Here is a 57,671-nt window from a genome sequence, read left to right on the forward strand (position 1 = left end):
GCTAATAATCATGAAAAACCTTGTATATCCAGCTTTTTTGCAAGGCGTCATAGTGGGTTTGACAAATCATGTATTCGATAAAATATGACAAGCAAAAGACTTCTTTCTCTTGATATCTTGCGTGGCATAACGGTGGCATGCATGATATTTGTGAACAATGGAGCGGGTGGCGACCTCTTTGCTCCGTTGCGACATAGCGTTGTATGGCATGCGAAGGACAGTTTTTCGATTTTGCCCACCTGCGTATCTTTGCCGTGATGCAACGCATTGCGCTCAGTTATGCTGCCGTTAGTTCGTTTGGTCTCACCTCTTTTATATATGGAGGTATTCATTCCGTGGTGTCTAGCGGGTATTGGTCGTCGTTCATTTATTCATCGTTGTTCGTCGCGATGCATGTTGGTTTCGGTTATCCTTTGTATCGTAAGCACATCTTTATCAAGTTGTAGACAGTGCAATATAGAAGTAGTGCCCTGCGATAGCACATCATTTAGAAACTTCAAATAACTTTACTCGTTTTACTGAACAGGCTCGGCAGCATTACTGTCGAGCCTGTTCAGTATCCCTGTTCGGCCGTTGCAGCATTGTTGCCTAGGCTATGCAGGAAAGAGAGAGTGATGAGTTAGGAGTGAGAAGTGATGAGTTTGTGAATGTAAAGAGTGATGAGTTAAGAGCGAGTAGTGAGGAGTTTATGAATATAAGGTTAGAAATTAGGAGTGAGAACTGAGGGTATTATATACTAGAGAGTTTATACATTGAGTCGAAAAAGGAAAAAGAGTTCATTTATTTGTGAATGTATTCGGAAATAATTATCTTTGTACCAAGATGCTGATAAGCAGAAAAAGTGGAAGTTTATTTTGAAAAAGACTATCTAAAAGAGTTGTACCAGCAGGGAAAAGCTACGGATAAAAAGCATTGTTTTCAGCCAGACATTATCCGTAGATATATTCGTGTGGTAGATACACTGATAGCGCAACCTAACACGATTGCCCTTATGCAATATCGTTCCTTACATTATGAGAAATTGAAAGGAGATAAGGTTGGATTGTCATCTGTAAGAGTAAACGACCAATATCGAATAGAGTTTGAGGAACATATAGTGGATGGGCAGACACTAGCCACGATATGTAATATTGTAGAATTGTCAAATCACTATAAATAGGAAGCCTATGACAGCGAAGAACGAACAGGCGATTCAGAATGTAGCTAACCGTATGGAGCCTTTCGCACCAACTCATCCCGGAGTCGTTTTGAAAGAAGAAATAGAATATCGAGGTATTTCTCAACGCAGAATTGCGAAAGAAATGGGAGTGCTCCCTACACAATTGAATGAGGTGTTGAATGGTAAACGACAACTCACAACAGAGTATGCATTGCTTTTTGAGGCTGTACTCAATATCGCAGCAGAGCCCTTGTTGGAGATGCAAGTGCGCTATAATATGATAATGGCAAAGCGTAATAAGACTTTGACAGATCGCCTTGCCAATATCAGAAAAATTGCAGCTGTGTTATAAATTTAGTATTTTATCCTCTTTATCCCTCTCTTAGGAAGTCGAGACATTCCTTGATTTCCTCGTCGGTAGCAGTTTGATTGATTTTGATATTGCCGATGTCGGAGAGGAGAGTGAAGTTGATGATGCCTGCAGAATTTTTCTTATCGTGGTGCATCAACTCTATTAATTCTGCGTAATCATCGCACGTGATGGGAAGTATGCCGTAGTTTTCGCGAACGAAAGCTACTGTTTGGCGCATCTTATCTGTAGGGAATGATGCCTTTAGGCAGCTAAGGTAAAGTTCGCAGATGAGTCCGAAAGCTACGGCATAGCCATGTAGTATAGCCGTATGGTCGCCTTGTGTAGAACGGCGTAGCGACCAACTTTCAAAGGCATGTCCGAACGTATGTCCAAGATTGAGGGCTTTACGAATGCCATGTTCGTGCGGGTCTTGTTCGACCACACACTGTTTTACCTTTACCGAGTCGCCCACCATCTGTTTCAATTCCTGCCAATCGGGCTGATCTAAGTTGAAATGGAGCAGTTGTGCCCACATCTTATCGTTGCTGATAAGACCATGTTTAAGCATCTCGGCATAGCCCGAACGGATGTTCATGTCGTCGAGGCTCTTCAGAAAGACGGTATCTAAAATGACGAATCTACTATCGCTGAATACGCCAATCTCGTTTTTCAGTCCATTGAAATTGATACCCGTCTTGCCCCCGACCGACGCGTCGACCATGGCAAGCAGGGTAGTGGGGATGTTGATAAAGTTGATACCGCGCTTAAAGGTAGACGCGGCAAATCCGCCTAAATCGGTCACCATGCCTCCACCCATATTGATGAGGCATGAGTGGCGAGTCGCTCCGTTGCGGCCGAGTTGCTCCCATACATACGCCAACGAGTCGATGTTTTTGTGTGTATCGGTAGCCGAGATGACGATGGGACATGCATCTTTTAGACCCACGAAGTGTTGCAGTATGGGCCAGCAGGTGCGATGGGTAGTCTCATCGAATAAGATAAAGAGCTTGTCGTGCTCGCACTCAGAGATGGCAACAGCCAACTCTTGCTTCAAATGTTGCGAAATGATGATTCTCTGTTCCATAATTGTACTTACGTAGGTGATGTTTATATTCACAAATATAAATCATTCTGCGAATACAAACAAAAAAATATAGCACTTTTTATCGTTTGGGTATTAAACTTATGACAATGTTGCGCGTCTAAGAAATCAGAGACTAAATAGAAGAATAAAGAACGAACAAGTATGAAAAGAACGCTTTGGACCATGTTGTTGTTGCTGGCAACGACTGCATTGTTTGCCCAAAATAGAAATATAACGGGTACACTTACTGATAAAGATACGAAAGAACCACTCGTACAAACCACCATCCAACTGTTGCGACAGAAAGATAGTACGTTTGTGACAGGAGCTATATCCGACGATAATGGTCGGTTTTCGGTGGTAGCACCTGAGGATGGTAACTATCTCGTCAAGATTTCGAGTGTGGGCTATGTATCGGTGTTGAAACCTATCAAGATTGTTAATGGTGCCGACGTAGCATTGGGGTCGATCATCATGAAGGCCGATGCCATTATGTTAAAAGGAGCAACTGTCATGGGGCATGCCACCAAAGTGGTGTTTCACGAAGACACCTTTATGTATAATGCCGCGGCCTATCGCACACCCGAAGGGTCGACAATAGAAGAACTTGTGAAGCGTTTGCCGGGTGCAGAGGTAAAGAGCGACGGTACAATAACGGTCAATGGCAAGGAAGTAAAGAAGATATTGATAGACGGAAAGGAGTTTATGACGGGCGATACGAAAACGGCCTTGAAGAATTTGCCTACCTCGATTGTAGATCGAATCAAGGCATACGATCAGAAGAGCGACCTTTCACGCGTTACAGGTATCGACGATGGCGAGGAACAGACGGTACTCGACTTTGGTCTCAAACCGGGTATGCATAAAGGCATGTTTAGTAATATTGACCTCAGTGTAGGTACGAATAGTCGTTATTCTGACAGATTGATGGGTGCCTATTTCAACGATAAATACCGCTTTATGCTCTTTGCCAATGCCAACAATACCAATGATATGGGCTTTCCCGGTGGCGGTGGAAGAGGAAACTTTGGTATGAATAGACAGGGACTGATGGCTACCAAGATGATTGGAGCCAACTTTAATTATGAGAATAAGGGTAAGTTGAAGCTCGATGCCAGCCTGCGTTGGAATCATTCGGATGGCGATGCCAATACACAAACATCCGTCCAAAACTTCATGGCAAAGTCGGGTGCTTATTCAAATACCAACAGTCAAAACTATACGCGCAGCAATAGTTGGGACGGAAGAATGCGGCTGGAATGGACGCCCGACAGCATGACCAATATCATGTTCCGTCCGTCTTTCACCTATTCTACAAACGATGGACGGTCGGTTCAAGCCTCGGCATCATACAATGTCGATCCCTATACGCTCGTTACCAATCCTCTGTCGGCCGAGTCGATAGCTCTGTTGGCTGTTGATAGCCTGATGGTTAACACGCGCAACACAAGTAGTCTGAGTTATGGTAATAATAAAAATATAAATGGGGTGTTGCAATACAATCGACGCTTGGGACATAACGGGCGTAACTTTACACTGCATGTAGCAGGTAATTACGGTTCGAGCGACTCCAAGAATCTGTCGCTTAGCGATGTCCGTCTCTATCAAGTGATGAATGCATTGGGCAATGACTCGACCTATCAAACGTATCGTTGGAATCTCGTACCGACTCGCAATTGGGGGTATAGCGCTGAATTTACCTATAGCGAACCTCTTTGGCGTGCGGTGTTCTTGCAATTCTCTTATCAATTCCAATACAAATATACGAAGAGCGATCGCTCTACTTACGACTTTAGTAGTCTTGGTGGCGGCTTCTTCGGTAATACTCCGCTGTTGTTCAGGGGATGGGATAACTACTTGAGTTTGTTGCCAAACCAGCTCGATAGTTACGAGAATAAGGATTTGAGTCGCTTCTCTGCCTATAAAAACTACATCCATGAGTTCAACTTGATGCTTCGTGTGATTCGTGCAAAGTATAAGTTGAATGTGGGTGTCATGGTACAACCGCAGAATACCAGTTACCAACAAGACTATTTAGGCATACATGTTGACACCACACGCTCAGTGGTTAACGTGACGCCAACATTTGATTTCCGCTATAAATTCAGTAATGTCAGCAATCTTAGAATCAATTATCGAGGTACTACATCGCAGCCATCTATGAGCCAGTTGTTGGATGTTACGGACGACAGCGACCCCTTGAATATCTCGAAAGGTAATCCGGGATTGAAGCCTGCATTTACCAATAACTTCCACTTCTTTTACAATAATTTCAACGAGAAGAGCCAGCGTGCATTCATGACATTCCTGAATTACAGCAACACACGCAACAGTATTAGTAATATGGTAACGTATGATGAGAAGACCGGTGGGCGTATCGTGCAACCCCAAAATATCAATGGTAACTGGAATATGATGGGTGCTGTGATGTATAATACCCCGATAGATTCGGCCGGATTCTTCAATATGAATACGTTTACCAATGTTGGTTATAATAATTATGTGGGCTATTTGGCTGTGGACAGAACGTCGAACTCGGTCAAGAATACGACACGCTCGCTCTCTTTGGGCGAACGCTTGGAGACCACATATCGCAACGGTTGGTTGGAATTGGGGCTTGATGGTTCGCTCAATTTTACACGCAGTAAGAATCAATTGCAAAGTCTCAACAATCTCAATACGTGGCAATTTGCCTATGGAGGTTCGGTGAATGTGACGCTACCGTGGGGCATGAGTGTGTCTACAGGATTGCACGAGAACAGTCGTCGTGGTTTTAGCGATGCGTCGATGAATACCAATGAACTGGTTTGGAATGCGCAAATATCTCAAGGATTCCTCAAAGGAAAGCCGTTATCTGTTTCATTGCAGTTCTATGATATACTCAATAACCAGAGCAATCTGAGCCGTGCCATCAATGCAACGCAGCGTACCGATACATGGTATAACAGTGTGAACAGCTATGCTATGCTCCATGTAATCTATCGTTTGAATCTCTTTGGTGGTAAGGATGCACGTGTCCGTGGTCGTCGTGGAGGCCCCGATGGTCCGCGCGATGGTGGTCCCAGCCGTCGTCCCGGAGGATTTGGAGGCTTCGGGCACGATAGATTTGGTGGTGGTCCCGGCCGCTTCTAATGTCTATCAATAAGAAAAGCGATACAGCTAAGTGTCTGTATCGCTTTTCTTATATCATTCTTCCGTATGTTCGATAATAATCTTTTCGATAGCTTGTGGGAAGTGTTTTTGCTCTAATAATTGCTCTTTGGCGGCAATATCTTCGGGGGTATCGGTGGGAAGAAGAGGAATCTTGTATTGTGCCAAAATCTCTCCGCCGTCGCAGACATTGCTTACCCAGTGTATCGTCATACCTGTCTCTGTATCTCCGGCAGCCTTCACAGCCTCGTGGACGTGGTGTCCGTACATGCCTTTTCCACCGTATTTAGGCAGTAGGGCAGGGTGGAGATTGACCATTCGATGGTCGTAGGCAGAGATTAAAAACGATGGAATCATGACGAGGAATCCGGCTAATACGATGAAATCTATATGATACTTGCTTAGTAACGGCATCATGATGGCTTCATCATTGAACTTCTCTTTTGGCACTATCTCGGTGGGAATATGATACTTATGGGCACGAATAAGCGCGTAGGCATCGGCCTTGTTGCTGAGTACAAGTGCTACTCGGATGGAGGAATGTCCGCTGAAATAGCGAATGATATTCTCACAGTTGGAACCGTTTCCCGAAGCAAATATTGCTATTTGAACCATCGTCGATATATTTAATTCAATGTGTGTGGAAGCCGATTATTCTTCATCATCCCAGCCTTCATCATCATCGAAGCCGAAGATAGAGGGCTCGACGAATGAGTCGAGAGCCCGACGTTCTTTCTTAGTTGGGCGTCCTGTACCGCGTGCTCTGTCAACAAAGCCACTGATACGACTCATTTCGAGTAGCTCGTATTGCTTGGCTTCGGTTACATTCTCATATACTTGAGGTACGAGTTTGGCACCCACACGATTTTCAATGCATTGGAGTATCTTGAAGGAATAGACGATGGGAGCTTTCTTTACATTAATCGTTTCGCCTACTTTCACCATCCTGCTGGGCTTAACCGTTGTTCCGTTGACTGAAACTCGGCCGTTTTTGCAGGCATCGGCAGCGATGGAGCGTGTCTTAAAGATACGTGCTGCCCATAGCCATTTGTCTATTCTTGCAGTCTCTGCCATGATTATTTCTTTCCTAATTTATTGAATTGGTTCATTGTAATGTCTATGCCGGCGAGTGCAAAGCTTTTGATAATCTCGCAAGCTGTATCAATAGCTGGTTGTAAAGCCTTCATATCTTCATCATCATAATGTCCCAATACCCAGTCTACCTGACCGCCACGAGGGTATTCGTTGCCTATCCCCATACGTAGACGAGCATAGTTTTGTCCTATCAGTTGTTGTATATGGCCCAGTCCGTTGTGGCCTCCATTGCTTCCATTTCCTTTTAGTCGGAAAGCTCCAAGAGGCAGTGCCACGTCGTCACTGATGACAAGTAAGCGGCTTTGGTCGATATTCTCTTTGGTAAGCCAATATCTAACGGCGTTGCCACTAAGATTCATAAACGTAGTAGGCTTGAGCAGAATAATCTTTCGTCCTTTGATAGAAGTCTCGGCTACAAAGCCATATCGCTTATCTTCAAAAACAATATTGGACGCTTTAGCGAAAGCGTCCAATACCATAAATCCTGTGTTGTGTCGGGTATTCTGGTATTCGTCACCGGGATTACCCAACCCACATATCAAATATTTGTCCATTGATTATGCATCAGCATCACTAGCTGCGTTATCAGCAGAAGCTGCAGCCATGCTTGCCTGACGTGTCATCTTGATTGAACAAACGATCACTTCCTTGCTTGTAGCAATGTCGATACCCTCGAAAGAAAGATCACCTACCTTGATGCTCTTACCGATTTTCAAAGCTGTAACATCTACGTCGAGATGCTCAGGAATCTGCATATAAGGAGCTGTTACATTGATCTTACGGATAGAAAGGTTCATACGTCCACCGTCGCGAACACCTTGTGCCAAACCAACCAACTTAACAGGAATACCGATAGTGATGGGTTTCTGCTCATTAATCTCGTAGAAGTCTACGTGTAGAGGAGCATCTGTTACGGGGTGGAATTGAATCTCTTTCAATACAGCGGTGTGAATATCGCCCTCAATGTCCAATTTGATTACATAGATGTGAGGTGTGTAGATAATCTTACGGAGTTCGCTGAAAGATACTTGGAAAGCAAATGCCTCGGGAGCACCGTTGCCATCTTTCTTCTCACCATACAAGTTACAAGGAATGAATCCTTCCTTACGGAGTTGCTTAGAAGCTTTCTTTCCAAGGTCTGTACGCTTCTTACCTGATACGTTAATCTCTTTCATAATTGTGTTACTCTAAATTAAGTTTGAATTAAATAAGATTGCCTTAATTCGCCATTACACGAGATGCGCTTTGCGAAAAAGCTTGGCAAAGTTAATACATTTCTTTCGATTGGACAAAAAAACAATTAAAAAACTCAGTTTTACAAGCCCATGTTTGCGTGTTCAAAGGATTTTAATTACATTTGCATCAATAATAACTTGAACATAAGACAACCAAAATTATTAGAGAATGATTAATCGGGAACTTATAAGAATTAAGATAGTTCAGTTAACCTACGCATACTATCAAAACGGGAACAAGAATATTGATACTGCTGAAAAAGAACTTTTTTTCAGTTTGTCCAAAGCTTATGACTTGTATAACTTCCTGCTCGAGCTCATTGTGGCTATTACGCGTGAGGAGCGACATCGTGTAGATATTGCCACACAAAGGGCTCAACGAGAGGGTACGGAAGCTCCTTCTGCTAAGTTCGCTTATAATCAATTCGCCGTGCAACTGGAAGAAAACAAGATGTTGGAAGAGTTCGTTGAAACTCAAAAGCAGACTTGGGAGGAGGATATAGAGTTTGTTCGTAAGTTCTGTAACCTCATCGAGCAGAGCGCTATCTATCAAGAATACATGGAGAGTGGGGATGATTCGTATGAGAACGACCGCGAAGTTTGGCGCAAACTATACAAAACTCTCTTTCTTGACAATGCCGAGTTGGATGCTCTCTTAGAAGAAAAGAGTTTGTATTGGAATGATGATAAAGAGGTAGTAGATACCTTCGTGTTGAAGACTATCAAGCGTTTTGACCCCAAAAACAAGAGCAAACAAGAACTCTTACCGGAATATAAAGATGAGGAAGATAAGGACTTTGCTCGCAAATTGTTCCGTGCCACAATTCTCAATGCAGCCCAATATCAGCGTTACATGAGCGATGCCAGTCGCAATTGGGACTTCTCTCGTTTGGCGTATATGGACGTTGTGATTATGCAGATAGCCATTGCCGAGATGCTCACATTCCCCAATATACCAGTGAGTGTGACCATTAACGAGTATGTAGACCTTGCAAAACTCTACAGCACTTATCGTAGCGGCGGTTATATCAATGGTATGTTGGATACCATAGCCCGCTATCTCATCAATTCAGGTCACATGTTGAAAACCATTGAAGAGCCTCGCGACAAGCGTCAGGCAGAGCATATCTCTCGCATGGAGCGTCAAAGTGAGCAGCAAGAAGAGATAGAGGAAGAAACAAAGGAGTAGAATAACAATAACTAAAAATACTAACGAAAATGAATTCAATCGTTCTAGCTGCACAAGCAGCTCAAGGAGGTGGCGGCATGGGTATGCTCGTCATGATGGTAGCAATCTTTGCTATTATGTGGTTTTTCATGATTCGTCCACAGCAGAAGAAGCAGAAGGAGACTCGCAATTTTCAAAATTCTCTGCAAGAAGGGACAGCCGTTGTCATCGGTGGTGGCATCTATGGAACCGTTAAGCGTGTAGATATTGAGAAGCATACTGTTGACGTTGAGGTTGCTCGTGGAGTGGTTCTCACTGTCGATAAGACCGGTGTTTTCGCCGATGTAACAGCTGTTACTCCCAACGCATAAACCAATTTATGTTAAAAGCCATAGGGCATATATACAAAAAGATCAGAAACTTCCTGTTCAGTTTGGTGAATAGGGAGTTTCTGGTTTTTTTGTTTTTCTTCGCATTAAGCGGTAGCTTTTGGCTTTTAACATCGTTGAACGAAACTTACGAGGCTGAGATAGCAGTGCCGGTGAGGCTTGTTGGTGTACCGCGTAATGTGATTATCACCAGCGAAATGACCGATACTATCCGTCTGACGGTTCGTGATAAAGGCTTTACCATAGCCACTTATCAACATTCAGACCGTATTCGTCCGCTTGTATTCAACTTCTCTACCTATGCCAATACAGCTACTGGTAAAGGGACGATTACTTCGACTGATTTGCAAAAGCAGCTGTATCCAATGTTGTATGGTTCCACACGAATGACCTCATTGAAGCCCGATAGGCTCTCTTACTTCTTCAATTATGGAGAGTCAAAGAAGGTTCCTGTGAGGCTGTACGGCAATGTTAAGGCCGGAAAGAGTTATTATTTGGCTCAGACACGTTTCTGGCCTGAATACGTAACAGTCTATGCCGGTCGCCATATATTGGATAGTATCCAATCGGTTTACACCGTACCTATTACGCATACCAATCTTCAAGACACCCTGATAGAGCGTGTAGCTTTGCGCCATATACAAGGGGCTAAGTGCATTCCGGCGGTTGTGAAGGTAGGCTTCTATCCCGATATTCTGACCGAAGAGACGGTATCTGTGCCGATAGAAGCAATCAATATGCCGGCCGGAAAGATATTGCGTATGTTCCCATCTCGTGTGAATGTCGTCTTTACTGTGGGGGCAAGCATGTTCCGTAGAATTGAACCGGAACAGTTCAGGGTTGTTGCCGACTACAATGATATAGCCGGTCAGCATACCGACAGATGCCCGCTTCAACTACGCGTCTATCCACATGATGTGCGTGGAGCGAAGTTGGAGATTTCCCAGATTGATTATCTCATCGAACAGCAGTAATTCTTTCATCATGAAACAGCGTCTCAAAGTTGCCATTACGGGCGGCATGGGTAGCGGTAAAAGCTATGTGTGCAAGTTGCTGGGTGAGCTGGGTATCCGGGTCTACGATTGCGATGAAGCGGCTAAACGACTCATGCGCACATCGCCGGAATTACAATATGAGTTGCAAAAACTGGTGGGAGAGGATGTCTATAAAAACGGAGTTTTGCAGAAGTCGGTATTGACTGCATACCTCATGCAGACCGATACCAACCGCGAAGCCATCAACAATGTGGTGCATCCTGCTGTGGCTCGCGACTTTGAAGCGTCGGATTTTGATTGGTTGGAGAGTGCTATTCTCTTTGATAGTGGTTTCTATCGTCGTGTACATTTCGACCGTGTGGTCTGTGTCTCGGCACCGCTCGAAGTGCGTATAAGTCGCATCATGCAACGCGATAGACTTACTAGGGAGCAGGCTCTCGACTGGATTCACCGACAACTGCCGCAAGAAGAGGTGGTCGAACGCTCCGATTTCGAGATTATCAACGATGGTGTGGCAGATTTAAAACAACAAATTAATCGAATTATCAAACAATTATAATACATTATTCAAATGGAAACAATTCTTTCTATAGCAGGTAAACCGGGACTTTATCGTCTGGTATCACGTGGTAATATGAATCTTATCGTAGAGGCGCTTGATGCCACTCGCAAGCGTATGCCGGCTTTTGCCACCGACCGTGTGACAAGTCTTGGCGATATAGCCATGTACACCGATGCCGACGACGTGCCATTGTGGCAAGTACTTGAGAACTTAGGTAAGAAGGAAAACGGCAAACCTGCTTCTCTTAACTACAAGAAAGCGAAGAGCGAAGAACTGCGTAGTTTCTTCGCAGAGGTGTTGCCTAACTTCGACCAAGACCGCGTACACGACAGCGATATTAAAAAGTTGATTCAGTGGTACGATATTCTTGTGAACAATGGTATCACCAATTTTAAAGAAACTCTTGCTCCAACTGAGGGCGACAATGTAGATGAACGCAAAGACCAACAGCCTGCCGAATAAGTCGGTTGATAGCTAAACAGCATATAGAAGAGACGTCTTTGAAAGATGTCTCTTCTATTTCAATCTATATACAACAATCAATGGACAAGCGATATGTCCATTGATTCTTTGTTTTCTCCTTATGTTTAAAAATCAATTCTGGTTTCATCTTCTCGGTATCCTTATTGTTCTTATCTGGGGAACCACGTTTGTTAATTCCAAAGTATTGTTGCTTTATGGGCTTCAGGCACACGAAATATTTGTCATTCGCTTTGTGCTGGCCTATATCTGTATATGGTTTATCTCGCCTAGAAAGTTGTTGGCCGATTCTTGGCGCGACGAACTTTACTTCTTGGTGTTGGGTATGACGGGTGGTTCGTTGTATTTTATTACCGAGAATACAGCCGTCAGAATTGATTATGTCAACAATGTTTCGTTCATTGTTTGTACTGCACCGCTGCTTACTACCATCCTTGCTATTCTCTTTATCAAGGATGTGAAAGCCACGCGCCCGCTCATTACAGGCTCTATCTTGGCACTTGTAGGAGTGGCATTGGTGGTCTTCAACGGACAGTTTGTGCTGAAACTCAATCCGCTAGGCGACTTTTTAGCGTCGAGTGCTGCTCTCTGTTGGGCAATATATAGTATTCAAATGCGTAGCATCACACGTCGTTACGGTTCGGTATTCATCACTCGTAAGGTGTTTTTCTATGGTGTTCTGACGTCCATACCTATCTTTATAGTCAAGCCGTGGCATTTTCCTATGAGCGGATTTTGGGCTTATCCAGTGTGGACAAACCTTGTTTTTCTCGGTATCATAGCTTCCTTTGCCTGCTTCGCTTTGTGGACAGTGGTGAATAAGCGTATTGGAGCATTGTCGGCATCCAACTATATTTATTTGAATCCTATATCTACTGTGGTGGCCAGTGCGTTGTTTCTTGACGAACCCATGACATTGATTGCCTATGCTGGGTCGGCTCTTATATTATTAGGTGTATACGTTTCTAATAAATAAACTCTTCACTTCTCACTCCTAACTCCTCACTTCTCTATGCACTGCAGTGCCTTTACAGTATTGCTGTTCGGGCTTTTCAGCATTGCTGCAAGGCCGAGACAGTCTTATTGCCGGGCTGTTGCAGCAAAGTGAGTATGTAAGTTGATGAGGCTAAAAGTTTGTGAGTTTGAAATGAAGATTGGACGCTTTATGGTCTCATACTGTTAGATATGCCTATTCACCGATACTTCGTCCCACGGTATAACCGGTGGTCCAAGCTGCTTGAAGATTGAATCCGCCCGTCACGGCATCAATATCCAGCACCTCGCCAGCAAAGAAAAGGTGGGGACAAATCTTACTTTCTAGTGTGTTCAAGTTGACGTTGCTCAGCGCGATACCGCCACATGTGACGAACTCTTCTTTGAAAGCACCCTTGCCATTGATGTCGTAATGATCGTTGACAAGCGTCTCTACGAGTTTGTTTAATCCCTTTTTACCCATCTCGCCCCATTTCTTTTCTACGCTCAGTCCGGCTCTCTCAATGATGAATTGCCACAACCTTGAAGGCAATTGGAAGGGTGTAATGGTACTCAATTGCTTCTGTGCATGCTGGCAAGCAAGCTCGGTAAGCAGTGTTTGCACGTCGCTGTTGTTGGTGCATCCGGTCCAGTTCACTGCGATAGGTACTTGGTATTGATGTTCGGCCAAGTGTCGAGCGGCATGCGATGAGAGCTTAAGAATGGCCGGACCGCTCATTCCCCAGTGTGTAATCAGTAGTGAACCGCTCGACCGGAACTTTGTTCCCGGCATTTGGACGATGGTGTTGGTCACCACCGTTCCCATGAGTTGGCGGAGCGATTTGTCGTTTATGTTAAAGGTGAAGAGCGATGGTACGGGAGATTCTATTTGATGTCCCAAGGCCGATAGATATTCTAATCCTTTGCCACGGGGTGCTCCGCCGGTGGTAATGGCTATCCGGTCGAATGCCATTTGCTTGTCGGTAAGTGTCAAAAGCCATTGGTCATGGGGCTGTTGTATGATGCCTTTTACCTCATGACGGGGCAAAATGCGGACGCCCAGTCTATGTGCTTCGTTCACTAGACAATCAATGATGCTTTGCGAATCTTGTGATTGTGGGAACACGCAGTGGTCGTCCTGTATTACCAGTCGCACTCCATGGGCTTCGAACCATTCGTAGCTGTTGCGCTCATTAAAGCTCTTGAACAAGCGTTTCATGAGTTTGTGACCGCGCGGATAGACCTGTTTCAAGTCGGTAACACCTTCGAAAGAGTTGGTGAGATTGCAGCGTCCACCGCCCGATACGCCCACTTTGGCCAGCACTTTGTTGGCTTTCTCTAAGATGTATACATCGGTTTCGGGATGTAGACTCTTTACAGTGATGGCGGCAAAGAAGCCGGCTGCCCCTCCACCTATGATGGCTATCTTCATTGTCATTGTTCGTTTAATATAGGTTACAAATATACTATATTTTTTCAATACATCTTGTCCATTTGTTTGGCACTTCCCTTAAAAAGGGCTAACTTCGCGTTGTAATCAACCAACATACACGTATGTCTAAGGCTAATAAGCAAGAACAAATACTCGTGAGCATCACCGGACAAGACCGTCCCGGTCTCACGGCTTCAATCATGGAGATACTTTCCCGTCATGATGCCGACATCCTTGATATCGGACAAGCAGATATTCATAGCACTCTCTCGCTAGGTATTCTCATCCGATTGGGCGAGATGCAGTCGGGACAGGTGATGAAAGAACTTCTCTTTAAGGCCACTGAGCTGGGTGTGAACATAGGTTTCTCGCCCATATCCGATGATAAATATGAGGATTGGGTGGGTCGCCAAGGCAAGAATCGCTATATTCTTACTCTCATCGGGCGTAGTCTGTCGGCTACACAGATAGCCGCTTATGCCAAGATAATCGCCTCCCAAGGCCTCAATATTGATTCTATTCTGCGTCTGACAGGGCGTCCGAGCATCAAGCATACGGAGCGAAATGTGCGTGCATGTATTGAGTTCTCGTTACGTGGAACACCCGATGACCGTGCTGTTATGCAAGCCGAATTCATGAAGCTGTCGGCAGATATGGGTATCGATTTTTCTTTCCAAGAAGATACAATGTACCGTCGTATGCGTCGACTCATCTGCTTTGATATGGACTCTACGCTCATCCAAACCGAGTGTATAGATGAGTTGGCTGCCAGAGCAGGTGTGGGTGAGCAGGTACGCAAGATTACCGAGCGTGCCATGCGAGGTGAGATTGATTTCAAGGAGAGTTTTACCGAGCGTGTAGCTCTGTTGAAAGGACTTGATGCGAGTGTGATGCAGGACATTGCAGAACATCTTCCTATCACCGAAGGTACCGACCGTTTGATGTCGGTATTGAAACGTTGCGGCTATAAGATAGCCATCCTTAGCGGTGGATTTACATTCTTCGGCGAGTATCTGCAGCGTCGTTATGGTATCGACTATGTCTATGCCAACGAGTTGGAGATAGGTGATGATGGTAAGTTGACAGGCCGTTATTTGGGAGAGATTGTCGATGGACATCGCAAAGCTGAACTCTTGAAACTCATCGCACAGGTGGAAAAGGTGAATTTGGCGCAAACGATTGCGGTTGGAGATGGTGCTAACGACCTGCCTATGATTTCGGAAGCAGGACTGGGTATCGCCTTCCATGCCAAGCCACGTGTGAAAGCTAATGCCGAACAATCTATTAGTACGATTGGTCTAGATGGTATTCTCTATTTCTTAGGATTTAAGGATAGCTATCTGGGAGAGGATGGGCAGTGATTGTTTTAAGGGAGTTAAGAGGAGTTTTCGCCTTGAGCTTTGGAGCTAATGGGAATTAGAAGAACCATGAAACTGCTTTCCAATATTGTTGTAAAGTTTGCACAAATGAGAACAAAATTTCGCATGTTGACGAAATTTTAGTTCCTTTGTAATCAATAAAGCAACGCGGAATGAACAGCCATATCCAAACGATATTGACCATATCCGGTTCCGATGGTACAGGCGAATCGGGTGTACAAGCCGATATCAAGACCGTTTCGGCCTTGGGAGGGTATGCTGTTTCGGTCATCACCTCGGTCACTGTGCAGAATACGGTGGGCATTCAGAGGTTCTTTGATATACCGGTCGATGTTGTCAGTGGACAGATAGAGGCCATCATCAACGACGTGCAACCTACGGTATTTAAAATAGGTATGGTGCGCAGTGTGGAGATATTGAGGGTGTTGATAGATGCTATTGTGCGCTATCAACCGCGTCATGTCATCTACGACCCGATTGTTTTTTCATCGCGTGGTGAACGTTTGATGGGCGATGATGTGCTTGCTCAGGTGCGACAAATGCTGTTACCGCTCTGTTCACTCGTCATTGTAAAACCGCACGATGCCGCTAGTTTGGTTGGCATTCGGGGGAAACAATCGGTCGAAGAGCAAGAGATGTTGCAACGTTTAAGAGCCTTTGGCTGTCGCGAAGTACTGTTGATGAACGATCGTTCACCCATTCTGCATGGCCAGAGTAACACCCTCTCTTCTGCCATAGCTACTTTCTTGGCACAAGGAAAGACAGTGGAGCAGGCCATATCTCAAGCTCGTTCGTATATCTCGCAGCAGATTATGCGAGCTGATAATCTACAAGGTAGGAGCCCGGAGTTGTACAATGATTTCATCGATGCCGTACATTTGCATTGTCATACCAACAGCGATGTGGCTTTCTATGCTGATTGTCTGAATGTGAGTAGCCGATATTTGGCGCAAGTGACGCGTAGAATAGCCGGTAAGTCGCCCAAAGAAATCATCGATGAATGTGTGGTAGAAGTGCTTGTCAGGCAACTTTTGACAACCAATAAGACCGTTCAAGAGATTGCATACGAGTATGGTTTCTCTTCGCAAGCGCATTTCTCACGCTATTTCAAGAAGCAAAAGGGGATGACACCCAGTGCTTTTCGACAGAATAAAGAGTAAGATTAAAACTAAAATAACCACTAAAAAAGCAACAAAATGGAAACTAGACAGATGCTCAATCGCAACTTAGCCCAGATGTTAAAGGGCGGTGTTATCATGGATGTAACTACCCCCGAACAGGCTCGTGTAGCCGAACAAGCTGGTGCTTGTGCCGTTATGGCACTAGAACGTATCCCAGCTGATATTCGTGCAGCGGGTGGTGTGTCTCGCATGAGCGACCCTAAGATGATACGAGGTATCCAAGAAGCCGTATCAATTCCTGTTATGGCAAAGTGCCGTATCGGTCATTTCGCCGAGGCACAGATACTCCAAGCTATTGAAATAGACTACATCGACGAGAGTGAGGTACTCTCTCCGGCCGATGATGTTTACCATATCGACAAGACCAAATTTGATGTTCCATTCGTTTGTGGAGCCAAGAATCTGAACGAAGCATTGCGTCGTATTGCTGAAGGAGCAACCATGATACGTACTAAAGGAGAACCCGGAACGGGCGATGTTGTACAGGCTGTGCGCCATATGAGGATGATGCAGAGCGAGATGCGTCGCTTGGTTTCGATGCAAGAGGATGAGTTGTTCGAGGCTGCTAAGCAGATGCAGGCACCGCTAGAACTCGTTCGTTACGTGCATGAAAATGGTAAATTGCCCGTTGTAAACTTCGCTGCTGGTGGCGTAGCTACACCTGCCGACGCTGCTCTTATGATGCAGTTGGGTGCTGAGGGAGTGTTCGTGGGTAGCGGAATCTTCAAGAGTGGCAATCCAGAAAAGCGTGCCAAGGCTATTGTTCAAGCTGTTACCAACTTCCAAGATGCTAAAATGCTGGCAGCCCTTTCGGAAGATTTGGGCGAAGCAATGGTTGGTATCAACGAGCAAGAAATTAGCCTGTTGATGGCTGAAAGAGGCAAATAATGAAGATTGGAGTATTGGCGTTGCAAGGCGCTTTTCTTGAACATGAACAGATATTGGAACGTCTTGGAGTTGAAACTGTGGAGATACGGCAACTCAAAGACTTCCAACAACCGTTGAATGGGCTTGTGATTCCCGGTGGAGAAAGTACGGTTCAACTGAAGCTTTTGCATGATTTGGGCTTGTTCCAACCTATTCAAGAGGCGATTAATGGTGGTCTTCCGGTGTTCGGAACATGTGCCGGCTTGATTCTGTTAGCCCAACATGTGGTGGGCGAAGAGGCCGATCGACTGGCTACGATGAATATGACTGTGTGCAGGAATGCCTATGGTCGGCAGCTTGGCAGTTTCCATACGGAGCATCAGATGGAAGGTATTGAGGGCGAAGTACCCATGACTTTCATCCGCGCACCATATATAAAAGAGGTGGGAGAGGGCGTAGAAGCGTTGGCAGAAGTTGATGGTCACATCGTAGCAGCGCGTCAAGGACGACAGCTCGTCACCGCTTTTCATCCAGAATTGACTGATGATTTGCGTGTTCACCGGTATTTCTTAGACCTTATTGAGCAACGTTAGAGCGTCTTTTATAGTCATTGATGAGTGCTATTATCTGCTTCAGCTTGGGCGATTTATCACCTCGCTGTAGTCGTTCTATGGCTAGTTCTTCGATGGTTTTGGCTTCTTCGTAGACGCGAACAGTTGGGTTAGCACCATGTTTTAAGAGGATAATACCTAGCTCATCGTATTCGTTGACTACCGCACATGATAAGGCTGTGGCTGCCAATTGATGATGTTCATAATTCACATCGGCCCCCTTGGACAATAGCAATTGTGCAAGGGGGATGTTGCCACTCTCCGTTGCTGCTATCAATGGAGTGTAATAGTCGCAGTCACCATACCTCTCTATGATGTCCTTATCAACCTTTGTAGTGTCTCCTCCATGCTGCCATGCATTGATATGAGCTCCATATTCCAACAATTTTTTCGCACAATCCACTTGCTCTTTCTTATTGTCATAGTAGCAAGAACAGACGATTGTCAGGGGAGTATCTCCGAATAAGTAGTCGTAGACATTCGGATTTGCGCCTGCATTGAGTAGTACTTTAATACCCTTCGGGTCGAAGTTGAGGGCTGCCAAGTGCAGCAATGTTTGCCCATACTGCTTTTCTCGCACGTTCACATTTTTGGAATTTGCCAGTTGTTTCAGCTTATCCCAATTCTTTTCTTCCAAAGCTTGCGCTAACGGTTCGGCCGTTGTGCCCTCAAATAAGGTGTAGTCACTATATTCGGGATAGCTGGGTGGGGCATCTTTTTGAGCTATATAATCGGAAACAACGAAAATTGTCGATAGTAGTAATACCACACCTATCTGTGGTAAGAAGTCTAATAGGGCGTTGTGATAGCGTTCATGAAGTAGCAGACTCAGTTTAGCAGCACCTAATAAAAGGAAACTGTACGAGTTGACTGCGATGAAAAGCAACCATCCCAAAAGCTCATTGGGTGGGTTATCAAAGATAAATATGGAGCCAAAGTAGACGACTGGAGCAGCTATAATAGGCAATAACGTGAGCGAGAGATACGCTTTCAGCCATCCCGGTGCGGCATCAAACCGTTTGCTAATCTTTATTTTCATCGTCTCAAACTCTTAATCTATTATGATAATCTCTGCGTTTTTACCTTCCTCGTATACTCATAGATATACTCTCTTTGGCAAAGATACAAAATCGTACAGCCGTTTACAAGAGGTTTTCCCAATTTTCTTTCAGCTGTGGCATGTTGTCGAATACGATGTTGGCACCCTCTTTAGCCAATGTATCATTGGGCAGTGGACCACTGTTTACAGCCACGGTAAAGATGCCGGCAGCTACTCCTGCCCTGACGCCCATGGGCGCATTCTCTACCACGATACCCTCGTTGGGGCGCAGATTACCTGCCTTTTGTAATCCCATCAGATAAGGGTCGGGAGCCGGTTTACCGTGTTCCACATCGTAAGCTGTCACGATATGCTGCTCGTCTACAAACTCATGGAAGTCATTGAGTACGCGAGCAATAAGCGGACGTTGCCCACTTCCGGTGACGATGCCAATCTGCAATCCGTCTCGTTTCATCTTTCTCATCAGGTCGATGACTCCTTCCATGATGGGGGCGATGGGCAACAGACCAAATTGGCGAGTCTTCTCGTCGTACATCATTTGTGCCTCTGCTTCGTCAATATCCTTGCCTTGCTGCTGTTTCACGAGCATGCGGATGGTATCAATGCCGCGCATTCCCTCGGTGGCATAGGCATCCTCGGCCGTCATGTGGATACCGAATGAAGCCATAGAACGTTGCCATGCTATCGAATGGTTGGGCATAGAATCGTATAATACGCCATCCATATCGAATAGAGCCACGCGTGGTGAGAACCCTTTAGGAGCCGGTCGTAGAAGTTGAAGTTTTGTTTTTGTCATGAATATAACTTAAAAAGGGATTAGTAGCCTGTCTTGGCACTAATCCCTAATCTTTAATCTATAATTTCTTTACTCAGCTGCCAAGCGTTCTTTGATAGCTTTGCTGTCAGCTTCGTAGCCCGGTTTGTCAAGCAGTGCGAACATGTTTTTCTTGTAAGCTTCTACTCCCGGTTGGTTGAATGGGTTCACGCCTAGTACATTACCACTGATACCGCAAGCGATTTCAAAGAAGTAAATGAGCTGTCCGATGTAGTATTCGTTGAGTTCGGGAACGCTGATGCGGATGTTTGGAACGCCACCGTCGACGTGTGCCAGACGTGTTCCAAGTTCGGCCATCTTGTTTACTTCGTCCACACGCTTGCCTGCGAGGAAGTTCAAACCGTCCAAGTTTTCCTCGTCGTTGGGGAACAACAACTTCTTATTAGGTTGCTCTACGCTGATGACAGTCTCGAAGATAGAACGCTCACCTTCCTGAATCCACTGACCCATAGAGTGTAAATCGGTGGTGAAGTCGCACGATGCCGGGAAGATACCCTTGCCCTCTTTGCCTTCGCTCTCGCCGAACAACTGCTTCCACCATTCGCTGATGAAGTGGAGTTTTGGTTGGAAGTTGACCATAATCTCAATCTTCTTGCCTGCCTGACTATATAGACCGTTGCGTACGGCAGCATACTGTGCAGCCAAATTCTCGGCAAAAGGAACATCCTTACCGGTTGCTTTCTCCATGTCGGTAGCACCCTGTACCAGTGTCTTGATGTCGAAACCGGCACATGCAATAGGCAACAAACCTACCGGAGTGAGCACAGAGAAACGACCACCCACGTTATCGGGGATGATGAAACTCTTGTATCCTTCCTTGTCGGCACATGTACGTGCGGCACCACGTTTGGCATCGGTAACAGCTACAATGACATCTTTAGCCTCTTCCTTACCGCGCTGTGCCTCGCATTGTTTCTTGAGTAAGCGGAACGTAAGAGCCGTTTCGGTGGTTGTACCCGATTTAGAGATATTGATGACACCGAACTTCTTGTCGGCCAAGTATTCTGTCAGCTCGGTGAGATAGTCTTCACCTATGTTGTTTCCTGCATAGAGGATAACGGGATTTTTCTTGTCGTTGATAAGCCAAGAGAATGCATTACCCAGTGCTTCTATCACGGCGCGAGCCCCCAAATAGCTACCACCGATACCTGCAACTACCACTACGTCGCACTTAGCACGCAATGTGTCGGCCACAGCCTGTACTTCGTCGAGGAATGCAGGAGTGATGGAAGAGGGGAGATGCAGCCAACCCAAGAAATCATTTCCGGGGCATGTGCCGTTCTCAAGAGCCTCTTGAGCAGCCTTTATCTTTGGTTCAAAAGCCTCTACTGCACCTTTATCAAGGAATTGTGCAGCCTTTGTAATGTCTAAGCTGATACTTTTCATTATCGTATATGTTTTAAACTTGTTGTTACTATCTGAAGCTGTCGGTCAACAGCTTGATTTCTATTTGCGGGTTGATGCGCTCGTAGAGGATGTTGTACACAGCATCGAGGATGGGCATGTTGACGTGCATGTGACGGTTGATTTCCTTCATACACTTCGTGCCATAGTATCCTTCGGCTATCATTTCCATTTCTATCTGCGCAGTCTTTACGCTATATCCCTTGCCAATCATGGTTCCAAACGTGCGGTTACGACTGAAGTTGCTGTAGCCGGTAACGAGTAAGTCGCCGATATATACGGAGTCGTAGATACTTCGCTCGATGGGATGTATGGCCGTTAAGAATCTATTTGTCTCCTGTACTGCATTGGCCATGAGCACGGCTTGGAAGTTGTCTCCATATTTCAAACCGTTACAAATGCCTGCAGCAATGGCATATACATTCTTCAATACCGAAGCATATTCGATGCCGATGACGTCGGTACTGGTCTTGGTCTTGATGAAGTTGCTCGATAGTACTTCGGTAAACAACTGCGCCTTTTGTCTGTTTCCACAAGCCACGGTGAGATAGGAGAGACGCTCTAACGCTACTTCCTCGGCATGCGACGGTCCGCCTATGCAGGCTAAATTGTCATATGGCACGTCAAAAACCTCGTGGAAATATTCCGAGCAAACCAAATTCTCGTCGGGTACAATACCTTTTATGGCTGTGACGATAAACTTATCGCGCAGTGGAGATTTAAGTTTGCGCAGATGGTTTTTAAGATATGGAGAGGGGGTTACGAACACTAGTGTGTCGTAACTCTCTATGATTTTGTTGATATCCGATGAGAAAAATATCTCATCTACGTCGAAGTGAGCGCTCGTAAGATACGCCGGGTTGTGCCCCAGACGCTTGAAATCTTCGATACGGTCGTCGCGACGCATATACCATCCGATGTGATGTGTATGTGTGACGATGATCTTTGCAATGGCTGTAGCCCAGCTTCCACCACCTATAATCGCTATTTTACCGCAATTGAACACCCTTATTTAATTTAGAATTGATAATTGAAAAATGAGAATTATGGTATGTTGATTTGCTTATCATAATTATTCATTTTCAATTATCAACTATCAATTACAAATTGGCTTTATCAATCCACTGTTGGAACTCGTCCACCTTTGGATTCTCATAGCCTAGTTTATACTTCTTATTGACACCGCAAACGTCCATTTGGAGTTTCTGTGCTTTCACCTCTTTGATGTCGGATACCAAGTTGTAACCAGCTTTACGGAATACGGCAACCCACTCTTCGGGTACACCAAGTGCGCCCCATTCGGCAACCGAACTTTGTGGTATCTTCTTTTCAGGCTTCATCTGTGGGAAGAACAACACTTCTTGGATGTTGGTCTGACCGGTCATTAACATGACCAGTCGGTCAATACCTATGCCGATACCAGAGGTTGGTGGCATACCATATTGTAGTGCACGTAGGAAGTCTTGGTCGATAATCATGGCCTCGTCGTCGCCCTTGTCGGCCAGTGCCATTTGGGCTTTGAAGCGGTCTTCTTGGTCGAGTGGGTCGTTCAACTCAGAGTAGGCATTGGCCAACTCCTTACCATTCACCATCAACTCGAAACGCTCTGTGAGTCCCGGTTTAGAACGGTGCATCTTCGTCAGAGGCGACATCTCTACAGGATAGTCGGTGATGAAGGTGGGCTGGATGAATGTTCCTTCGCAGAACTCGCCGAAAATCTCGTCGATAAGTTTACCCTTACCCATGGTATCGTCGATTTCCATATTGAGCTTCTTGCATACTTCGCGAATCTCGTCTTCGCTCATTCCGTTGAGATCATAGCCTGTCTTCTCTTTGATGGCATCAAGGATGGGCAGACGACGATAGGGAGCCTTGAAGCTAATCGTCTTGCCGTCGATTTCGCGTTCGGGCTTGCCGTTCACAGCTATGCAAATCTTTTCTAGCAATTGCTCGGTGAAACTCATCATCCAATTGTAGTCCTTGTACTGCACGTAAAGTTCCATACAAGTGAATTCAGGATTATGGTTGCGGTCCATACCCTCATTGCGGAAGTTCTTACCGATTTCGTATACGCCCTCGAAACCGCCCACAATGAGACGTTTCAAATACAACTCGGTGGCGATACGCATGTACATATCTACGTTGAGTGCATTGAAGTGGGTGATGAATGGACGAGCCGAAGCACCTCCGGCAATCGACTGTAAGGTCGGAGTCTCAACTTCTGTATAGCCGGCTTCGTCGAGTGTGTTGCGCAGAGTACGCAATACGGTAGCACGTTGTAGGAACACATCCTTCACACCCTCGTTGACAACGAGGTCTACATAGCGCTGACGGAAACGCAATTCGGGGTCGTCGAACTTGTCGAAAGCTTCACCGTCTTTGTACTTAACGATAGGCAGTGGCTTCAAACTCTTGCTCAACAACACTAGTTCTTTGGCGTGTACAGACACCTCACCCGTCTGAGTTTTGAACACAAAACCCTTGATACCGATGATGTCACCGATGTCTAAAAGACGTTTGAAGACTTTGTTATATAAATCTTTATTCTCGTCCGGACAGATGTCGTCGCGAGTAATGTAAACCTGTATTCTTCCTTTTGAGTCTTGAAGTTCGGCAAAACTAGCCTTTCCCATTACACGGCGAGTCATCATACGACCTGCTATCACGACTTCTTTCTCTTCTCCTTCTTGGAAATCTCTGATGATGTCGGTGCTAAAAGCGTTTGTGGGATACTCGGCAGCAGGATATGGATCGATACCCATATCGCGCAGTTCCTGAAGACTTTGGCGGCGGATAATCTCCTGCTCGCTTAATTCCAATACGTTCATACTATATCTTACTAGAATATATTCTTAATCTAACACTGCAAAAGTAATAAATAATTCTGAAACTTCGGGGCTTTTCCTGCTTTTTTACATCGTTGCTCGCAACTTGTCGACTCGTACTAGTAAACGAGTCATTCCAAACTCGTTAACTCGTCTATTTGCCAATTAGTAAACATCGTCTTGTTTACCTATCAACTCGTTTACTTGTCAACTTCTCCTTAAAACTTCTCATATCTCGTTTTTAACTTCTCACTCTTCACTTGCTGCAAGGCCTAGGCAAGATTGCTGTTTCGGCTCCGCAGCATTGCTGTCCGTGCTTGGCAATATCGCTGGAAAGCCCTTGCAGTAAATGAAGTTTATAAGTTTTTGAGTTTATGAATGGGGGAGTGAGTTTGGAAGTTCATGAGTTCGTGAGTTGAAAAGTATTGGATTAGGATTGAGAGATGGGGGAATTGTCGGATTTGGTAATACTTATCAAAGTGTAAAAGTGTTTTTTTTTGTTAAAGCTAGAAGCGTTGTCAGGATTCTTTATATCACTTTTTCTACCTTTGTAATATTATAGAGAACGTAATTAATGACTAATATTGAATCATGAAAAAGAATCTCGCAACGTGGCTATTAGCCTGCTTATGTGTCGGTATGTTAACCACTTTGTCGGCTTGTCGTGATACGATTGACGACCCGCCTGCCGACCAATTGCAACTCTCAATATCTGAACGTGAGCTGCTTCCGACTGCTGAGGTGATGACTAATGATACCGTTTATCAGTTTGATGTGCTCAAAAGTAAGGGCATGTTTAAGGTAAAGGTGAATGGGGGTAATAGTTATGTTACTCCAAGAGTGAAAGTTAATGGACAACATGTCACCATTGGGTTGTTGTCGGAATATACCGGTGTGCAGGTGACGGATGAAGCCGGACAAGAGATTTCTTTCCATATCCACTCAGCGCATGCCGACTTAAAGGTGCAGAGCTACCTCTATGCAGTTTGGTATGGATGTACTTTTCGCTATCCGGATTTTAAATACGGTCTTGGCGACATGAAGGTATTATCGGGAAACGGGAATAAGGGCGTTGCTGAAGTATCATTTGATAAGAACAATGTGTTGATTGTCAAGAGCAAACGGACTGGTAGTTCTTATTTCACAGTGGCCGATGGTAGGGGCGTCACACGCTCGTTGCAAGTGGCTGTGGAAGAAGGTTACGACATGACAACAGATAGTTTGGAAGTTACGTCTACCAATCCATCAAGTCTTTATTTCCCTATTAAATATGGCAAAGCCGGTGGTTGGAAACTTGTAAAGAGTACGATTCCCTATGTACACGACCATGTGATTTCTCCTTCAAACGAGAATGTTTTGTGCGATTACGACTTGCTGTATGTCTATATTAACTATCCTTACAAGAACAAGCAATATAAGTATTATTTGGAAAACAAGGATGGTAGCAAGGGCGTAGTAGTGGTGAATGTTGTGGAAAAGAAAGATAAGTAGTAAGAGGAATAGATAATGGAACTGAACGACTACCAAGAGGCTGCGCTCAAGACGGCCATTTATCCCGAAGATATGGGCATCGTGTATCCGGCATTAGGATTGTCGGGAGAGACAGGAGAGGTAGCAGATAAAATCAAAAAGTGTATCCGTGACAACGACGGAGTGTTCGACGAGGCTGAAAGGAAGGCTGTGGCTAAGGAGATGGGAGATGTGTTGTGGTATCTCGCGGCTTTGAGTAGAGATATTGATATTTCGCTCGAAGAGATAGCACGTATGAACTTGGAGAAAGTTATGTCGCGACAACTGCGTGGAAAGTTGCATGGTCAGGGCGACGAACGATAATTTTGTTGCTGTATAAACACAAAAAAGCCGAGTTATTAGATGCTTGCTAATAACTCGGCTTCTTTACGTGCCGGCTTGCCGGTTTCGGTTGTTGGAACATGCTCTATGGTCTTGACAACCTTGGGTTGCCAGTATTTTGGCAGCGCTTGCTGGCATATTCGAGCCACTTGCTGCATGTCTTTAGACTCTGTCAGTAGTACGATAATCTCGCCAAACTTCTCGTCCGGCCGTTTCGTAATGACGAATGGAACGTTGAGATGGGGCTTCAGTGCGGATTCAACTTCTTCTATTTGTACTTTGATACCGCCTGTATCAATCACGTTATCTCGTCGTCCAAGGATGCGGAACCGTTGTCCGTCGGGTGAAAGTTCGGCCAAGTCGTTGGTGACGAGTGGTTTGTTGCAAACCTGCGGAGCGTCTATGACGAGACAACCATCGCTGTTGAGCGATACGGTGACAGTGTCGAAAGCTTCGTACCACGTGCTGGCTTGTGGATTATTGAGGCGTCGTAAAGCGATATGCGAGAGAGTTTCGGTCATACCATAAGTACTCCATACGTGGTTGGGAAAGTTTTTGAGCGCGTTGGCAAGCCCATCGTCGATGGCTCCACCGCCTATGATTAATTGCCGTATACCGCGTAGACACTCGGCTTCTTCGGTCACTTGCAGGCTGTTGTACACTTGCATGGGTACCATCGCGGCAAAGGTTGGAGGCGTTTTAAGGCTTTTGAGAGGATGGCCAGATGGCTCGACAGTGATGAGTTTTAAATGGCGTTCGAGGCTACGTACGACTACCATTTTGCCGGCGATGTAGTCTAATGGCATGCAGAGGAGAGCAGTGTCGCCAGCTTTTAAACCTAGGAAATCGCACGTAATGCGTGCACTGTTGAGCATACGCTGCTTTTCTACCCACATGGGTTTGGGTTTGCCGGTCGACCCACTGGTATGTACGAGTACCTTATCATTGTCGTTATGCCATTCGGCTAAGAATTCTTCAAGCACCATAGTTGTTCTCCTCTTATCTCTATTGGCATGTCGATGTTATTAGTAAAAAGCTGTCCTGTACCCAATCCTTGTGGCATGGTGATGTTGGAACCGTATATTTTGGCAGCTAGTTGGGCTACGCTGTTTAGTCCTATATTGCTTTCTAATGCACTTGTCATCCACGAACCGATGGCTCGTTGGCGTGCCAGTTGAATCCATTCTTCCGTTCCGCGCATGCCACCGTGTAGCGTCGGCTTCAGAATAATGTATTGTGGCCGGATGGTATCGAGCAGTTCGGCTTTCATTTCAGGTATATTCACGCCGATAAGTTCTTCATCCAGTGCGATGGGTAAGGGCGTATTGCGGCAAAGTTTAGCCATTTCTGCCCATTGATGTGGCCGAATGGGCTGTTCGATGGAGTGGATGTCGAAGCGTGATAATTGTTCTAATCGCTGCATAGCATTATCGCGTGTGAATCCACCGTTGGCGTCTACGCGTAGTTCTATTTGTTCTTTAGAGAAGTGGCGGCGGATATGTTGGATGAGTGCCAACTCTTGTTCGAAGTCTATCGCACCGATTTTGAGCTTCACACAGTGGAAACCTTGCTCCAGCTTTTGTTCAATACGGTGGTACATTTCATCGAAAGTTCCCATCCATACCAGTCCATTGATGGTGATGCCTTCTTCTCCTTTGCCAAATGGCGTGTTGAAGAAATTGAGGCTTCCACCGGCTGCTATTTGGGCGAAAGCAGTCTCTAAACCGAAGAGGATAGATGGATAAGGGCGCAACATATCAAAAGGTATGCTGCCCGTAGTTTCTACTAAGCGGCATACTTCGCGCAATGTTTTCTCGTATTCGGGGCTGGCATCGCAACTTAAATCGGGCAGTGGAGCACACTCTCCGATCCCCGTCACACCGTTATGGGTAACATTGAGCAGCCAAATATCGTGGGTAGTGTATACTCCCCTTGATGTTCCTGCTGGCTGTTTGAAGTGTAGTTGTTTGTGCGTAATGGTAAGTTGCATGTGATAAAGTGGTTTTCCCTCCCCTTTTGGGGAGGGCTAAAGTGGGGCTTTTAAGGTAAAATCGGGTATTGTTCGAAGTTGGGTTTGCGCTTCTCTAGGAAGGCTTTGCCACCTTCTTGAGCTTCATCCATCGTATAATAGAGCATGGTGGCATCGCCGGCAAGTTCTTGTATGCCCGCTTGACCATCAAGTTCGGCGTTCAGTCCGGCCTTAATCATGCGCAAGGCAAGCGGACTACGCTCCATCATCAATTCTGCCCACTTCACACATTCGTCCTCCAGACGGTCGAAAGGAACCACTTTGTTCACCATGCCCATACGCTCTGCTTCCTCGGCGGTGTACTGTTTACAGAGGAACCAAATCTCTCTTGCTTTCTTCTGACCAACCATTCTGGCTAAGTAAGAAGCTCCGAAACCGGCATCAAACGAGCCTACTTTAGGACCAGTTTGGCCGAAAATGGCATTCTCGCTGGCAATGGTGAGGTCACACATCACGTGTAAAACGTGTCCGCCACCAATGGCATAGCCGTTCACCATGGCTATGACAGGCTTCGGTAAACGACGAATTTGCATTTGTACATCGAGTACATTGAGGCGTGGAACACCATCGTTTCCCACGTAACCACCGCGTCCTTTCACGTGCATGTCGCCACCTGAGCAGAACGCTTTGTCTCCTGCGCCGGTCAAGATGACCACTCTGACTTCGCTACTCTCCCGACAATAGCTGAATGCCTGACTCATTTCCCACGTTGTTAGAGGCGTGAAGGCATTGCGATAACGTTCTCGGTTGATGGTGATTTTGGCAATATGATTGTACATTTCGAAGAGGATTTCCTTGAAATCAAACCCTTCTATCTTTTTCCATTCTCTTGTTTTCATTGTTTGTTATTTGATAAATAGTATTCCTTGGATGCTTGATATGTCTGTCACTTCGTCTTTGATATTGAAGTAAAGGGAGTTAACGAGCAGCAACATGTTATCTCCTGTAGCATGGATTTGGGCGTTCTTTTGGTTCTCGGCAGCCGCTTCCAACTCTTTTTTAGAGAAGGTAAGGTCGTATTTCTTGTCGTTAGCCTTTACTGTGGTGATGATATTGTCGCCCTCTGTCTTCTTGATAGTGCAGTTTCCGTTCGTTATATAGACAAACGATTTGTAACCGTTGGGAAGGATTGTTGGTTTCTCTATAAGGGTATCTACGTTGTAGCTATTGATATTGGCGACGTTATCTCCCTCTGTAAAGTCGTACCAGAAGAAATAAGGGATACTATTTTTATTCCACAATTCTTCTTGTTGTTCTGCTCGGTAGTTCTCTGTCAGATAGCTACCTTTATCTATCAATACTTGTTTTTCCTCTTTAGGCAAGGTCTTTATAAACTTACCAAGTGCTTTTTTAGTGATGGGTAACTTCACGTTGGGTGCTTTGGTAAGTATTTGTTTCACTTGATTCTTCATGGAATGTAGCGTGATATTGGCATAACTCTGCGGGCCTACCGAACTTAGCAAGGCTATTATGACAAACGAAACAGGTATAAGAAGCATACGACGACTCTTGTTTAGAATGAGATAAAGGCACACCGCATAGCACCAAATGTTGAATGTGAGTATATAAAGGCGTGCCACCGTAATGCCATAATCGCTGAGTCGACGGCCGATACCGATGGACATTAGCATCAAAAGGGGAAGTGCTGCTACCGGCAACCAGCGTAAAAGAGACTTATCAAACTTCTTTCCTTCTTGGAATTGTGAAGGATATAGCAATGCCATAATAGCCATTGTACCCAGCATCATTGCTGTTACCAACCATGAAACCCAACCATTTGGTAATTGCCAAGCTACTAAAATCTTGATGGTATAACCGTAAAGTGTAAGGAAATAGGCAAGAAGTAGAGGCACGAGTGCGTAATGTACAATGCCTAATAATACCGAAGAGAGACCTGTAGACGACTCATTGTGCTTCTTATCTTGTTCGGGAATGAATTGTAAAAAGATAAGTGGCAGTATGAAAGTGTAACATGTAAAGATAATATCTACTCTATATAGCCAACCTATATCGAATCCGAAGAGTTGTACGAAAGCCTCTATCAGAAGTTGAATACCTGCCATAAGCACGGTAGCAGCAAGTCCTGAGATGATAAGTCCTATCAATAAGCGATATGTAAAGTTCCATAATCCGAGTTCGTTTTTCCGTTTCAAGAACGATACAATGAATATCATGACTACCAGTACAAGTACTAAAGCTATCATAGTTGTAGCTTCTATCATATCGCCCGGCATGCAGTTGGAGAGCCAAAAGACCAGTCCGAACCACCCGATATGCAGCATTACCTGTATGGCTATGTTCAGTTCACGGTTTTTTACTTCCTCGCTCCATAGCCTTAATACCAAGGCCAAGAGCATGGCTGTGATGGGATAGTAGACAAAGAGAGTGGTAGATTGAGCTGTAAAGGTGCCGTCTAGATGGTTCAGATAGCAACATCCCATGGCCGATAAGACGGCAAAGAGGATTACAATGGGAAACCGTTGGCATCCAGCCAGCAGATTTTCCTTGATAGTTTGGATGGATAGATTCTTAAACATAGTGTTATTAATCAAATGAGTTAAACGTATTTGGCAAATTCATGAGTATCTGTCTCGGCATCGGTGAATACTTCTAAGAGCGACGGACGGTCAAAGTCAGAGGTCATCCACTCCTGCATAGCCGTGCCATTCAGTTCCTCTAGGTTATGAATAGCACGATATTCGATACCGTAACTTTGGCACAATCCTTTGGCTGAAGTGCGATGGGAAGCCATTACCAGTGGCTTTTTGGCAGGGCTGTTTTGTAGTCCGGAGAACTTATTAAAGATTCCTCCGCACCCGTTATTCAGTAATAGTATTCGGAAATTTCCGTGCAGATTTTGATTCCAAAGAGCGTTGGAATCATAGAAGAAGCTTAGATCTCCAATCACGCAATAGGTGGGGAGAGTGGCTATTAATGAGAATCCGGCAGCAGTGGAGAGACTTCCCTCGATACCGTTGACGCCCCGATTGCAACTCACATATGTCTCTGTAAACATATCGACCAACCTTACCGACATACTATTGGCGGCGTGCAGATGGTACGAGTCGGCCCCAGACAATTGCTTACAGAATTCCTTGACCACGGCTACCTGCGAATATTTTGGATTTAAAAGTTTTGTTTCGTTTGCCACCTTTGCAAATGCTTTCTGCCATTTGGTATGGAATTCATGATTTGGAAGGCCATCTTCGAACTTTTGTTTGCGTTCGATGGCTGCGGCTATATTGTCTAGTATATATCCCGTCCGACCCTCTATGACGCGGTATAAGTTTTGGAATGTGTCATAAATGTCTCCACTTCGACTCACTGTCCAAGTCTTGGCCGTGGTGGCACGGCGCAAGAATTGCTTCAATTTTTTGCTCACCAGTGTTCCTTCAACGTACAAGATGGCATCGGGGCTATAATCTTCTTCCTGTTCCACAATGCCCAATACCTTATCTATATGTAAGGCCGGAGCAAAGGAAAGACTTTCATATATCACCGTGATATGGTCGCGTAAACGATTCAAACAGTCTTCGAGATAAAAGGCATTGAAGCGATCCATTTGCCCAATAACAATCATGGGGCGTTGCGAATTTAGGAATTCCCTTTCCAAACTTTGGTAACATTCCATGGCTTCTGTACCTTCGTCTAGCCGGAATACCCGCTCTGTAGGTAGGCTTTCGGTACTGAAATCGAATAGCGGTTCGCTAATCGGTACGTTGATATGTACCGGTGTGCCACCGCCTTTCTTGCATGTTATCAATACCTCATTGACCAATCGATTACATAACCAATGCTCTGCTGCGTCGTGAGGTTCGGGAAGTGACACTGCCTTCTTGACGAATTTTCCCAACGCATCGGCTTGTGGGAGGGTTTGACCGTCTTGTTGGTCAATCCAAGCTAAGGGTCTGTCGGCCGATATTATGATGATAGGAACATGCTGATAGTAGGCTTCTGCCACAGCCGGTAATACGTTTAAGAGTGCTGTACCCGATGTTACACATACCACAGTTGGCTGGTTTGTATATTGGGCAATGCCCAAAGCATAGAATCCAGCCGACCTTTCGTCGGTCACGGGGAAGCACTCTATCTGTGGACAGACGTCGAGATTGTGTACGATGGGGGCATTCCTACTACCCGGACAAACCACGGCATGTCTCACACCGTGCTCTATTAACAGAGCCGTGAGTATGTTGATGTTTTCTTTGTTGCTATACATTATCTATGATTTGTTGACGTGCAACATCGTATTCCCGAATGAGTCGACTCATGATGTCGGTCACAGAATCTATCTTTTGAATCGATGTTACAATCTGTCCAATCTCCAATTCTCCGTTCTCTATGTCGCCTTCGAAGATTCCACGTTTCGATGCTGCTTTGCCTAAGAGTTCGTGTAATTCCTCAGCTGAGGCTCCACGGTCTTCTGCTTCGACAATACGTGCATACAAATCGTTGCGAACCAATCGGGTAGGAGATAGTTTTTTCAAGGCCAACATGGTGTCGCCTTCTTCTAATAAAAGGCACTTGCGTTTGAAACTATCGGCCGCAGAACTCTCTTTCGATACGGCGAAGAGCGTTCCAATCTGTACACCTTCTGCACCCAAAGCACGGGCTGCGAGCATGGCTTGTCCGCTTCCGATACCTCCAGCAGCTATCAGTGGCAACGTCGTAGCACGTCGTACTAGAGGTAATAGTGTTATGGTGGTCGATTCCTCACGACCATTATGTCCGCCAGCTTCAAATCCCTCGGCCACCACAGCGTCTACTCCTGCTTCTTCACATTTGCGTGCAAACTTGCTACTAGAGACTACATGAGCCACCTTGATGCCTGCTTCGTGTAGTCTTGAAGTGTATTTCTTAGGGCTTCCGGCCGATGTAAACACAATCTTAACTCCCTCATGAATGATGATATCCATGAGTTCTTCTATCTGCGGATACATCAGTGGTACATTGATTCCCCATGGCCTTTCGGTGGCGTCTTGCATCTTATGGATGTGTTCTAACAACTTGTCGGGGTGCATGGAACCGGCTCCCAGCAGCCCCAATCCGCCGGCATTGCTCACGGCTGAGGCTAGTCGCCAACCACTACACCATACCATCCCACCTTGGATGATGGGATATTGAATACCGAAAAGGTCGGTAATTCTATTCTGTTGTGTTGTCATATAGTAATCCTTTCATTGTGTCCATCTTTGCTTCCGTCTCTTTCCATTCCTGTTCGCAAATGCTGTCGGCCAACAATCCGCCCCCGGCATAGAGGCGATATTGATTGTTTTGTATCTGCATACAGCGCAACGATACGTATAAATGGGTTTCTCCCTGCGTGTCTATCGGGCCTACGAAACCGCTATAATAGCCACGTGGATGCGCCTCGTGGTCAATGATGAATTGCCTGCATATATCTTTCGGAATGCCACATACGGCCGGTGTGGGGTGCAGGCTGTCCAACAATTCTCCCAGTTTCTTTGTTTGTGGTAATCTAAAGTGGAAGTTGCTGCGCAGATGCACAAGATTGGCTGCACGCGTAGTATATGGACCTTCCTCGTTGAATTCGGCTCCGTGTTTTCGCAGACAATCTTCTATATAGCGTGCCACATAGCGTTGTTCCTGTATATTCTTTTGGCTCCAGCGTATCTGTTCAGCCTCTCCGGGATGAGGCGGATTGTCGAAATCCATTTGCGAAGCGTCTAGTTGCATGGTTCCGGCCAGTGCCATGGTGTGCCATTCAAGTCCGTCTCCCTTGAGCAAAATTTCCGGTGTAGCCATCAACCACATATCACTTTTAGGTGTATATACCAATACCACCATCATATGAGGATAGCGTTGGCATGCTTGGATAAATAGTTCTTCAGCCGGAAGGCTGCTTTGTAGGTTGATTTCAGAGGAGCGGGCAAGTACTATTTTTCTGAAGTTTCCATGCTCTAGTTGCTCGTGGAAACGTTCAAATATGGTTGCATATCGCTTCTTGTCCTCTTCGTTCTCCGCATTCTCTAAGTGCTTGTAGGGATTATGAGTCCCGATTGGGAACTCTATTTGCTCAACTTCGTCAGGTTGTAAGAGTAGGATTGGGTGACTCGGTGTAGGCGAGAAAGGAGCCAATACAAAACCTTTTCGCCCATTCAAGTCGGCAACCGATGATAGTTCCAACGGTTGTCCACCGTGTTGTACCACCTTTATATAATGGTGGAAGTGTGGTAGTCGGTAGAGCGCAAAACTATTCATGCTTGCGTGGCGTCATTATATAATTGGTTACCTGTACGGTCGAAATGAGGTCACCATCATCATTTGTGATGTCTATATTCCATACATGTAGTGTTCGTCCTTTGCTTTTGATGCGGGCCAATGCTGTTACGCATCCACCGTAAGCAACAGCCTTCACGTGATTTCCACTCACGTTGATACCCACACATATCTTGCCCGGACAGAGAGCCATGCTGCCTACACCGGCCAGATTTTCGGCCAATGCCAACGAAGCACCGCCACTTAGGAAACCGAAGGGTTGCTTGTTGCGATCGTCTACTTTCATGCGAGCCATTACTGTATCAGGTTCCGGGGTAGAAAAAAACTCCATTCCCAATGTTTGGGAGAGTCCCGGTTCGTTCCCTCTTATTTCTTTTGTCTTTTCAATATCCATAGTTATTATTCATTATCATCGCAAAGATACTAAAACAGAATAAGAATTCCAAATAACAAGAGTTGAAGAACTGTATACATAGTAAGTTTGACCAAGTTGGAATTTTCATGGTAATGGAATGGTGGAATATTTGATATAAGTGCTTGTGGGCTACAGAATAATACTTATCTTTGCGCTCAACAATCTATTTATCTTAATGATATGCCGATGCTAAAAGTTCAGAATCTATCATTTGCAATGCGTTTTATCTGTATTCTTTGCCTGTAAGGCAATCCTTTATAATAGCCGGATGTTGGAGCGAAGCGGAAACTTCCGGGAAGATGGAATGGAGATAAAACCAACCTGATAAGGCTACCCTATATATCTTATGAGTTACACAAAATTATTATACCATATTGTATTTAGTACGAAGTTTCGCCAATGTACGATTGTCGAGATGCATGAACGCGAGCTTTATGCCTATTTGTTAGGTATTGTCAATCAAATGGATGGGCACCTTTATCGTGTGGGTGGGATGCCGGACCATCTTCATATTGTAACGTCGATTCCATCAAAAATCTCATTAGCAGATTTTGTGAGGCGTATCAAACAAGGTACGAGCAATTGGTTGCATACCAATCCTAATTTCCCTATGTGGAATGGATGGGCAGAAGGATATGGTGCATTTACGTATGCATACGGTGATTTGCTTCAGGTAGTGAATTATGTAAAGAACCAAAAGATGCACCATGCTACGGTGTCTTTTGTTGATGAGTATCGCAAGTTATTGGTAGAGTTTGGTGTGGAAATAGATGAAAGGTTCATGCCGAAATGAAATATAGGGCAGTCTTGTCAGACTGAAGATGGTGGTCGTATCTTTGTCCGTAGGCTTTCGCTTCGCTCCAGCACTACGGCTATTACATAGGGTGGTCTTACAGACCTGCATTTTAATGTTAGCTTTGCTAAACTGTATTGGGAAGTCTTACTTGTAAGGCAAGACTATGTAATGTATGGTTGGGCTTTCAGACCAGTATCTTGAAAAGCTTTCAGTTAAGTCATCCTTGTGTGTGTATGCTTGTAAATCAATCCCTAGTTATGTATGGGCGGTATGCTAGATTGGTATTTAAATGGTGGATTTGATAAGCTGTTTTTGGAACTTTTGCCTGTAAGGCAATCCTTTATAATAGCCGGATGTTGGAGCGAAGCGGAAACTTCCGGGAAGATGGAATGGAGATAAAACCTGTCTGATAAGACAGCCCTACATATCGTTGATGGTGTATATAAAAGGAAAATACGATTCAAACATAATGCCATATTGACACAGCGCGCTGTCAATATGTCTTGCTTTGCTATTTGGTATATAACTTGCACCCTGCTTTATAGATTCAATAACAAGAATAAATTAAAGTAAAGGAGATAAGATTATGATGTACAGAAATTCATGGTTACCAGTTGTTTTCAATGATTTCTTTAACAACGTAGATATGCCAAAGGCCAACGCGACAGCTCCAGCCATCAATGTGAAGGAATCAGATGTTCAGTATACAGTAGAACTCGCAGCTCCGGGCTTGCGCAAGGAAGACTTCGACGTAAATATCAATGCCGACGGCGACCTTACCATCAAGATGGAAAACAAGCGCAATGTCAAAGAAGAAAAGGAGCATTATCTACGTCGTGAGTTCTCTTACGCTAAGTATGAGCAGACGCTTATCTTGCCCGATGACGTGGATAAAGAGAAGATTTCGGCTCGCGTGAACGACGGTGTGCTGACTGTGGAATTACCCAAGGTTAAGCATGAAGAGCAGAAAATTGCTCGTCAGATTGAGATTGGATAATGGCTCCAAAGAATTTTCAATAGGTAAAGCAACTTTCCATTAATAGGGAAAGAGATGTGGTAAATAGTTATAGATTGTAGAGGCGGTGCTGTGGCATCGCCTCTTTTATTTTATTGGTAGTTTAGTCTTTCAGATAATATATCTATTCATACGATAGGAAAGGTATCCCCCTTTCCCTACAAGAGGGTTTGGGTGAGGATGCTGCAATGACTCCCCAACATTGCTGCAAAGCCCAAACAGCATTGCTGCAGAGTCGAGACAGCAAAATTGCCGAGCCTTTGCAGTAGGCTAGTTAACAAGTTGTCGAGAAGCTATGTAGACAGGTTTGAATTGTCAAATAGATTTGTTGATGGATAAAAAGGAAACAGTAGAAAATGCAACAACGAGGAATCTTCCATATTGGAGAATTCCTCGTTGAGGTTATATGTGATCCCGTTGGGATTCAAACCCAAGACCTTCAGAACCGGAATCTGACGCTCTATTCAGCTAAGCTACGGGACCTAGATGCGATAACGTTGCAAAAGTAGAGAAAAAAAATGAATTACCCAAATCCCAATACTGAAAAAGCGGAAAGGCAAAATGGATAGTATCATAACGTAAACCAAAAACGAATAAATGGCTAACATAAAACAGTAATTATACGTTTTTGTTGATACAAAAAGATAGAAATAGAAAAGTTTTTCTGTCTTTTTGCGAAAATTGTGGTGATAATACTTGTGTTTTTGCTATACAACTCTTATCTTTGCAACGTAAAAAGAGTAGATAAAAGAAAAAGATATGGGTAAACTAATCAAACCGGAGGGGTATAAGGCATTGCTCGATATGAGACAAACCGAGCAGGGTATTAAACTCATTAAAGAGTTTTTCCAACAGAACCTAGCCACGGAACTGCGTCTGCGCCGCGTCACGGCACCGCTTTTCGTGCTCAAAGGGCTTGGTATTAATGACGACCTGAACGGTGTTGAGCGCCCGGTGGCATTCCCTGTGAAAGACTTAGGGGATGCTCAAGCAGAGGTGGTACACTCATTAGCCAAATGGAAACGGTTGGCTTTGGCCGAATACGAAATAGAACCGGGCTATGGTATCTATACGGATATGAATGCCATTCGCGCCGATGAGGAATTGGATAATTTACACTCGCTCTATGTAGACCAGTGGGATTGGGAAGCTGTCGTGACTCAAGAGCAGCGCAATGTGGCATTCTTGAAGAATGTGGTGCGCCGAATCTATGCGGCCATCTTGCGTACTGAGTATTTGGCATGTGAGACTTATTCGCAGTTAAAACCTTTCCTACCCGAAGATATTCACTTCGTACATAGCGAGGAACTGATGCAAATGTATCCTGATAAGACACCAAAAGAGCGCGAAGATGCTATCTGTGAGAAGTATGGAGCCGTGTTTATCATCGGTATTGGTGCCAAGTTGAGTAATGGAGAGAAGCACGATGGGCGTGCTCCCGACTATGACGACTGGTCTACTATGGGCGAGAATGGTATGCCAGGGCTGAATGGTGACATATTAATATGGTATCCGGTGCTGGGGCGTAGCTTTGAGTTGTCATCCATGGGTATTCGTGTTGACAAAGAAAGCTTAAAGCGTCAACTTGAAATAGAGGGTAAGGAAGACCGCAAGAAACTTTACTTCCACCATCAATTATTAACCGATCAACTGCCGTTGAGCATTGGTGGCGGTATCGGACAGAGTCGTCTTTGCATGGTGATGCTGCACAAAGCGCACATCGGAGAAATCCAAGCTAGCATTTGGCCTGAGTCAATGCGCGAGGAATGTAAGCAGGTTGGGATGCCTCTTATTTAAACTGTGAGAATATAAAACAAACGCGGACAATCTTTTGATGAGATTGTTCGCGTTTTGTATGCAGCGATATTAGCTAAGTCAATTCTAGGTCGAGTGCCACTCGTAGTTTCTCCATCGCCGGATACTTGCGCCGCACTTCGTCGTAGATTTCGCGTTTTGTCAATATCTTGGTCACCTCTTCGGCTTTGGCCAAACGTAGACTTAGGTCTATATTTCCATTGTGCAACGCCTTGGCTATCGTCACTTTGATACGTGGCTTGATATCTTGTATCTGATTCAAGAGTATCTGATTGTCTACGATAACTTCGATGTTGGGGTAGTCGGTGATGCGTGGTCGCATGTTCTTCATGCGCGAAGCCATGCCTGTCATCGATTGTGGCATGCGGTTACACATAGACAACCATTGCAATTCCAAGTCTTCTTGACTGAACTCATTGTTCTCGCCGCTGTTGGTAATTGTGACTTCTTGTTCGGCTACCTTGTCCGGACCGTTTCTCAATTCCTTAAATGTGAAGCCCAACTTGTTAAGTTTAAGGCGCGGCTTTTGGACTGTAGATGCACTTTCTGTGGCTGCATGGGGAGCTTCTGTGGGCTTTTGTGGCTCGTTATGGAGCTGTGCTGCCACTTTTGCTCTGTCTGTACGCCATGCTCCACCGGTATTCGTTCCAACCCCGGCCACCTGCGATGCCGGTTTAGGTGTGGAAGAAATTAATTTCTTAAACAGGGATTTTAATCTGTGAGGGCTACGCCCCGCGCCTGCATCTTCGTCGGCTGGCTGCGTGAGTTGAGCCACTTGAATCAGCGTAAGTTCCACCAATAGACGCTTATTACTACTTTGTCGGTAGTTGATATCGCATTGATTCATTAACTTCAAGGCGTTGTATAAGAATCGAGTAGGGCATTTGGCTGCCTGTTCTTGGTAATGTTTACGCTGTTGTTCGCTCGCTTCAAGCAGTGGAATGGTTTGGTTGTCCTTGGCCATTAGTACATTACGTACATGACTGGCTAACCCTATGATGAAGTTACCACCGTCGAATCCCTTGCTGATAACGCTGTTGAGCAGCACCATAATGTCGCTCACTTTGTTCTCAAGAGCCAAGTCTATCACCTTGAAATAGTTCTCGGTGTCGAGCACATTCAAGTCTTCGAGCACCTTGTCGTACGTCAAGTTTCCCATACAGAAGCTTGCAGCCTGATCGAAGATAGACAGTGCGTCGCGCATACCGCCATCAGCTTTCTCTGCAATAATTTCCAGTGCACGCTCTTCGTAGGTGATTCCTTCTTTCTCGGCAACCATCTTCAAGTGATTGATGGTATTGGAAACGCTCATCCGTTCGAAGTCGTATATCTGGCAACGGCTTAAGATTGTGGGTAGAATCTTGTGCTTCTCAGTTGTCGCAAGGATAAAGATGACGTGCGAAGGGGGCTCTTCCAATGTCTTTAAGAAGGCGTTGAAAGCTGCCGTGCTGAGCATGTGTACCTCGTCAATAATGAACACTTTGTAGCGTCCAACTTGCGGGGGAATGCGCGTTTGTTCCATCAAAGCCTTAATATTCTCGACCGAGTTATTACTTGCTGCGTCCAGTTCGAAGATGTTATACGAACGCTGTTCATTGAACGAACGGCAACTCTCGCATTCGTTACAAGCTTCCCCGTCCTCGCGTGGATGCTCGCAATTGATGGCTTTAGCGAAGATACGGGCACACGTAGTCTTCCCCACACCACGCGGACCACAGAATAAATAGGCGTGTGCAAGCTTACCGCTCTTTACCGCATTCTTCAATGTGGTGGTCAAAGCAGATTGACCTACCACAGAATCGAAGCTCATAGGACGGTACTTACGCGCCGAAACGATGTATTCTTCCATCTCGTTTTTAGGTTTTACAGTGTCCTGCAAAGATACCATTTTTATCTGAAAAGTCGGCAATATAGTGCGAGATTAAGATGCCGACTCTTTGAAATGATAAGGGAAAGATGCCGGTTTAAAATACAAAACCGAGGTTGATATGGAAATAGAATTGGTTGGTTTTGCTCGCGAAACCAAGGCTTGCGCCGAGTGGTCCAAGCATGCTGTTGTAGTAATATGAGGCTTGATAACCCATCATTGGACCACGGTCGAGCAATCCTCTCAACTTTTCGGCATGCTGTGCCCCTGTTATTTTCAGCATCACATAGTTGTTGTCAGCGATGCGTTGTTGTAGTTTGAGTTGCAAACCGATGAATTGGTTGTCGGTAAATTCCACATATCCCATGCCGGCAAAGGGCATTTGGCGGTCAAAGTAATGGGAGTTCCAGTCGCCACCGATGGTATTTCGTTTCACACCGGGGATGTTTGAACCGAATAACAACCGTCCGTAGAGCATGGGCTGTAGGGTTAATCGGTTGGTCAAAGGGAATGCCCAGCGCCATGAAGCATTCAATGCGCTGAAGCCAATATGCCCATTATAGTGTGCAAAATTATCGGTGTAATACCCATATCCGGCCTCCATATTGGCACCATGAGATGGGAAATACCAATTGTTTTCGGAGTTATAAGTCACATGGGCATGGTAGCTTAGGAGATGAAGATGGTGTACTGTCGAGAAATCGGAAACGATATCTTGGTTTGACAGGATGTCGTGAATGGAGTAATAGTCGAAGTGTGGACCTATGGTAACGTTGAAATTGCGAATATTAAAGTCGAATACATTTAGGTAAACGGAGTGTTGATTGTAGGTGACATTAAAGATTCTGTTTCCCCGTTCGTTCACATTGATGTCGTTATGTTGGAAGATATAGGAGAGCATCATGCGTCCCCAAGCGTATGGATGAATCGAGAAATCACCCCTTCCCATGATTCTTTTGCCGAGTCGCATGGTGAAATCGGCAGTCATAGGAACGTTTTTGCTCTTGACGAAAAAGCCTGCATTAGCTTGCAAAGCTACGATTTCTTCGGTGTCGAAACGTACTCCTAAATTCAGTTTCGTAGCTTTCTTGGCATTTGCAACGACGTGTATGTTGTAGCTATCGCCCGCTTGTTGATAGTCCACATAGGCATCGTCGTAGTACAAGTCTATCCGCATTGTATTCACAACTTTCTCCATATAGCCCATCGAGATACTGTCGCGATGGTTTAATCTGTACTGTCGTTCAAGGTAATTACGGTCTGCTACATCCACACCCTCAAAGGTAATACTGCCTAGTTTCATTCGTTCGGGCAGGGGAGAGGCATGTTGTAAAGGCTTGGCAGTGGGCTGATAATCAGCTGAAAGCCCCAACTTAGCCTTCAAAGCCAGCAATTCATCCCAGTGTTTTAAGGCGTCTGCTTCACCTCGTGCTATCAATGTATCGATGGCTGCGTGGGTAAAACTGGCAGCTGAATAGCCGCTGATGTTGGCCTTGATGAGCACATCGGTGTTGGCAATATTCTCATCGTACTTGTTTTTACAGTTCACAGCTACTATCTGACTGATTACAGCTGCACCGTTAGATAGGTCGTCTGCGGTCTTGGGTGAGCCTTGAACGGTTACTCCTATCACGTAGTCGGCACCCATTTCGCGAGCAATATCCACCGGATAATTGTTGCGTAGACCGCCATCAACCAGCACCATATTGCCCTTTCTGATTGGAGAAAACACTCCCGGAATAGCCATACTGGTGCGCATAGCCTCTGCCAATACACCGTGATGGAAAACGTATTCCGTGTTATCTACGATGTTGGTAGCCACGCATGCAAAAGGAATGGGAAGCTTATTGAAATCTATTGAATCACGATAAGCAGACGTTAGTTGAGCAAAAAGTTTCGATAGATTCTTCCCGCGGATAAGTCCTGAGACGCTACCGGAGCGTTTTGAGAAGATCATGTCGCGTGTCAATAGATAGGTATTTTGTTTCTTTCGGTTGGCAAGTGTACTGCTGCTCACGTCTGCTTTATCCGAAAGAACGAACGTCCAGTCTTGCCTTCTTACTAGAGAATCGAGCGTATGGGCATTGTATCCCACTGCGTATAGACCACCGATGATGCTTCCCATAGATGTACCGGTAATGATGTCGACTGGAATTCCGGCTCTTTCTATCACCTTGAGAGCACCGATATGAGCCATACCTTTGGCTCCACCACCCGACAATACGACGGCTACTTTCGGGCGTTTCTCACTGATGGGTTGTCCCCATAGGGTTGTAAATACAGTTGTTAGAGCTAAAAGTAGTGTTAATCGTCGCATGGTATGGTGGTCTTAAAAGTGTTTATTCGTGAGTAGCAAAGCGTTGCTCGGCCATTTGTTCATACTTTGTTCCGGGTCTACCGTAGTTAGCATAGGGATAAATACTAATGCCACCACGCGGTGTAAAGATTCCCGTCACCTCTATATATTTAGGACTCATGAGCCTAATGAGGTCTTTCATGATGATGTTGACACAGTCTTCATGGAAGTCACCGTGGTTTCTGAAGCTGAATAGATAGAGCTTCAAACTCTTACTTTCCACCATTTTCTCAGCTGGAACATAGGATATTCGAATCTCGGCAAAGTCGGGTTGACCGGTAATTGGGCACAGTGAAGTAAATTCAGGGCAATTGAATCTCACCCAATAATCGTTCTCCGGATGCTTGTTTTGAAATGTTTCGAGTACCTCAGGAGCGTAGTCCATGCGATAGCGGGTTGCAGAACCTAGTGCCTGCAAACCCTCTTCTTCGCGTGTATCTTGTTGTTTGATTGCTTGGTTTTCCATATTTTGATCATCTCATTTTAGATATTCAACAACTTAAACACGTTGTAGTTGATGCCATCATCGTAGGCGTCTTCGCCTTCATGTCGCTTGACAGCGCGTACCACACGGATGGTTAACGGCAATGCAACGACTTCGTACAGTGTCTTGAGTATCACTTGTCCAATCATCAACACGGGTAGTTCATCGGTTGGTACGATTCCTGAGAGTGCCAAGGGAAAGAAGATAATAGAGTCAACACTCTCTCCGAACACCGTACTAAGGATGGCACGAGCAGAGAAATTCTTTCCTTTTGATGAAATTTTCATGCGACTCATCACGTAAGCATTGACGAACGAACCGCACAGGAAAGCGGTAAATGAAGCGGCAGCGATGCGTGGTGCCAAGCCAAACACGGCGTGGAAGCCGGCATCATTGGTCCAATATGGAGCACCGGGAATCCAATCGCAGAGTGCACCAAGCGTCACAAAGAAGAAGTTCATGGCAAATCCTATCCATATCAACAAGCGTGCTTTGCCATAGCCCCACACCTCGCATACGCAGTCGTTAATAATGTATGAGACGGGGAAGACAATGAGTCCACCGGTCAAACTAATTGCACCTGTGGTATAACCACCCGGTAATGTGAAAGGACCTACTGCGATTTGCTTTGTTTCGAGTACGTTTGCCGCAATTAGACAAACACAAAAGAGTATGCTGAAAAGCATAAACAGCACACTCACCATGTTACGTTTCTTTTCCATTTTCTTGTTTTTTACGAGGTTTACCAAGCACTCGGTTCTTATTTAAGCGGTTGCAAAGTTAATCATTATCAGCGACGTAGGCAAGCAAAAGTCCGATAATCGTAACTTAGCACTTGCTTTATACCACTTGATAAAGCAAGTAACTCAGATAGCCGACGAACGTAGCTGTGAGGATAGCTCCTTCCCATCGGGCGATGGTATACTTGGTGAAGGAGAACAACCACAGCATAATCATTGCCACTACCATGACCGATAAGTCGGTCGTGGTGATGCCTTGAATTATCATCGGTGAGATGATGCCGGTGAGACCAAGGATGGCCAAGATATTGAACACGTTGCTCCCTAACACATTACCAATGGCAATGCCGCTTTGGCCTTTGCGTGCCGATACTACACTAGTGGCTAGTTCGGGCAGTGAAGTTCCTCCGGCAACAATCGTCAAACCTATCACTGCATCGCTTACACCTAGTGTATGTGCCACGTTGGTGGCTCCGTCTACGAAGATGTTGCTGCCAACTATCAAGCACACCAAGCCTAGAAGCAAGAATCCTATGGCTTTCCATCCGTTCATGGGGTGCTGGTTTGCTTCTTTCGTAGTGCCGTTTTCACCCTTCGCCTCTTTCAGAGTCACGTACATAAAGATAGCAAGTAATGCTAATAAAATACCGGCATCGATGCGTGAAATGTTACCGTCCATACACATCATCAGTAGTACTACAGCTGCCACGAGGGCAAATGGGATATCCTTTTTCACCGTAGAGTGCAAAATAGTCATGGGAGTGACCATCGCAGCCACGCCCACAATGAGTAGTGAATTGAAGATATTGCTACCCACAATATTGCCCACTGCCAAATCGGGTGTGCCTTTAAGAGCTGATACAAGACTCACACAAAACTCCGGCATGGATGTTCCCATGGCCACAATTGTGAGTCCGATAACGATTTGAGGGATATTCATTCTCTCGGCTAAAGCCACGGCTCCGTCGGTCAAACGGTCGGCTCCCCATAACACCAGTACGATGCCGGCAAGGATAAAAACGATATTCAGTATCATAATGTCGGCAAATTTAGGTAAAAAACATGATATTCTTTAAACTCCATATTATCTTTATGAGTACAAAGAGTTATCTATTTGTCAACTCAAACTCGTCTACTTGTCAACTCATTCATTAGCTTCATATCTTGTAATCTTGTCTACTTGTCAACTCGTTTACTTGTTAACTACTTGCCTGCAAGGCCAAGGCAACATCGCTGTCAAGTCCATGCAGCATTGCTGAAAAGCCGAGACAGCGATGCTGGGGAGCCGCTGCAACAGCCCTACCCCAGCCCTCCCCAAAAGGGGAGGGAGATGGTTTTAAGTGGATAAGTGGACGAGTTGAGATTTCAGTTTTTAAGTCTTTGAGTTGATGAGTTATTGGTTGAGTTTGAAAGTTCATGAGTTTTTGAGTTGAAAAGTATTGGGTTAGGATTGAGAGATGGGGAATTTACTGCTTGAAAGGCAGCCGATTCGTTGCCATAACTCTAAAGCTTCCGGCTCTGAAAATGTGGTATATATCCTGCTCGTGGACGCGACATGGCGCGTCCCTACGATTCCTAAGATATAATCATTCTGCTATAGTTGCGTTATGACAAAGATATTTTTAGATTGGATAAGAATTTTATTTCCGTCTCCCACTTATGTTTTTTATATTTCTAAGTTTTGAAATTACGGGATTTTTATGTATGTTTGCAGTACTATATTTATAAAGACAAAATTGTAAAATGGAAATAACCGAACGATTTATCAATTACACCAAGTTCGACACACAGTCGGCTGAAGACTCTGAGACCGTGCCGAGTACGGCGAAACAATTGGAATTTGCCAAATATCTGGTTAAGGAATTAGAGAACGAAGGATTGAGCGATGTGAAGATGGATGATATGGGTTACATCTATGCCACACTGAAAGCTAACACCAAGAAGAAGTTACCGACCATCGGTTTCATCTCTCATTACGATACAAGTCCCGATGCCAGTGGCTATGGAGTAAAGGCACGCGTTATCGAAAATTATGATGGTAACGATATAGAATTGTCACCGGGCATCATCTCTAGTACTGACAAGTTTCCTGAACTCAAAGACCATAAGGGCGAAGACATCATCGTTACCGATGGTACAACACTGCTCGGAGCCGACGACAAAGCCGGTATAGCTGAGATAGTACAGGCAATGTGCTACCTACGCGACCACGATGAGATAAAGCATGGAGACATTCGTGTGGGCTTCAATCCCGATGAAGAGATTGGTATGGGGGCTCATCATTTCGATGTAGAGAAGTTTGGTTGTGATTGGGCATATACCATGGATGGCGGCGATTTGGGCGATTTGGAATACGAAAACTTCAATGCTGCCAGTGCCAAGGTGTTTATCAAGGGTGTGAGTGTGCATACCGGATATGCCAAAGGTAAGATGATTAATGCCAATCGATTGGCTTGCGAGTTCAATAACATGATTCCGGAGACCGACTTACCGGAGACTACGGAGGGTTATCAAGGCTTTTACCATCTGCTAGGTATTGAGAGTCGTACGGAAGAAGCAAAGTTGAGTTATATTATTCGCGACCACGATCGAGAGAAATTCGAGGATCGCAAAGACTTCATGGAAGACTGTGTGAAGTGTATGAACGAGAAATACGGTGAAGGAACAGTACGTATTGAACTGAAAGATCAGTATTACAACATGAAGGAAAAGATAGATCCGAACATGCATGTTATCGATATTGTACTGAAAGCTATGCAGGAAAGCGGTGTAGCACCGAAGGTTGCTCCTATCCGTGGCGGTACGGATGGTGCGCAGCTCAGCTTCAAGGGCTTGCCTTGTCCCAATATTTTTGCTGGCGGTGTCAACTTCCACGGGCCTTATGAGTTTGTCTCTGTGCAGGTAATGGAGAAAGCTGTGGATGTCATCGTGAAGATATGCGAGATTACCGGGAACTATGAAGATTAACCAAAAGAACTATTCATAAATAAGCAAGGAGCTGAATGAACGGTGTACGCTCATTCAGCTCCTTTTCATATCAAACAATTTATGGCCGAATTACCCCATCTTATAGCCGATCTTGCCTTGATATTGGTTGTGGCAGGTATCGTTATCTTATTGTTCAAAAAGTTGTGCCAACCTCTCGTGTTGGGCTATATTCTTGCCGGATTCCTTGTTTCGCCCCACATGCCTTATACCATGTCGGTGGTCGATAAGGCCGATATACAGACGTGGGCCGATATAGGTGTGCTGTTCCTCTTGTTTGCTTTGGGACTGGACTTCTCGGTTAAGAAGATCTTGAAGATGGGGTTGGCACCGGTGATAGCTTCGCTTACTATCATTTTCTGCATGATGTTGTTGGGCATTAATGTCGGTCATGCGTTCGGATGGGGTAAGATGGACTGTATTTTCTTGGGTGGTATGCTGGCTATGTCGTCCACCACTATTATATATAAAGCGCTCGACAACCTTGGACTTCGGCAGCAGAAGTTTGCCGGATTGGTGATGAGTGTGCTTATATTAGAGGATGTATTGGCTATTGTTTTGATGGTAATGCTAAGTACATTGGCTGGTGGGAGTAGTCCGGATGGGGGACAATTATTCGGCTCATTGTTCCGTATTGGTTACTTCTTGGTGCTTTGGTTCGTCGTAGGATTGTTTGTTATACCAAGCTTTTTGCGCAAGACACGTAAGTTGATGAATAGTGAGACGCTGGTCATCGTGGCGTTGGGACTCTGCTGTCTGATGGCTGTCATCTCTACACAGGTAGGTTTTAGCAGTGCCTTTGGTGCATTTGTGATGGGCAGTATTTTAGCCGAGACGGTGGAAGCCGATAAGATTATCCGTGTGGTGGAACCTATTAAGAATCTTTTTGGAGCCATCTTCTTCGTCTCAGTGGGTATGTTGGTAGACCCTGTTGTGATGATGAAGTATGCCGCACCCATCGTTGTGTTGGTGTTGACCATCCTCGTCGGGCAGGGAGTATTTGGTACATTGGGCTTTTTACTCAGCGGGCAGTCGCTGAAGACAGCTATGCGTTGTGGTTTCTCTATGGCGCAAATAGGTGAGTTTGCTTTCATCATAGCCTCGTTGGGGTTGTCGCTTGGCGTAATCAGTAAATTCCTTTATCCGGTGGTAGTGGCCGTTTCGGTTATTACAACCTTCCTCACTCCGTATATGATGCGGGCTGCCGAACCATGCTATCTGTTGGTGGAGAGGCGCCTTCCCAAGCGCTGGTTGAGGCGTTTGAACCATTTGAGTGTGGACAATCACATGTCTAACGAGGCCGGAACATGGAGAATGTTACTGCGGAAGTTACTTGTCAGCACGGCCATCTATGGTATTTTGTCGGCTGCTGTGACTGCTATGATGCTCACTTTCTTCCTACCTTTTGTGCGCCATTTGCTGCCTCATTGGTGGGCAAACGGCGTGTGTGGCGTGTTGACGGTGGCTTTGATTTCACCTTTCCTGCGTGCGTTGGTGATGCGACATTTCCACAGTGAAGAGTTTAAACAGTTATGGACAGAGAATCGTATCAACCGTCTGCCACTGCTTTTCACAAGCTTGGTGAGGGTGATTATAGCATCGGCCTTCATCTTCTATATCTGTAATTACTTGACAAGGTTTACCAATGCGCTGATGATAACGATAGCTGTGGCTATGATAATCCTCATGATACTGTCACGGTCGTTGAAACATCGGAGTATCAGATTGGAACGTTTGTTCATTCAAAACTTGCAGTCGCGCGACATAGAAGCACGTGTGCATGGGCGTAAACGACCGCTCTTTGAGGGACATCTGCTTGATCGTGACATCCATATCAGCGATGTGGACGTGCCGGAAGATTCGGTGTGGGCCGGTCAGTCGCTACGGCAATTGCAATTCCGCAATCGTTTTGGGGTGCATGTGAGTAGTATCTTGCGTGGCAGACAGCGGCTGAACATCCCCAATGGTGATACAATAATCTTTCCCGGCGATACAATTCAGGTGATAGGAAACGATGAACAGTTGCATCATTTTTCTGCGGCTATGAAAGGAGCATTGGTGCCTGAAGATGCAGAAATAGAGAAGCGAGAGATGAAATTGCGGCAACTGGTAATCGGGAAAGATAGCTGTTTGGCCGGAAAGACATTGAAAGAAAGTGGTATCCGCGACCGTTATAATTGCATGGTTGTGGGTGCCGAGCAGGGGCAACAGACGCTCACGCTCATCAATCCTACCCATGTGTTTGAGGTGGGAGATGTGGTTTGGGTGGTAGGCGAGGAGTCTTCATTACAAGATTTGATGAAATTGGGATAAAGAATTCCTATTCCTAGCGATGTAATATCTATTTAACATGCTTTAAAGTTTATCAATGCAAGATTCTTTTATTTGTGTATTTACTGTTTGAGTACTCACCTACAAAATTAGTATTAACGCAAAAAACAGAACTGAAATGAAAACGAATAATGCAGTTTCCCAACTGATAAGACAGACTAAAGGAATAAAAATTACCGGTTTTCTATCGGTATTGATGATGATGGTAACATCAATTTTGATTACTTCATGTAACTCGGATGGTGATAATAATGGGTTTCGAGGTAAGCCATTGGCCAATGCTGTGGTAACGGTAAAACCTATGAAGGATGGAAAGAAGTTCTATATTTGGATGTCAGAAGATAAAGTTGGACATGCCAAAAATTATGCAAAATCACCTTTTGGAGACAAAGAAGTACGTGCGCTTGCCAATCTTCGGGAAGAAGGAAAGGATAAAAATGGTGTCTTGCAGTTCTATGTCAATTGGATGGATAGCATTAGAACGAAGCCCGCTGTGAAGACATTGGGCGAAAAGCAAGATATTGCAACGTACGGGAATGACCCTGTGGATGTTATCAGAGCGTTTCCTACGGTGGCTGAAGATGGCTATCTGACATTAGGATTCCACACGATGTGGGGAGTAAATAATAATAAGAAGCATGTCTTTAACCTTGTTATGGATACGAATCCTAAAGACCCATACGAGTTAGAATTCCGTCATCATGCGCATGGAGATGTTACTGGTGTACTGAGACCGGCTTTTATAGCATTCCGATTGGCTAAAATAGATAGTTTAGCTAAAGCGCAAGGGAAGAAGAAAGTAACATTGAAGTTGAAGTGGAAGTCGTTTTTCGGTCAGGAGAGCGTTACGTTTGACTATCGTGTGAGGGACGACTTATTAAAGAAATAAGTGCAACTAACAGAGACACAGCAAGAACTGCGCATTGCTCAGGGACTTCGCCAACGGAATAAAACGGCGATGAGGGACTTCTATGCTCTATATGCCGGAAGACTCACCGCCGTTTGTTCGCGTTATATACAAAGCGATGCCGATGTGAAAGATGTTCTTCAGGAAGCTCTGATTAAGGTGTTTATGAATGCCGAAAACTTTGAATATCGGGCTGCAGGGTCATTATTGGCATGGGGTAAAAGGATTGTAGTAAATGAAGCATTGAGCTTCCTCAGGAAGTCGAAGACTGTACCATTGTTGTTCGATGAAAACTTACCGGAGGTGGCAGACGATGATGATATGCCGGTAGACGAGGTGCCACCGAAGGTGTTACAAGAGATGATTCGAGAGCTGCCCGATGGGTATCGAACGGTATTCAACCTCTATGTATTTGAAGATAAAAGCCATAAAGAAATAGGAAATATACTAGGTATCAAAGAAAATTCATCGGCATCGCAGCTGAATAGGGCGAAAACGATATTGAAAAAGAAGATAATTGAATATAAGAAAGGAGGACGGGTATGAGCAATGATTGGCTAAAGACATTGCGTAGCAAGATGGAAAATTACGAGGAAACAGCTCCACAAGGGTTGCTAGACGATGTAATGGGACGTCTGGAAGTTCTCGATCAAGAGTATGCTCCAATCTCAATAGAAGAGGAAAAGGTACCTGATAAGGTACGAGGCAAGGGCATTGTAGTTGCTTTATTGCTTGGTGCTGCGGCTGTGGGATTGGTTCTATTGACCAATACTTCGGTAAATCAGGTGAACCAAGGGATGAAAATAAATGCCCCAATGGCAGATTTTCATGAACACGAAACTCCTACAAAACAGTATATAAGTGAAACTAATCAAGATTTGGTAGCCCAAGTTAAGAAGGCTGTCGAGAGTATATTACCACCGGTTGTGCGTCGTTTGGAGACGGATAATAGTGGGGGAATGATAGCTCAAGTATTGAATCAGGATAGCACAGTGGTATCGCCTGACCAACAGGTGTTGCCATCTAAAAAGACAGAAGAGAAGCCTATAACAGAGAAGAAACAAAACAAAACCTCGTCTACACGGTCTCGTGATAATGGATTATTGGCTTTGGTACATAATCAAAAGAAAACCCATGAAGGGTTGAAATTTGGCTTATCGCTAGGAGGATTACCTAAATCGGCTAATTTGAGTAACTCCGATTATGCGGCACTTGCTGTGAGTAATGACTATGAAATGTTGCCCGAAAAGACTACCTATATCATACCTGTGGGACAAAATGAAGTAAAAAAGAAGGTACATCATCATCAACCGGTGACTGTAGGAGTAACGTTGTCAATCCCATTAATGCATCGTTTGAGCCTTGAGACTGGTTTGATGTACAGCTATCACAGTTCTGATATGGCCAATGTCGTTGGTTCTACATCGTATAGTAGTAAGCAACAGCTTCACTTCGTGGGTATTCCGTTGGAAATGAACTACTCCTTATGGCAGAATAACAAGTTGAATGTTTATGTCGCAGCGGGTGGACGAGCTGAAAAACTAGTCTCTGGTCGCCAAGAAAACGGGGAGGATAGTAATGGAAAGTCGACTTACAGTAAGGTTAAGATGGAACGATTGCAGTGGTCGCTAAGCAGTCGTATGGGTGTGGAATATAAATTATCACATAAACTAGGACTCTATGTTGAACCGGGAGCTGCCTATCATTTTGACAATAAATCAGATGTTCAGACGATTTATAACGACCGACCAATAACTTTTGAACTAAAAGCCGGTATCCGATTTAATACGAAATAAGCAAATAATAAAAAGAAGAAAGCGAGGCCAGACGGTCTCGCTTTTTATTTAATACCATTGAACGGCACTATTAACACCGCTTCGTTTATCGTATTTCAAGGCGTCGGTCAGCGTGCTGGCATTGCAGCGGAACGTGAAGTTATAGCTTGTATAAGGGGCTAAAACTACTGAGCAACTCATGTTGAAGCAGTGTAGGTCGCGCTGGAGAGAGGCCGTCGTCATACTCAGTTTGTGATAGTCGAAGTCGTAACCACTGGAGAAACTGATATTCCAACCGTCGCTGATGCGCAGATTGCCACTCACGTTGAGAGTTTGAGAGAACTTATATGGATAGCGCATTGTCTTTGTATTGAACGTACCGCCAGTGTTTTCGCGCATCGTAATACCATATCCGAAAGTCAAAGACCAAGGCATTGAGAAAGTCATATAGCCATTGTCGTCGGTCTCGGCTTTACCTCTTTTCTGCTTAGATTTAGCACCTCGCTGGCCTTCTATCATTTCGTCATCAACGTTACTCTCTATGTCTGTGTCCACACCTTCGGCATCAGGATCGTTCTTCTTTCGCTTTTTGTCGTCTGCATCGTCGTCACTTCCACCGCCAAACCATTTCTTTATCTTTTCAGGATTGAGTGTGAAAGAGAGGTTTTGCGACATTCCTTGGAATCGACCGAAGCGTCCTCGTCCCCATTCCGTGTGTGTGCCGACGAATGGCTTGCCATCTGCGCCAAGCTCATAAGCGTAAGTTGCGAAGACAGCATTCATATTAAAGGTGTAGCTCTTCCACCATTTCAGACGGATATTCATACTCAAATCACTCCAAGGACGTTCCTTTTCGGCAGCATTGTAAGACATGTTGAGGCCTAAATTATCAATGATACTAATCTTCTTAACGCCCGTAGAATCTTTGTCCGATTTCACTTTCATCTCGATATTATTGTCGATGGCGAAGCTGATACTTTTGGTTTGACCTATTGATGGAACTCCATATCTAGAGTCGGAATAAGGAGAATACTGCTCCCAAGTGACGTTTCCATTGGCATCGGTCTTTTGATATGAATCCCAATATCCATAACGACGTGCACCGAAGTCGGGCGCATAGCTGAAGTTGATGGTTGGTGTGATGACATGACGGATGGCTTGTACCTTGTCGCCGAAGAGCTTACGAGAGGGAATAAACCTACCATATAGCTTGGTACTTGCACTTACGCTGAGGTTCCAATTGTAGAGATTGTGGAATCCGTAAGTCGTATCGGCCACCTCTTTTTGTGTTGCTGTGTCCCATGAGCGCATTACCTTGCGAGCCGTCATACGGTCTTGGAAGTTGAAAGAGGGTGTCACGTTCACTACATTAAAGAGCGAGAAGCTTCCTGTAATGGGGATGTTGTGCGACATACCGTTCTTCCATTCCTTAATCAGATTGGCGTGGAGTAGGTGGTCTTCTTTAGTTCTAATGGTGTTAGAGAACTGTCCTGTATAGCTTACCGAGATTTTTTCGTACCACCGTAGTTTTCCCGCTACGCTCTTACGGCGGAACGGATAGAAGCGACTCAAGCTGGCATTGAGGTCGGGCAAGGTCATTTCAATGGTTGAATCTTGCATGTTCTGCGCTAAGTTGGCAGTACTGCTCAAGGTCAATCCGATACTGGAAAATGTCGTACTCCAGCTTACCGAAGAGGTTCGAGTGCTTTGTGTGAGCGTGTAGGGATTGTATAGACTGTTCAGATTATTGCGCTCATAGCTCGATGTAGCGAAGTTTACGCTAGCCGAAAGCGAGCTATAAGGATTGGCTTTAGAGTCTTGCCGGTGGCTCCACTGAATCTTAAAACTCTTCTGTTTGGAGTAATCCGGCAGTCCTTTATCGCCTGTTCTGGTATCTTGGTAACTCAATAAGAAACTGCCACTGTATCTATAACGCTTGCGGTAATTGCTTGCCGCACTCAGTCCCCACGACCCTTTTGTGTAGATTTCTCCTAAGAGTTTTAGATCCCATTTATCGTTTATGGCAAAGTAATATCCACCATCTCTCAAGTAGAAACCACGTGTACTCTCATCACCATACGTTGGCATGATGAAGCCACTGGAGTAACTTTTGGTGAATGGGAAGAAGCCGTAAGGAATCGCAAAAGGCAGTGGCACATCGGCAACAACCAAGTATGCCGGCCCAAAAACGACATCCTTGCCGGGGCGAACCTTTGCTCTTGACAGTGCAATATAAAAGTCCGGGTGTTCTTCATCGCATGTTGTATAACGCCCATGCTTCAAGAATATCTCGCCATTGTCATTTCGTTTCGACAGTTCACTGGTCAAGAAGCCGTCTTGTTGCTTTGTGTATGTGTTTCTGATGAGCCCCTTTTTGGTCTTAAAATTGAAAGCCATGGTATCGCTTTCGTACGAATCATTCCCCATTTTGAATAAAGGAGTGCCGGTAAGTTCCTTTTGTGTGGAGTCTTTATAGGCTCCGGTGGCATGTACCAAGCTACTGTCAAGATTCATATAAATTTTGTCGCTCGTCAAATCCATGGTCTCATACTTCACGTTAGCGTTTCCATAGAGATGTGCCACCTTTGATGTGGCATCGTAGACCAATGAATCTGTAGCTGTATAAGTGACGGGAGCGTCGATTCCATTCTTTTTTGTACGGTTGATGGAGTCTAACTTGATGGAGTCGTCTATCGCTTTGTTATGATGATAGATAGCCAATTGCATGGAGTCCATACGCAAGGTGTCGGGGATGATTCTGCCGAGTGAATCTCGCAAAATGGTGTCGTTCACCGCTGTAGAGTCTTTGGTAGCGGTCTTATGTTTCCTTTTAAAGAATTGCATATTGGAATTTGCCAACACAAAGATGAAGGCAAATAACAACAGTACTATGAACGAACATCTTCTCATAATTCGTACAAAGGTAAGAAAAAAGTGCAGATTCAGTCCCTGCACATAGTATATTTAACGTTTTACTCGAACAATTTACACCATGTGTCAAAGCGAGTTAAGCCGTCGCTTCCAAACTTTTCAAGACTCTTACGAGCTTGCTCTATGGTTTTCTCTCTGTCCAAATGAGTTTTACTGTAAAACTTGTCAGCGTAGCAGATGAGTTGCTCTTCTATCGTTTCGGGTAGGAAATCGCGACAGGGTAGAGGTAACTTTTGTTCTTTTATAGCTATAGCCGAGATGCCCGCACCGGTATGTCTTTCGCATACACGAGCATGTTTGTTGAAGCCTTCTTGCCGCATGAGCTCGGCTCCTAAGCGTCCGTGACAGATATAAGGCTCTGTTCCTGTGCAGTAAATACCCGGTGCATGGCATTTCATGATACCTATGTCGTGGAGCATGGCAGCTTCTTCTACGAATTGTCGGTCGATGTTTAGCTCCGGATGGCGGTCGATAATAGCCAAGGCTTTATCCGCTACGCTACGGCTATGTACCATTAATATATGGCGTAACTCATTGTTCTCGGGATAATATTTGTCAATGATGGTTTGGTAATCCATGAGTTCTTTAGTTCCTATTTAAAAAGGCACAACTCCTTAGATGGGGTTGTGCCTTCTGTATATAGATTGATATGCTTATTCAGCTGTAGGTCTTTCGATGTATGCAATCACGTCTCCCTTACTAATCTTAGCACCTTGCTTGGCGTTGATTTCAACGAGTTTGCCTCCGAGTGCAGCCGGAACTGTCTCGAATTCTCCCCATGGAGTCATGATGTAACAGAAAGCATCGCCCTCTTGGTATTCTTTTCCGATGAATGGTTCTACTGCCGGTGCAGCCTCACCTTCGCCTTGGAATTCCCAGAAAATCTGTCCCTTGACGGGTGAAACGATAGCATCTGCTTTCGCATGTTTGAATGCAGCAGCCTCTTCGGGAGAAACCTTTGCGCCGAGTTTTGCATCTTTTGCAGCCTGCAGATCGGCCAAGAAGTTCTTCTTAGCCTGTCCACTCTTATAGTTGCGATACTGTTCCGGGTGCATAGCAAGCTCGAAAAGCTCTTCTTCATCCTGTCCGTAGTCCCAACCGTTCTCGTCCATTTCCTTTCTGAAATCTTCGAGATTGTTCTTCAACAGTGTGTGTGGATCGGCGTCGGTGAACTCTAATCCTTTGGCCTTAGCCAACTCTACGAGTTCCGAGTCGATAGTTCCGGGTATCTTACCACTTCTTCCAAGGATCATACCCCACATAGAATCATCCATCATTACGAATCTTCCCTTGCCCTGTTCGAGCGTCAGCAAGTTCATCAAAGCGATGTTCTTAACATATTGTGAGAATGGGGTTACTAATGGAGGATAACCTACGCGTGGCCATACGTAAGCCACTTCGTCGAAGAGTTTTACGAGCATATCGTCTACAGACAGTTCCTCGTCGCCTTTCTTCTTGCGCAGATTGTTGATGGTTTGGCGGATACCTGTGAGGTCGGCCATCATGCTTCCCATCATACCACCGGGCAACCCACAACCCAAAAGCAGTGAACTCATCAGTTTGTTTTGTGGGTTGATGAAGTATCCCAACCACTCATCGATGAAGCTTTGAGTCAATGCACGCGCCTTCATATAGGCGTTCATGTTGATTTCGGGCACATCGAATCCTTCGTTCTTCAGCATGCTTTGTACTGAAATAACGTCCGGATGAACCTTACCCCAAGACAGTGGTTCGATGGCAGTATCAATGATGTCGGCACCATTGTTGCAGACTTCGAGGATAGATGCCATAGAAAGTCCGGGACCAGAGTGGCCGTGATATTCGATGATAATTTCAGGATGCTTATCTTTGATAGCTTTAGTGAGCTGACCTAATAAGGCTGGCTGACCGATACCGGCCATATCTTTCAAGCAGATTTCTTCTGCTCCGGCTTCGATAAGTTGCTCTGCAATGGCTGTATAATACTCCAGTGTGTGTACGGGAGAATTTGTGATACACAGGGCAGCTTGCGGAGTCATACCGCCTTCTTTGGCCCATTTGATAGAAGGGATGATGTTACGAACATCGTTCAAACCGTCGAAGATGCGGGTAATATTGGTTCCTTGCTTAGCCTTAACACGATACATCATGGCACGAACATCGTCGGGTACGGTGTACATACGTAGTCCATTCAAGCCACGGTCAAGCATGTGAGTCTTGATGCCGGCCTCATTGAAAGGCTTACAGAATGCGCGTACAGCTTCGTTAGGATTTTCGCCTGCGAGCAGATTTACCTGTTCGAAAGCACCACCGTTGGTTTCTACACGTGCAAAACATCCCATCTCAATGATGACGGGAGCTATGCGAGCCAACTCTTCTTTTAGTGGCTGGAACTTACCTGAACTCTGCCACATATCTCGATAGACGAGACTAAACTGTATTTTCTTCTTCATATTCGTTGAGTCCTTTTCTTTCAAGGGAAGCGGATAAATTTCCCTCATACGTTGAGGTGCAAAATTAGATAAAAAAAATCAAATATCCCACCATCTAATATATTTTTTACAATTATTGCATTAACTTTGCCATACAAAATAAAAAGGTTATGAAATTCCGCACATTGTTTGTTTTAGGCATCGTCTCATTGGCTTTGATGGCTTGTGGGGGAAAGAAAGACGTGAAGGAAAAAAAGCCTAATGGCTTGTTGGCCGGGGCTGAATTGTTACATCAGGACAAAGCTGTCTACGGACTGGCTTGCGAGGGTTGCACCGATTCTGTGGTGGTATTGCTTCCGCCCGATGGCAGCGATCCCGTCACATATAATATCATTGAGGCCACTCGCAACCACCAAATATATGGTAAAGTGAAGATTGGCGACTGGATAACGGTCGTGTTGGATGAGCAGAATAAGAAAGTGGCGAAG

52 protein-coding genes, 1 tRNA gene and 1 pseudogene (1 of these 54 running past the window's edge) are annotated in these 57,671 nt (G+C 45.1%); 26 read left to right on the top strand and 28 right to left on the bottom strand.

Annotated elements, in window-relative coordinates; translation table 11 throughout:
* Nucleotides 1-84: 84 nt before the first annotated feature.
* From HMPREF0671_RS12460 to HMPREF0671_RS03955, 4 genes and pseudogenes are all read left to right on the top strand, one after another.
* Nucleotides 85-201 (top strand): annotated as a pseudogene (locus HMPREF0671_RS12460) (DUF5009 domain-containing protein); the annotation flags it as partial.
* Between the two features lie 2 nt (nucleotides 202-203).
* On the top strand, nucleotides 204-446 hold the full coding sequence (locus HMPREF0671_RS03945; protein ID WP_036896893.1) for a hypothetical protein: 243 nt from the start codon (nucleotides 204-206) through the stop codon (nucleotides 444-446).
* 395 nt (nucleotides 447-841) lie between these two features.
* Complete coding sequence (locus HMPREF0671_RS03950) at nucleotides 842-1,159, top strand: type II toxin-antitoxin system RelE/ParE family toxin (RefSeq protein ID WP_036896895.1); 318 nt, start codon at nucleotides 842-844, stop codon at nucleotides 1,157-1,159.
* Nucleotides 1,160-1,166: 7 nt separating this feature from the next.
* Nucleotides 1,167-1,511, top strand: coding sequence for a HigA family addiction module antitoxin (locus HMPREF0671_RS03955; RefSeq protein ID WP_036896897.1), 345 nt, complete (start codon nucleotides 1,167-1,169; stop codon nucleotides 1,509-1,511).
* A gap of 19 nt (nucleotides 1,512-1,530) precedes the next feature.
* Here the strand turns inward: HMPREF0671_RS03955 and aroB are convergent, their stop codons facing one another.
* Nucleotides 1,531-2,595 carry a 3-dehydroquinate synthase gene (aroB, locus tag HMPREF0671_RS03960; protein WP_036896899.1) on the bottom strand — a complete coding sequence of 355 codons (1,065 nt, stop codon included), beginning with the start codon at nucleotides 2,593-2,595 and terminating at the stop codon, nucleotides 1,531-1,533.
* Between the two features lie 162 nt (nucleotides 2,596-2,757).
* On the opposite strand from aroB, the gene HMPREF0671_RS03965 reads away from it, so the two are divergent.
* A complete protein-coding gene (locus HMPREF0671_RS03965; protein ID WP_036896902.1) occupies nucleotides 2,758-5,727 on the top strand; it encodes a TonB-dependent receptor in 2,970 nt (989 codons plus the stop codon).
* 54 nt (nucleotides 5,728-5,781) lie between these two features.
* Here the strand turns inward: HMPREF0671_RS03965 and HMPREF0671_RS03970 are convergent, their stop codons facing one another.
* The 4 genes from HMPREF0671_RS03970 to HMPREF0671_RS03985 are packed head-to-tail and all read right to left on the bottom strand — an operon-like array spanning nucleotide 5,782 to nucleotide 8,015.
* Nucleotides 5,782-6,360: a phosphoribosylglycinamide formyltransferase gene (locus HMPREF0671_RS03970; RefSeq protein WP_036896904.1), complete on the bottom strand. Its 579-nt coding sequence runs from the start codon at nucleotides 6,358-6,360 to the stop codon at nucleotides 5,782-5,784.
* Nucleotides 6,361-6,396: 36 nt separating this feature from the next.
* Entirely contained in the window at nucleotides 6,397-6,819 is a 423-nt protein-coding gene (locus tag HMPREF0671_RS03975) for an RNA-binding S4 domain-containing protein (protein ID WP_036896906.1), read from the bottom strand.
* 2 nt (nucleotides 6,820-6,821) lie between these two features.
* On the bottom strand, nucleotides 6,822-7,394 hold the full coding sequence (gene pth / locus HMPREF0671_RS03980) for an aminoacyl-tRNA hydrolase (RefSeq protein WP_036896909.1): 573 nt from the start codon (nucleotides 7,392-7,394) through the stop codon (nucleotides 6,822-6,824).
* A 3-nt stretch (nucleotides 7,395-7,397) separates the two neighbouring features.
* A complete protein-coding gene (locus HMPREF0671_RS03985) occupies nucleotides 7,398-8,015 on the bottom strand; it encodes a 50S ribosomal protein L25/general stress protein Ctc (protein WP_036896912.1) in 618 nt (205 codons plus the stop codon).
* A gap of 229 nt (nucleotides 8,016-8,244) precedes the next feature.
* On the opposite strand from HMPREF0671_RS03985, the gene nusB reads away from it, so the two are divergent.
* From nusB to HMPREF0671_RS04015, 6 genes are all read left to right on the top strand, one after another.
* Entirely contained in the window at nucleotides 8,245-9,264 is a 1,020-nt protein-coding gene (gene nusB, locus HMPREF0671_RS03990) for a transcription antitermination factor NusB (protein WP_036896914.1), read from the top strand.
* Nucleotides 9,265-9,293: 29 nt separating this feature from the next.
* Nucleotides 9,294-9,614 (top strand): preprotein translocase subunit YajC, encoded by a 321-nt coding sequence (gene yajC / locus HMPREF0671_RS03995; protein ID WP_036896917.1) that lies wholly within the window; start codon nucleotides 9,294-9,296, stop codon nucleotides 9,612-9,614.
* A gap of 134 nt (nucleotides 9,615-9,748) precedes the next feature.
* Nucleotides 9,749-10,606 carry a YbbR-like domain-containing protein gene (locus HMPREF0671_RS04000; RefSeq protein WP_369793920.1) on the top strand — a complete coding sequence of 286 codons (858 nt, stop codon included), beginning with the start codon at nucleotides 9,749-9,751 and terminating at the stop codon, nucleotides 10,604-10,606.
* A gap of 10 nt (nucleotides 10,607-10,616) precedes the next feature.
* On the top strand, nucleotides 10,617-11,186 hold the full coding sequence (gene coaE, locus HMPREF0671_RS04005) for a dephospho-CoA kinase (RefSeq protein WP_036896923.1): 570 nt from the start codon (nucleotides 10,617-10,619) through the stop codon (nucleotides 11,184-11,186).
* Between the two features lie 12 nt (nucleotides 11,187-11,198).
* Nucleotides 11,199-11,651, top strand: coding sequence for a DUF5606 domain-containing protein (locus tag HMPREF0671_RS04010; protein ID WP_036896926.1), 453 nt, complete (start codon nucleotides 11,199-11,201; stop codon nucleotides 11,649-11,651).
* A 121-nt stretch (nucleotides 11,652-11,772) separates the two neighbouring features.
* Nucleotides 11,773-12,645 (top strand): DMT family transporter, encoded by an 873-nt coding sequence (locus HMPREF0671_RS04015; protein ID WP_036896929.1) that lies wholly within the window; start codon nucleotides 11,773-11,775, stop codon nucleotides 12,643-12,645.
* 213 nt (nucleotides 12,646-12,858) lie between these two features.
* On the opposite strand, the gene HMPREF0671_RS04020 is transcribed toward HMPREF0671_RS04015, so the two are convergent.
* Nucleotides 12,859-14,073, bottom strand: coding sequence for an NAD(P)/FAD-dependent oxidoreductase (locus HMPREF0671_RS04020; RefSeq protein ID WP_036896932.1), 1,215 nt, complete (start codon nucleotides 14,071-14,073; stop codon nucleotides 12,859-12,861).
* 122 nt (nucleotides 14,074-14,195) lie between these two features.
* Between HMPREF0671_RS04020 and serB the strand changes: the two genes are divergently transcribed.
* The 4 genes from serB (at nucleotide 14,196) to pdxT (ending at nucleotide 18,093) form a co-directional block, all read left to right on the top strand.
* Nucleotides 14,196-15,434, top strand: a complete 1,239-nt coding sequence (serB, locus tag HMPREF0671_RS04025) for a phosphoserine phosphatase SerB (protein ID WP_036896935.1) — start codon at nucleotides 14,196-14,198, stop codon at nucleotides 15,432-15,434.
* A gap of 170 nt (nucleotides 15,435-15,604) precedes the next feature.
* Nucleotides 15,605-16,612 (top strand): hydroxymethylpyrimidine/phosphomethylpyrimidine kinase, encoded by a 1,008-nt coding sequence (locus HMPREF0671_RS04030; RefSeq protein ID WP_036896938.1) that lies wholly within the window; start codon nucleotides 15,605-15,607, stop codon nucleotides 16,610-16,612.
* A 36-nt stretch (nucleotides 16,613-16,648) separates the two neighbouring features.
* Nucleotides 16,649-17,521 (top strand): pyridoxal 5'-phosphate synthase lyase subunit PdxS, encoded by an 873-nt coding sequence (gene pdxS / locus HMPREF0671_RS04035; protein ID WP_036896941.1) that lies wholly within the window; start codon nucleotides 16,649-16,651, stop codon nucleotides 17,519-17,521.
* Nucleotides 17,521-18,093 carry a pyridoxal 5'-phosphate synthase glutaminase subunit PdxT gene (gene pdxT, locus HMPREF0671_RS04040; RefSeq protein WP_036896944.1) on the top strand — a complete coding sequence of 191 codons (573 nt, stop codon included), beginning with the start codon at nucleotides 17,521-17,523 and terminating at the stop codon, nucleotides 18,091-18,093. Before pdxS ends, pdxT begins: the two co-directional genes overlap by 1 nt.
* Here pdxT and HMPREF0671_RS04045 read toward each other — a convergent pair.
* The 5 genes from HMPREF0671_RS04045 to lysS all read right to left on the bottom strand — a co-directional run bounded on the left by HMPREF0671_RS04045 (nucleotide 18,077) and on the right by lysS (nucleotide 24,238).
* The gene (locus HMPREF0671_RS04045) at nucleotides 18,077-19,150 is read right to left on the bottom strand and encodes an ankyrin repeat domain-containing protein (protein WP_036896947.1); all 1,074 of its coding nucleotides are present in this window, start codon (nucleotides 19,148-19,150) and stop codon (nucleotides 18,077-18,079) included. The two genes, pdxT and HMPREF0671_RS04045, sit on opposite strands and share 17 nt — an antisense overlap.
* 103 nt (nucleotides 19,151-19,253) lie before the next feature.
* Entirely contained in the window at nucleotides 19,254-19,967 is a 714-nt protein-coding gene (locus tag HMPREF0671_RS04050; RefSeq protein ID WP_036896948.1) for an HAD family phosphatase, read from the bottom strand.
* A 69-nt stretch (nucleotides 19,968-20,036) separates the two neighbouring features.
* On the bottom strand, nucleotides 20,037-21,392 hold the full coding sequence (locus tag HMPREF0671_RS04055; protein ID WP_036896949.1) for a glucose-6-phosphate isomerase: 1,356 nt from the start codon (nucleotides 21,390-21,392) through the stop codon (nucleotides 20,037-20,039).
* Nucleotides 21,393-21,420: 28 nt separating this feature from the next.
* A complete protein-coding gene (locus tag HMPREF0671_RS04060) occupies nucleotides 21,421-22,416 on the bottom strand; it encodes an NAD(P)H-dependent glycerol-3-phosphate dehydrogenase (RefSeq protein WP_036896951.1) in 996 nt (331 codons plus the stop codon).
* A gap of 94 nt (nucleotides 22,417-22,510) precedes the next feature.
* Nucleotides 22,511-24,238, bottom strand: coding sequence for a lysine--tRNA ligase (gene lysS / locus HMPREF0671_RS04065; protein ID WP_036896953.1), 1,728 nt, complete (start codon nucleotides 24,236-24,238; stop codon nucleotides 22,511-22,513).
* Nucleotides 24,239-24,826: 588 nt separating this feature from the next.
* On the opposite strand from lysS, the gene HMPREF0671_RS04070 reads away from it, so the two are divergent.
* Nucleotides 24,827-25,726, top strand: coding sequence for a hypothetical protein (locus HMPREF0671_RS04070; RefSeq protein WP_156958360.1), 900 nt, complete (start codon nucleotides 24,827-24,829; stop codon nucleotides 25,724-25,726).
* Between the two features lie 15 nt (nucleotides 25,727-25,741).
* The gene (locus HMPREF0671_RS04075; RefSeq protein ID WP_036896957.1) at nucleotides 25,742-26,068 is read left to right on the top strand and encodes a nucleoside triphosphate pyrophosphohydrolase family protein; all 327 of its coding nucleotides are present in this window, start codon (nucleotides 25,742-25,744) and stop codon (nucleotides 26,066-26,068) included.
* A gap of 35 nt (nucleotides 26,069-26,103) precedes the next feature.
* Here HMPREF0671_RS04075 and HMPREF0671_RS04080 read toward each other — a convergent pair whose 3' ends face one another.
* Genes HMPREF0671_RS04080 through HMPREF0671_RS04115 form a run of 8 tightly spaced genes read right to left on the bottom strand, consistent with a single transcriptional unit; the run spans nucleotide 26,104 to nucleotide 34,749 of the window.
* Nucleotides 26,104-27,072, bottom strand: coding sequence for an AMP-binding protein (locus HMPREF0671_RS04080; protein ID WP_036896960.1), 969 nt, complete (start codon nucleotides 27,070-27,072; stop codon nucleotides 26,104-26,106).
* Nucleotides 27,051-28,076 carry an o-succinylbenzoate synthase gene (menC, locus tag HMPREF0671_RS04085; RefSeq protein ID WP_036896962.1) on the bottom strand — a complete coding sequence of 342 codons (1,026 nt, stop codon included), beginning with the start codon at nucleotides 28,074-28,076 and terminating at the stop codon, nucleotides 27,051-27,053. Before menC ends, HMPREF0671_RS04080 begins: the two co-directional genes overlap by 22 nt.
* Nucleotides 28,077-28,126: 50 nt before the next feature.
* A complete protein-coding gene (menB, locus tag HMPREF0671_RS04090) occupies nucleotides 28,127-28,954 on the bottom strand; it encodes a 1,4-dihydroxy-2-naphthoyl-CoA synthase (RefSeq protein WP_036896964.1) in 828 nt (275 codons plus the stop codon).
* A gap of 6 nt (nucleotides 28,955-28,960) precedes the next feature.
* The gene (locus HMPREF0671_RS04095; RefSeq protein WP_036896966.1) at nucleotides 28,961-30,652 is read right to left on the bottom strand and encodes a DUF4153 domain-containing protein; all 1,692 of its coding nucleotides are present in this window, start codon (nucleotides 30,650-30,652) and stop codon (nucleotides 28,961-28,963) included.
* A 20-nt stretch (nucleotides 30,653-30,672) separates the two neighbouring features.
* A complete protein-coding gene (gene menD / locus HMPREF0671_RS04100) occupies nucleotides 30,673-32,334 on the bottom strand; it encodes a 2-succinyl-5-enolpyruvyl-6-hydroxy-3-cyclohexene-1-carboxylic-acid synthase (protein ID WP_036896968.1) in 1,662 nt (553 codons plus the stop codon).
* Nucleotides 32,327-33,280 carry a nitronate monooxygenase family protein gene (locus tag HMPREF0671_RS04105; RefSeq protein WP_036896971.1) on the bottom strand — a complete coding sequence of 318 codons (954 nt, stop codon included), beginning with the start codon at nucleotides 33,278-33,280 and terminating at the stop codon, nucleotides 32,327-32,329. The genes menD and HMPREF0671_RS04105 overlap by 8 nt, the downstream gene beginning before the upstream one ends.
* Nucleotides 33,261-34,337, bottom strand: a complete 1,077-nt coding sequence (locus HMPREF0671_RS04110) for an isochorismate synthase (RefSeq protein ID WP_036896974.1) — start codon at nucleotides 34,335-34,337, stop codon at nucleotides 33,261-33,263. Before HMPREF0671_RS04110 ends, HMPREF0671_RS04105 begins: the two co-directional genes overlap by 20 nt.
* On the bottom strand, nucleotides 34,330-34,749 hold the full coding sequence (locus HMPREF0671_RS04115; protein ID WP_036896975.1) for a PaaI family thioesterase: 420 nt from the start codon (nucleotides 34,747-34,749) through the stop codon (nucleotides 34,330-34,332). Before HMPREF0671_RS04115 ends, HMPREF0671_RS04110 begins: the two co-directional genes overlap by 8 nt.
* A gap of 367 nt (nucleotides 34,750-35,116) precedes the next feature.
* On the opposite strand from HMPREF0671_RS04115, the gene tnpA reads away from it, so the two are divergent.
* Together tnpA and HMPREF0671_RS04125 are read left to right on the top strand one after the other, a co-directional pair.
* Nucleotides 35,117-35,563, top strand: a complete 447-nt coding sequence (gene tnpA / locus HMPREF0671_RS04120; RefSeq protein ID WP_036896978.1) for an IS200/IS605 family transposase — start codon at nucleotides 35,117-35,119, stop codon at nucleotides 35,561-35,563.
* Nucleotides 35,564-36,155: 592 nt separating this feature from the next.
* Nucleotides 36,156-36,563: an Hsp20/alpha crystallin family protein gene (locus HMPREF0671_RS04125; protein WP_036896980.1), complete on the top strand. Its 408-nt coding sequence runs from the start codon at nucleotides 36,156-36,158 to the stop codon at nucleotides 36,561-36,563.
* Nucleotides 36,564-36,990: 427 nt separating this feature from the next.
* On the opposite strand, the gene HMPREF0671_RS04130 is transcribed toward HMPREF0671_RS04125, so the two are convergent.
* Nucleotides 36,991-37,064: transfer RNA gene (locus tag HMPREF0671_RS04130), tRNA-Arg, on the bottom strand.
* A 276-nt stretch (nucleotides 37,065-37,340) separates the two neighbouring features.
* Here HMPREF0671_RS04130 and asnA point away from each other — a divergent pair.
* Nucleotides 37,341-38,378, top strand: coding sequence for an aspartate--ammonia ligase (asnA, locus tag HMPREF0671_RS04135; RefSeq protein ID WP_036896982.1), 1,038 nt, complete (start codon nucleotides 37,341-37,343; stop codon nucleotides 38,376-38,378).
* 73 nt (nucleotides 38,379-38,451) lie between these two features.
* Here asnA and HMPREF0671_RS04140 read toward each other — a convergent pair whose 3' ends face one another.
* The 5 genes from HMPREF0671_RS04140 to HMPREF0671_RS04160 all read right to left on the bottom strand — a co-directional run bounded on the left by HMPREF0671_RS04140 (nucleotide 38,452) and on the right by HMPREF0671_RS04160 (nucleotide 44,879).
* Nucleotides 38,452-40,245 (bottom strand): DNA polymerase III subunit gamma/tau, encoded by a 1,794-nt coding sequence (locus HMPREF0671_RS04140; protein ID WP_036896984.1) that lies wholly within the window; start codon nucleotides 40,243-40,245, stop codon nucleotides 38,452-38,454.
* Between the two features lie 115 nt (nucleotides 40,246-40,360).
* Complete coding sequence (locus tag HMPREF0671_RS04145) at nucleotides 40,361-42,580, bottom strand: patatin-like phospholipase family protein (RefSeq protein ID WP_036896986.1); 2,220 nt, start codon at nucleotides 42,578-42,580, stop codon at nucleotides 40,361-40,363.
* A 22-nt stretch (nucleotides 42,581-42,602) separates the two neighbouring features.
* Nucleotides 42,603-43,085: a preQ(1) synthase gene (gene queF, locus HMPREF0671_RS04150; protein WP_036896988.1), complete on the bottom strand. Its 483-nt coding sequence runs from the start codon at nucleotides 43,083-43,085 to the stop codon at nucleotides 42,603-42,605.
* 17 nt (nucleotides 43,086-43,102) lie between these two features.
* Nucleotides 43,103-43,825, bottom strand: coding sequence for a queuosine precursor transporter (locus HMPREF0671_RS04155; protein WP_036897051.1), 723 nt, complete (start codon nucleotides 43,823-43,825; stop codon nucleotides 43,103-43,105).
* 118 nt (nucleotides 43,826-43,943) lie between these two features.
* Complete coding sequence (locus tag HMPREF0671_RS04160) at nucleotides 43,944-44,879, bottom strand: calcium/sodium antiporter (RefSeq protein ID WP_036896990.1); 936 nt, start codon at nucleotides 44,877-44,879, stop codon at nucleotides 43,944-43,946.
* A gap of 707 nt (nucleotides 44,880-45,586) precedes the next feature.
* Between HMPREF0671_RS04160 and pepT the strand changes: the two genes are divergently transcribed.
* The 5 genes from pepT to HMPREF0671_RS11750 all read left to right on the top strand — a co-directional run bounded on the left by pepT (nucleotide 45,587) and on the right by HMPREF0671_RS11750 (nucleotide 51,862).
* A complete protein-coding gene (gene pepT, locus HMPREF0671_RS04170; RefSeq protein WP_036896997.1) occupies nucleotides 45,587-46,810 on the top strand; it encodes a peptidase T in 1,224 nt (407 codons plus the stop codon).
* A gap of 81 nt (nucleotides 46,811-46,891) precedes the next feature.
* The gene (locus tag HMPREF0671_RS04175) at nucleotides 46,892-49,141 is read left to right on the top strand and encodes a cation:proton antiporter (RefSeq protein ID WP_036897000.1); all 2,250 of its coding nucleotides are present in this window, start codon (nucleotides 46,892-46,894) and stop codon (nucleotides 49,139-49,141) included.
* Nucleotides 49,142-49,277: 136 nt separating this feature from the next.
* Complete coding sequence (locus HMPREF0671_RS04180; protein WP_052052824.1) at nucleotides 49,278-50,048, top strand: NigD-like protein; 771 nt, start codon at nucleotides 49,278-49,280, stop codon at nucleotides 50,046-50,048.
* Nucleotides 50,049-50,612, top strand: coding sequence for an RNA polymerase sigma factor (locus tag HMPREF0671_RS04185; RefSeq protein ID WP_036897003.1), 564 nt, complete (start codon nucleotides 50,049-50,051; stop codon nucleotides 50,610-50,612).
* Nucleotides 50,609-51,862 carry a porin family protein gene (locus tag HMPREF0671_RS11750; protein WP_052052827.1) on the top strand — a complete coding sequence of 418 codons (1,254 nt, stop codon included), beginning with the start codon at nucleotides 50,609-50,611 and terminating at the stop codon, nucleotides 51,860-51,862. The genes HMPREF0671_RS04185 and HMPREF0671_RS11750 overlap by 4 nt, the downstream gene beginning before the upstream one ends.
* A 48-nt stretch (nucleotides 51,863-51,910) precedes the next feature.
* On the opposite strand, the gene HMPREF0671_RS04195 is transcribed toward HMPREF0671_RS11750, so the two are convergent.
* The 3 genes from HMPREF0671_RS04195 to HMPREF0671_RS04205 all read right to left on the bottom strand — a co-directional run bounded on the left by HMPREF0671_RS04195 (nucleotide 51,911) and on the right by HMPREF0671_RS04205 (nucleotide 57,204).
* Complete coding sequence (locus HMPREF0671_RS04195) at nucleotides 51,911-54,751, bottom strand: putative LPS assembly protein LptD (protein WP_036897006.1); 2,841 nt, start codon at nucleotides 54,749-54,751, stop codon at nucleotides 51,911-51,913.
* 62 nt (nucleotides 54,752-54,813) lie between these two features.
* Nucleotides 54,814-55,350, bottom strand: coding sequence for an HDIG domain-containing metalloprotein (locus tag HMPREF0671_RS04200; protein ID WP_036897009.1), 537 nt, complete (start codon nucleotides 55,348-55,350; stop codon nucleotides 54,814-54,816).
* Between the two features lie 75 nt (nucleotides 55,351-55,425).
* Nucleotides 55,426-57,204, bottom strand: coding sequence for an oxaloacetate decarboxylase (locus HMPREF0671_RS04205; RefSeq protein ID WP_036897059.1), 1,779 nt, complete (start codon nucleotides 57,202-57,204; stop codon nucleotides 55,426-55,428).
* 149 nt (nucleotides 57,205-57,353) lie between these two features.
* Between HMPREF0671_RS04205 and HMPREF0671_RS04210 the strand changes: the two genes are divergently transcribed.
* Nucleotides 57,354-57,671, top strand: the beginning of a protein-coding gene (locus HMPREF0671_RS04210; protein WP_036897012.1) for a hypothetical protein. The gene runs 525 nt beyond the window's last position; the window shows 318 of its 843 coding nt (coding positions 1-318); its start codon is at nucleotides 57,354-57,356; its stop codon lies beyond the right edge, outside the window.

Origin of the sequence: Prevotella sp. S7 MS 2 (assembly GCF_000762865.1) — a bacterium.
Taxonomy (GTDB): domain Bacteria; phylum Bacteroidota; class Bacteroidia; order Bacteroidales; family Bacteroidaceae; genus Prevotella.

Coding starts and splice junctions, on each gene's coding strand:
- HMPREF0671_RS03945 (WP_036896893.1), top strand. CDS start 204: ATGGCATGCGAAGGACAGTTTTTCGATTTTGCCCACCTGCGTATCTTT.
- HMPREF0671_RS03955 (WP_036896897.1), top strand. CDS start 1,167: ATGACAGCGAAGAACGAACAGGCGATTCAGAATGTAGCTAACCGTATG.
- aroB (WP_036896899.1), bottom strand. CDS start 2,595: ATGGAACAGAGAATCATCATTTCGCAACATTTGAAGCAAGAGTTGGCT.
- HMPREF0671_RS03965 (WP_036896902.1), top strand. CDS start 2,758: ATGAAAAGAACGCTTTGGACCATGTTGTTGTTGCTGGCAACGACTGCA.
- HMPREF0671_RS03970 (WP_036896904.1), bottom strand. CDS start 6,360: ATGGTTCAAATAGCAATATTTGCTTCGGGAAACGGTTCCAACTGTGAG.
- HMPREF0671_RS03975 (WP_036896906.1), bottom strand. CDS start 6,819: ATGGCAGAGACTGCAAGAATAGACAAATGGCTATGGGCAGCACGTATC.
- pth (WP_036896909.1), bottom strand. CDS start 7,394: ATGGACAAATATTTGATATGTGGGTTGGGTAATCCCGGTGACGAATAC.
- HMPREF0671_RS03985 (WP_036896912.1), bottom strand. CDS start 8,015: ATGAAAGAGATTAACGTATCAGGTAAGAAGCGTACAGACCTTGGAAAG.
- nusB (WP_036896914.1), top strand. CDS start 8,245: ATGATTAATCGGGAACTTATAAGAATTAAGATAGTTCAGTTAACCTAC.
- yajC (WP_036896917.1), top strand. CDS start 9,294: ATGAATTCAATCGTTCTAGCTGCACAAGCAGCTCAAGGAGGTGGCGGC.
- coaE (WP_036896923.1), top strand. CDS start 10,617: ATGAAACAGCGTCTCAAAGTTGCCATTACGGGCGGCATGGGTAGCGGT.
- HMPREF0671_RS04010 (WP_036896926.1), top strand. CDS start 11,199: ATGGAAACAATTCTTTCTATAGCAGGTAAACCGGGACTTTATCGTCTG.
- HMPREF0671_RS04015 (WP_036896929.1), top strand. CDS start 11,773: ATGTTTAAAAATCAATTCTGGTTTCATCTTCTCGGTATCCTTATTGTT.
- HMPREF0671_RS04020 (WP_036896932.1), bottom strand. CDS start 14,073: ATGAAGATAGCCATCATAGGTGGAGGGGCAGCCGGCTTCTTTGCCGCC.
- serB (WP_036896935.1), top strand. CDS start 14,196: ATGTCTAAGGCTAATAAGCAAGAACAAATACTCGTGAGCATCACCGGA.
- HMPREF0671_RS04030 (WP_036896938.1), top strand. CDS start 15,605: ATGAACAGCCATATCCAAACGATATTGACCATATCCGGTTCCGATGGT.
- pdxS (WP_036896941.1), top strand. CDS start 16,649: ATGGAAACTAGACAGATGCTCAATCGCAACTTAGCCCAGATGTTAAAG.
- pdxT (WP_036896944.1), top strand. CDS start 17,521: ATGAAGATTGGAGTATTGGCGTTGCAAGGCGCTTTTCTTGAACATGAA.
- HMPREF0671_RS04045 (WP_036896947.1), bottom strand. CDS start 19,150: ATGAAAATAAAGATTAGCAAACGGTTTGATGCCGCACCGGGATGGCTG.
- HMPREF0671_RS04050 (WP_036896948.1), bottom strand. CDS start 19,967: ATGACAAAAACAAAACTTCAACTTCTACGACCGGCTCCTAAAGGGTTC.
- HMPREF0671_RS04055 (WP_036896949.1), bottom strand. CDS start 21,392: ATGAAAAGTATCAGCTTAGACATTACAAAGGCTGCACAATTCCTTGAT.
- lysS (WP_036896953.1), bottom strand. CDS start 24,238: ATGAACGTATTGGAATTAAGCGAGCAGGAGATTATCCGCCGCCAAAGT.
- HMPREF0671_RS04070 (WP_156958360.1), top strand. CDS start 24,827: ATGAAAAAGAATCTCGCAACGTGGCTATTAGCCTGCTTATGTGTCGGT.
- HMPREF0671_RS04075 (WP_036896957.1), top strand. CDS start 25,742: ATGGAACTGAACGACTACCAAGAGGCTGCGCTCAAGACGGCCATTTAT.
- HMPREF0671_RS04080 (WP_036896960.1), bottom strand. CDS start 27,072: ATGGTGCTTGAAGAATTCTTAGCCGAATGGCATAACGACAATGATAAG.
- menC (WP_036896962.1), bottom strand. CDS start 28,076: ATGCAACTTACCATTACGCACAAACAACTACACTTCAAACAGCCAGCA.
- menB (WP_036896964.1), bottom strand. CDS start 28,954: ATGAAAACAAGAGAATGGAAAAAGATAGAAGGGTTTGATTTCAAGGAA.
- HMPREF0671_RS04095 (WP_036896966.1), bottom strand. CDS start 30,652: ATGTTTAAGAATCTATCCATCCAAACTATCAAGGAAAATCTGCTGGCT.
- menD (WP_036896968.1), bottom strand. CDS start 32,334: ATGTATAGCAACAAAGAAAACATCAACATACTCACGGCTCTGTTAATA.
- HMPREF0671_RS04105 (WP_036896971.1), bottom strand. CDS start 33,280: ATGACAACACAACAGAATAGAATTACCGACCTTTTCGGTATTCAATAT.
- HMPREF0671_RS04110 (WP_036896974.1), bottom strand. CDS start 34,337: ATGAATAGTTTTGCGCTCTACCGACTACCACACTTCCACCATTATATA.
- HMPREF0671_RS04115 (WP_036896975.1), bottom strand. CDS start 34,749: ATGGATATTGAAAAGACAAAAGAAATAAGAGGGAACGAACCGGGACTC.
- tnpA (WP_036896978.1), top strand. CDS start 35,117: ATGAGTTACACAAAATTATTATACCATATTGTATTTAGTACGAAGTTT.
- HMPREF0671_RS04125 (WP_036896980.1), top strand. CDS start 36,156: ATGTACAGAAATTCATGGTTACCAGTTGTTTTCAATGATTTCTTTAAC.
- asnA (WP_036896982.1), top strand. CDS start 37,341: ATGGGTAAACTAATCAAACCGGAGGGGTATAAGGCATTGCTCGATATG.
- HMPREF0671_RS04140 (WP_036896984.1), bottom strand. CDS start 40,245: ATGGAAGAATACATCGTTTCGGCGCGTAAGTACCGTCCTATGAGCTTC.
- HMPREF0671_RS04145 (WP_036896986.1), bottom strand. CDS start 42,580: ATGCGACGATTAACACTACTTTTAGCTCTAACAACTGTATTTACAACC.
- queF (WP_036896988.1), bottom strand. CDS start 43,085: ATGGAAAACCAAGCAATCAAACAACAAGATACACGCGAAGAAGAGGGT.
- HMPREF0671_RS04155 (WP_036897051.1), bottom strand. CDS start 43,825: ATGGAAAAGAAACGTAACATGGTGAGTGTGCTGTTTATGCTTTTCAGC.
- HMPREF0671_RS04160 (WP_036896990.1), bottom strand. CDS start 44,879: ATGATACTGAATATCGTTTTTATCCTTGCCGGCATCGTACTGGTGTTA.
- pepT (WP_036896997.1), top strand. CDS start 45,587: ATGGAAATAACCGAACGATTTATCAATTACACCAAGTTCGACACACAG.
- HMPREF0671_RS04175 (WP_036897000.1), top strand. CDS start 46,892: ATGGCCGAATTACCCCATCTTATAGCCGATCTTGCCTTGATATTGGTT.
- HMPREF0671_RS04180 (WP_052052824.1), top strand. CDS start 49,278: ATGAAAACGAATAATGCAGTTTCCCAACTGATAAGACAGACTAAAGGA.
- HMPREF0671_RS11750 (WP_052052827.1), top strand. CDS start 50,609: ATGAGCAATGATTGGCTAAAGACATTGCGTAGCAAGATGGAAAATTAC.
- HMPREF0671_RS04195 (WP_036897006.1), bottom strand. CDS start 54,751: ATGAGAAGATGTTCGTTCATAGTACTGTTGTTATTTGCCTTCATCTTT.
- HMPREF0671_RS04200 (WP_036897009.1), bottom strand. CDS start 55,350: ATGGATTACCAAACCATCATTGACAAATATTATCCCGAGAACAATGAG.
- HMPREF0671_RS04205 (WP_036897059.1), bottom strand. CDS start 57,204: ATGAAGAAGAAAATACAGTTTAGTCTCGTCTATCGAGATATGTGGCAG.